We start from the raw sequence: 50,732 nt of genomic DNA on the forward strand, positions 1-50,732 counted from the left end.
AGACGGAGATTTCGACTGAACCGGGCGCAAGTTCATTCCGGATCGCCGATCAAATCAGCGCGATTCAGGGCGCTCGCAAACCCGTCATCGATTCAGAGCCCGAACGGAAGGAGTAACCTTGCCTCTCTTGAGAAACCGTAGCAGCCGAGGTAACGAGGCTCTGATTTAGGCAGCGACTGGAAAAAGTGAGCCTCGTTCCCTCGGCTGCTACGGCTTCTCAGATACGCGCTCAAAAATTCGCATCCGTCACCGCGCCCAGGTGGGCGGAGTTCACCAGCTTCGCGTATTTCGCGAGGACACCCCGCGTGTAGCGCGGCTTAGGCGGACGCCATTTGGCCAGGCGCGCCTTGATCTCCTTGGCCGGAAGGTCGAGTGAAATCTCCCGTTTCTCGGCGTCGATCGTGATCGGGTCGCCGTTCTTCACCACCGCGATCACTCCGCCGCCGAACGCCTCCGGGGTAATATGTCCAACCACAAAGCCGTGGCTGCCGCCGGAAAACCTGCCGTCGGTAATCAGCGCGACGTCCTTGCCCAATCCTTTGCCCATGATGGCTGAAGTCGGCGAAAGCATTTCGCGCATGCCAGGGCCACCCTTGGGGCCCTCCGAACGAATCACGACGACGTCGCCCTTTTTGACCGTGCCATCGAGAATGGCCTTCAGCGCTTTCTCCTCGGACTCGAACACTCGCGCTTTCCCGGTGAATCGCAGTCCTTCTTTGCCGCTGATTTTGGCCACGGCCCCCGTGCGCGCGAGATTGCCGTAGAGAATGACCAGATGGCCGTCTTTCTTCACCGGATTCTCGAAGCTGCGCACCACGTCCTGGTTCGGCGGATAAGGCCGGGCATTCCGCAGATTCTCCGCGACCGTCTTGCCGGTCACCGTGAGGCAATCTCCGTGCAGCAACCCTCGATCGAGAAGCATCCGCATCAGCGGGGTCAGCCCTCCGATTCGGACCAATTCCGCCATGACGTATTTTCCGCTGGGCTTGAGGTCAGCCAGCACGGGCACCCGTTTGCCAATGCGGGTGAAATCGTCGAGCGCGAGCTTCACTCCGGCCGCGTGCGCCATGGCGAGCAGGTGCAGCACGGCGTTGGTCGAGCCGCCCAAGGCGATGACGACTGTGATCGCATTCTCAAACGCCTTTCTCGTCATGATGTCGCGCGGCCGAAGGCCCGCTTTGATCAGATCCATCACCGCGGCGCCCGCCCGATGACAATCTTCGCTCTTTTCCTTGGAGACCGCCGCTTGCGCGGAACTGTTGGGCAAGCTCATGCCGAGCGCCTCGATGGCGGACGCCATCGTGTTCGCGGTGTACATCCCGCCGCACGAACCCGGCCCCGGAATCGCGCACCCTTCGAGGTCGGAAAGCTCGCCGTCGGTCATCTTCCGGTTGGCATGGGCTCCCACGGCTTCAAACACCGAAACGATATCGACGGGTTTGCTTTGAAAGCAGCCCGGCAGAATCGTCCCGCCATACACGAACACAGCTGGCCGGTTCAACCGCGCGATCGCCATCAAACAGCCCGGCATGTTTTTGTCGCACCCGCCGATCGCGACCAGACCGTCCATGCCTTCGCAACCGACGACTGTTTCGATGGAATCGGCGATGACCTCGCGCGAGACCAGCGAATATTTCATTCCTTCCGTGCCCATCGAGATGCCGTCCGAAATCGTGATCGTATTGAAAACGATCGCCTTGCCGCCGGACTCGTTTACCCCTTGCGCGACCTGAACTGCGAGTTGATCGATGTGCATGTTGCACGGCGTGACCATGCCCCAGGTGGAAGCGACGCCGATTTGCGACTTCCGAAAATCGTCCTTCTGGAAACCCACCGCATGCAGCATGGCCCGGCTGGGCGCGCGTTCCGGGCCGTCCACGACGATGGACGAATAGGCGCGGGCGAGACGCTTGGGTTGGCTGAATGAGCGGCGAGAACTTTTGGAAGCGGCTGTTTTCATAATGATTTCGAGGCGCGGAGTCTCACTAAAAACCCGCGCGCTGGCAAGTAAGAGCCTGTCTGAAAAATGGGTGGAACGGGCTACCAGCCCGTGTTTGGCGGCAACCTGCCGCCAAAAGGCCCGGCGGGCTGGTAGCCCGCCGCAACAGGCCGGTGGCCTGTTCCACCCAGAAGACAATTTTCAGACAGGCTCTAAGAGCAAATGAACGAGTGGCGGACGAGGTTCGCCATCCTCAAATTGTGCTTCTCATTCTTGCGGATTTGATGCTCCCTTGCCGCTGTGGCTTCGAGGCTCGAATTCGTCACAGCTTTCGAAGCAACGCCTGGCTGAAGCGCGGAAACAAGGCAAAGAAGCAGTTCGCCAGACCGGAAGGGCCGTCAGGACGCGTGGTGTTGAGGACGTGGGGGTGATCATTGACCTCCTTCTCTCTTACCGCGCCGTAGAGTGTTGGCCGGAGATGATCGATCTTGCCAAAGGCCTGGCCGGTCCGCTGGCCTCAACCGCCATGGTTCAGGAACAACTGGCTCTGGCCCTAAATCGGGAGGGTAAGACGGAGGAGGCGGTCAAAGTCTTGGACAACCTTGTTAGACGGCACGGGATCACAAGTGAAACGAGCGGGATTCTGGGGCGCGTGTACAAGGACGCGGCGGAAAGATACCGCCCGATCGATGAGAAGAAAGCGAGCGTGTACTTGGAGAAGGCCATTGAGTCGTATCTAAGGGGTTTTGAGTTTGACGCGAAGGATGCTTACCCAGGTATCAACGCGGTCACGCTTATGGAATTGAGAGATCAACCGAATCGTCCAAAGGATCTTATTCCAAGAATCTCGGAAGCTCTGGAGCGCCAGATTGCCTCCGGCAAGGCCGACTATTGGGATTATGCGACTCAACTCGAGATTGCGGTTCTGCTCGGAGAGGAGAAGACCGCAAAAAGCGCTCTCCAAATGGCGGTCGCCACCGATCGAGAAACCTGGGAACCCAAAAGCACGGCAAATAACCTGAACTTGATCCGAAATGCACGACTCAGGCGAGAATTGAGATCGGCTCAAGAGGCGGCGAATGCCGCCGGTGCCGCCGCCGGCAGACAGCAAGTCCAGACAGGAGCCGGCCAAAGGGCTGCCGCGAGGAGTGCGCAAAGGGCGGAGCAGACGGCGCGTCGTGACGCTGAGCAAGCGGCGAAACAAAAGGCAGATTGGGTCGAGAAAATCGAAAAGGATCTCCTGGCTCACGCGGAATTCCTGTCCTCCTGATGGGGATAATTTGCGGAGTGTCGTTGAGCGCCCGAATTGCCTTGTTCCAATTCTGATTCGCGTTCATTCCACACAACCACGGATAACGCGGATAAAATAAGGAACAGAATCATCCGCGCCATCCGCGAAATCCGCGGTTAATCCCCTCTCGAAGAAAAGTATCGCTGTAGTGTTAACCCATTTAACGATTTAACGTTGTAACGATTTGGCTGCGGCGTCAGCCGCGCTGGGTCTATTCGCGCTTTCCATGTTCGCCTGCTACATGGGCAAAAGCGTAGAAGTGGTTCTCCGTCCGCACGTAGAGAGTGTCCTCCACGATGGCGGGCGTGGCCAGGATCGGCTCGCCGAAGTTGTTTCGGGCCAGCACCTCCAGCGATTCGCCGGCGCGGTAAATCACCACCACGCCCGGCTGCGACGCCACACAGATTTTTCCATTCGCGGCCACGGGCGAGGCATAGTAATCCCCAAGGGCGCCGAGGCTTTCCTCCTGATAGGCGGCCTGACCGGTCTTCGCGTCAAAGCAAGAAACCAGCCCGCCGTTTTTCACCAGGTAAACCCGGCCTTCGTAGAACAGCGGCGTGGGGACGTAAGAGCGTGTCCGAAAATTCCGCGGGGTCCTGTTTTCGCGCCAAAGGCCGGATGGCGAGGCGCAACGAAGGAGAATATCCTCCCTGGATCTTCGACTGAGGAGCAACGAAGCCAGGCGGCCTTTGGCGCGAAAACCCTCCGGGCGGCGGGTCTTTTGTCCGTGGCCTGCGTTGGCTCGGTCCTTACAGCCCGCGTTGGGGATGCTCGGACCTCGCCGCCTTGGCCACAGCCAAAATCCCTCGCCGCAGGACCCCGCGCAATTTTCGGACACGCTCTAAGGCAGCCCGCGCTTTTGTTTCCAGACCACGTGTGAGGCCGTGACTTCGCCGCAGCCATCCGGTCGCACGGCCAGAAGCGCATTCTCGGACCGGTCAAAAATGTTCGCGATGGATTCCCATTCCGCCTGCGTGATCCATCCATCTTTGTTGGCATCGACATAAAGGAAATGCTGTTTGGCCGGACCGGACGGCGCTTCGTCGCGGGTGAGTTGGCCGTCGTGGTTTTGATCGCCTCGCTCCAGCAACGCGGAAAATGGCGGCAGCTTGCTCACGCCCGAACCGTGCGTCCAGCCGCCCGCGAAGATCAAACCGTCTCCTGCCACGGGCGTCGCCACGATTTCATTCGGCAGGCCTCGAACGCGCCATTGTTCGGCGCCATCGCAGAGCCGATGCGCCGCGAGCCGGAGAGTGCTGGCCAGGATGATGAATTCCGGTCTCTCTCGCGGCCACAGCAACGGCGTGGCGAACCCGCGTCGGTACTCGGGACGATCCAGCTTCCAGATCGTCTCGCCCGTTTGAGCATCCACTGCCAGCAGATAGGAGCCGACATCCTGATCGCAGGCGAGACGCCGCCAGACTGCACGGTTTGGAAATCGCGTCGCTCGCGATTGCGGAGATGAACAACATCCCATTGAAGAGCGACCCGCGCGCCGCCATCTGGCTGCTCGACGCGCTCGACGTCATGCAGAAGCTTGGCGTGAAGGTGTTGCTCGTGGCCCAGTTCTACAAAGGCGACCTCAAGGGCGACGCGGCGGGCATCGACCGCACCGTGGACATTCTGAAGGAAGCCGCCCCGCGCGCCGAGAAAGCCGGAGTGATTTTGGGTCTGGAGAATTACCTGAGCGCGGAGGAAAACCTGAACATCATTCAGCGGGTCGGATCGAGAGCCGTTCAAGTTTACTACGACGTCGGCAATTCTACGGACAAAGGCTACGACATCTACAAAGAGATCCGGCTGCTCAAAGGACAGATTTGCGAGTTCCATTTCAAGGACGCCGGGTTCCTGCTCGGCCAGGGCCGAATTGATTTCGCGAAGGTTCGGGAGGCGATCGACGAGATTGGATTCTCCGGTTGGGCGCAAATCGAAGCCGCCGCGCCGAAGGACCTGGTCTCGGATTACCAGGCCGACCTCAAGTATCTGCGCAACTGCTTTTCTTGAGGTCCAACGGAGGGCAGGCTTCCAGCCTGTCGCTGAAGATCTTCCCATGAACCGTTCCTCCGGACCGTGGCCTTTAGGCCGCTTTAGCGCTGGCCTCCAGAGAGTGCGCGGAAGCAGCCTGAAGGCTGCGGTCCGCACGGTTTCCGGTTCATCGGTAGGGCGAGCCTGTCCCAGCGAGCCGAGTCGGACGTGTTCCACGCGCGTCGAGCGGCTCGCTGGGACGGACTCGTCCTACCGCGTTCACGACGAGAGCAAATCAAGCGTAAGCCGGTCTGAACCGGCGAGACCCGGACAAATCGTCGCTGCTGGTTCAGACGCGATCGAGCGCGTCGGCCACAGGCTGCCAGGGCGCGGCGGCGTCTCCCGCGCAGCGGCGCAAGGGCGCGAGCGCTTCGCGCCAGCAATGAGACAGAGGCGGTAGCAACGCGTCTTTGAATTCGGCGGGTTCAGGCATTCGCTGTTCGACAGCCAGGGCTCGGCTTAAGGCCCACGCGGATTCCAGGAGTGCGGTCCGCGCTTCGTCGTCGAGTCCCCCGGCACCGAGCAGCCGGGCCATTTTCATTTTGCGCGCCGCCTGCGTGCGATGAGCCTGAGCTTTCGCCTGCTCTTCCGGTGTGAGCAGGGTTGAGGCGGAGGCCGAGTCCGTCGCCGGGAATAACGGCCGGCTTCCGCGTGCAGTGGGGGTGATGAGGCCCGCAGCCGCCAGCCTTTCGAGCGCTTCGTGCGTTGCGCGGTCGATGACTTCAAGTTGAACCGGAGCCAAAGGATCGCTCTGGCCGGCGCCGAAGAACTGTTCATGCAATGCGCCGAGCTTCTCCCGCCACTGGGCAGCCTCGCGATCGACGACAACGTAGAGCACCGAATGCGCGCCCTGCGCCGGGTACCGTTCTTCGCATCGGACCAGCGCGCCGTTGAGTTGGTCCAGTGCCCTCTGGGCGAAGCCCAAGGGGCGGTCGGCCGGCAACGGAGAGCTAAGATTCCGATCCTTGGAGAGCGATGCATCCGGTTTGCCCCGGGCGGTTCCATTGGACGACATGAGCTGTTCCAGTTTCGAGAGGAAAGCCTGGCGGCCGGTGCGCAGTTTGATCTCCTTCAAGTCGCCCTTCAGATCGAGCACGCCATCGGAGAGCGCCTGCTTGTTGGCCAGCGTTTCCAGCATGCGATGTTCGATCGTCTTTTCCGAGACGAGATTGATGACCGTCACGGAGCGCGTCTGATGCTTGCGCCAGGCGCGAGCGATGCGTTGCTCCAACTTGGCCGGGTTCCAGGGCAAGTCGCAATTAATGACGACGCTGGCCACCTGGAGGTTGAGGCCGGCCGCGCCAGAGTCCGTGCTGAGGAACGCGCGGCAATGTGGGTCGCTCTTGAAGGCGTTGATCTCCCCGCGGCGGCGGCGCTGCGGCACCGTTCCGGTATGCCAGGCGAAACCCAGGTCCATCCGTTCGCAAAGCCCGCGCACGAGTTCGAGCATCCGTTCCCACTCCGAAAAGATGATGACCTTGGCATCGTTCTCGCGGCACTCTTCGAGCAGCTTCTCGATCTCGGCAAGCTTCGGGCAGACCTTGTCGTCCTGATCCAGGATGTAATTGGTGTCGCAGGTCATGCGCATCATGGCGAGGTGGCGCATGAGTTTGTCCTGCTCTTGCTGGCTCAACGGGCGGCGCCTGGCGATGTTGGCCAAACGCGCGACGACGCCCTCGTGGTTTTCGTACGCGGCCTGCTGCTGCGGGCTCATGGGGACGAAATGATTGCGGTCGGTGCGGTCGGGCAATTCGGTTTCCACGTCGGCCTTGCGGCGGCGCAGCATGTGCGGGCGGATGCGCTCGTGAAGTTTGTCCAGGTTGCGGTATCCGGCGGGCCGCCCGCGGTCGTCGAGTTCATAGAACTCGCGGTTGAACCGGAAGAGCGGTCCGAGCACGGAGGGTTCGAGGAAATCCATGAGCGAATGCATTTCGTCGATGCGGTTCTCGATGGGCGTCCCGGTGAGCACGAACGCGTAGCGGCTGCGGAGCCGCTTGATCGCCTGGGTGGTCTTCGTGCTCCAATTCTTGATGCGCTGCGCTTCGTCGAGCACGACGATGTCCGGACGCAGCCGGGCATTCACCTCCAGCGAGTCCGCCAGCATCTGCTCGTAATTCACCAGCGTGAAGAACGGCGCGCCTGCATAGTTCCGCAACCGCTCGTGCCGAGGGCCGAAGACGATCTGGTAAGGCAAATCCGTGAACCGCTGGATTTGCTCCTCCCACTCGGTTTTCAATGACGCGGGCGTGACCACGAGCGCGCGTTGCGCCCGGCTCAACCGATGCAGCAGCGCGCAAGCGGCGATGGCCTGGATCGTTTTGCCCAGGCCCATTTCATCCGCCAGCAGCGCGCGTTCCGTGAACGCGAGGTGCAGCATGCCTTCCCGCTGGTAGGGGAACAGCGGGACTTTCGTTTCTTGCGCAGGCCATTCGCTGTTGTGGACCTTGAATTCGTACTCGCGTCTGAGTTGAAGCCGTTCCTCGGCTCGGCGGCGGGATTCAAGCCAGGGCGCGACTTCTTGGGAGATGCGCAATGCGGGACAATCGGCCTGGCCCAGGTGTTCCAAAGCGGCGATCGCATCCTCGGGAGAACCGTTCTTGAGCTGGCCTTCCGCATTGAACCAATCGCGCACGGGACGGGGCGGCGGCCCGTGGGGGATCACGCAACGCAGCGCTCCCGTTCCGCCATCGGGGACGACATCGATCCGGGGGGAGCCATTCTGCTGGGCGGCCTTGAAAAGGCGTTTGAACCGGCCTTCCAGGTGCAGCAGCACCGCTTCGGCGTGCTTGCACGTGCCGAGCCCGTTGATTCGGAAATCCACGCAATCGCAAGCGAACTGGCGCTCGCGCAAATCGCGAATCTCGACCGAGTAGGCCAGGCCGCTGGGCGATTGGACGCGGAAGTTCGAGAAGATGGGATGACGCGGATCGAGGTTGGCGATGGCGAACGTTTCGGTCTGCGCCCGGGACCGGCGCCGGTTGATTTCGTCCTGATCCGTCGTGCGCCAGTTGTGTGGCGAAGGCACGGCGGCTTCCGTTTGCTTCTTCTGAGTTGCAGCCATGCCGGGATCATTCGCGGCCCCTCCGGCAAGTCAACGTGAAGTTATTCACCGAAAGGCTAAGGCGTATCTATTCAGTCCGACGGCTCCGTTCCCCTCACCCCGGCCTTCTCCCCAGGGGAGAGGGAGAACATTTCCTGGCCGGTGGTTCAGTTCACCATTCGGGGACCATTCCTGCGTTGGAAAAAACAACTCCCTCTCCCTGAGGGAGAGGGCTGGGGTGAGGGGGAACGCGGCGTCGAATTGCACAGACCCTAAGGCGAAATCACTCGAAACATCGCGTGCTGCGCTTCGCCGCGCGAGAGGAGAAACGCGATCAAATCCTGAATCTCGTCTTCCTTGAGCGTGTTGAGCAGGCCCTCGGGCATCATGGAGACTTGGGAGGGTTCGATCGACTCGATGTCCGCCCGGCGCACACCGGTCATGCGGCCCGGATCGAACATGTCCTCAACGACACTGACGTTGGCGCCGCTGAGATTCGCGATGCGCCCGCTGACCATTTCGCCGTTCTTCTTGCGGATATTGATCGCCTGATATTGGTCGCTGATGACTTTGCTCGGCTCGACGATGGACTCGAGCAAGTCGCGCACGCTGAAACGTCCGGCCACGCCCGTGAGTTCGGGTCCGACCGACCCGCCTTCATTGACGAACCGATGGCAGGCCGAGCACGCGACCGCGCTGTAAAGCTGCCGGCCGCGCTCGAAATTGCGTCCGGCCTTCGATCCGCGTTCGACGAGCAGCACGAGTTCGTCGAGCTTCCATTCTTTGACGAACTGACGAGCGGCGAGCGTATCGCGCGGTGATTTGCGGACCACTCGCGCTTCCAGGATGGGTTTGAGCGCGGCTTGATCCGCCTCGCTCAGCGTTTGGACGGCGTCGTTTTTGGCGCGGCGCAGCGAGCTGGCGAAGGTGTTTCCGCCGCGATAATTCTCCGCCGTGATGAACCAGCGGAAATACTCCTCGCGCAACGGCAGCGTCCAGCCGGTTTTCAACGAACGCAGGGCGACGGCCAGGTCGATCTGCTCCTCTTGCGTCGGAGCGGCGCGCAACGCGGCAACCACTTTCGACGCGGCGCTTGGGGCTTCGAGATAGATGAGCAACCGCGCCAGCAGCGCGTCCAGTTCGGGTTTCCTGGCCGGGAAGAGCGCGTCGAACTTCGAGATCAACTGCTGGCGCGCGGTGTCGTCCGGTTTGCCCATGCGGATGAAGACGAGCGAATAGCCGCGGAGCAGATCGATGCGATCCTCAAAACCCAGGCTCGGCCAGGAGATTGTATCGAGCGCGGCCAGCATGCGTGAGCGCAAGGCCAGGTCCGGCGCAGGATCCGATTCCTTCCGGTGAATCCCGTCTTTGCCGCTGAGCCGGGCGAGCGCGACGAGGGCGACGATGGCCTTGCGCGGATCGCGTTCCGTCAGCGCCTTTTCACGCCATTGCGAAGTGTCTTGCCATTCGAGCGCGATGCGCGCGGCGTAGCGGAGGGCGCGGTCCGAGTCGGAGAGATACGGCCAGACGGTTTCGACGGCGGCCGGATCTTTTTTGCCGTGGAAGGCTTCCAGTTTGCGGCGCAAGTCGCGTTGAGCTTGGAAACGCGTGTCCGGCTGGCTCGGCGCCGTCGATTCCTGGCCGACGTAGGTCACACGATAGAGCGCGGATTGCGCGCCGCGGCCGCCGACCGCCAGCAGCATCGATCCATCGTGCGGGTTGATGATGAAATCCGTGATCGGGAATGGCTGGCCGCTGATGAAGTCCTCGACTTCACCCGTGTAACTCGCGCCGCTTGGCGTGAGGTGCACGGCGCGCACTTTGCCGAAGCTCCAGTCCGCGAGGTAAAGCGCATCCTGATATTTGGCAGGGAACTTCGCGCCGTAACCGAACGTAATGCCCGTTGGCGAACCGGGGCCGATGTTCGCCGACGCGCCAAAGCTATCGAGGTAATAGTCCGGCCATTTGCCGTTGCCATTGCGGAAGCCGAACTCCGCTCCGCTGATGACGTGGTTGACGCGCGTCGGTCGATACCACGGAACGCCGATGTCCCATTCCATGTCCGCGTCGTAGGTGAACAGTTCGCCCACCTTGTTGAACGCGATGTCGAAGGGGTTGCGCAGTCCCATCACGATCAGCTCCCACGTTTTGCCGTCGGGTTCCATGCGCGAGATGTAGCCCTGGGGCGCATAGGAGTTATCCATGAAACCGGTTGGAAGGCGCGGGAGCAAATCGTCTTCGCTCCAATTGAACGGCACGCGCGAGGAAGCCATTTCGGTCAGGGAACTCTGGTTGCCGATCACGACGTAAATCGACTGGCCGTCGGGCGAGGGCACGAGTGAGTGAAGGCCATGCTCGCCGTTGGCCTGGACCTGCCGGAGCAACTCCACTTTGTCGAGTTGATCGTCGCCATCCGTGTCACGGACGCGATAGACGCCGTGGGGCCGGTTGCCTTCATTCACCGCCACGTACAGGCTGTCGAACGCCCAGAGCAATCCGTGCGCAAAGCCGATCTCCAGATCGATCTTCTGCGTTTTCACTGCCTCGCCGCCGGCTTGCGGCAAGGTCACGCGGTGGAGCGAGCCGTTTTGATCGCACACGATCAAGCGGCCTTTGGGATCGAGGCACATCGCGACCCATGAGCCTTCGGTTTCTCGCGGCACCGTGTAGAGCAATTCGATCTTGAAATCTTTCGCGACGTTGATGTTCGCGCCGCCGACCACGTCCGCCGTGCCCAGTGATTTGATCCGGATGTTTTTGCACTGAACGGTCATGGGTTCGCCGGCGTGGATTTGCAGCGCGAGAATGCCGGACGTGAGCCGTTTGCCTTCGGTCTCGTCAATCACGCCTACAGTCTGGACGCCGTTTCCGACTGGTCGAACTGGATCCCAGGACCGGCCGGCGCGTTAATCCGAATGACAAACCGGCGGACATCGCGATCAACTGTGAGGCGGCGATCCTGATCCATCGCGATGGTTGGTACTATCTCCTGACTGCGGAAGGGGGCACGAGTTGGGGGCACGATTGGCTCCCCTTTTCGCCAATCACTCGTCGCGCGCCGCCAACAGGCGCATTGCCTCAGCGCCGCAACGGTTGTGGAATTCGAGCCGGAACATTTTCAACAAATCGCCGGCCTCGTTTGCTACTACAACAGCGCGAAATTTCACTACCTCTGTATTTCTCACGACGAAAGCACCGGCAAACATCTCCGCGTGATGTCCTGCATCCCCGATTCATTGCAGGCCGATGCCTTTACCCCGCTCATCGCTATTCCCAGTGGCAAGCCAGTCCACTTGCGCGTCGAAATTGATTACGAACGGCTCCACTTCGCTTATCGAGTCGAAGGCGCGGACAACGACTGGCGCTGGCTGCCCCAACAGTTCGACGCCAGTATTCAGGGTGAAGGCGTGCTCCGATGGGGAGCGCACGCGCCCCCGCGTGCCGTGGTCGGCGCCTCCGCCGACCACGTTGTTTCGCTCGAGGAAACCATCAACATGGCACAATCGACGCGTTCATTTCGACCGGCGAGGCGCCGGCCGAAACACGCGAGGGCGCGTGTGCTCCCCAAGGCTGATGGCAACAGGTCCGATGCGTTGGACCGCGGATGGCGCGGATGGGCGCGGATAAGTCGAACGCTCAGATGGCTGTGTGTTCATCCGCGTAATCCGCGCGATCCGCGGTTCAAGATGGCGAGTTCCGTGTACGGTTACCTTCCTCCTCGCAGAACTTCCCGATGCGGCTCGTGATCGTTGTTCCACCGGCGCAACGCTTCGTCACTCTCGTCAAAAAACAGCGGCTGAAACTTCATTCCTTCGACGTGTCCGTCACAAAAGGCCCCATTGGCGATGCCGCCATGACGCCGGCTTTGGACGCGGATGCTGTCGGCGATTTCGGATTCCTGATTTGGAATTCCGCGTGGCCCCGAATAGTTTCGCGCAAGCAACCCGAGAACGCTGTCCGTCATCCAACGGTTGGTAAAGCTAACCATGCCGTCGCCAACGGCTATCATGTCGGCGGGTGCTTTGATCGCGACCCCACGAATAGGGATGATGCGGCTGGAAAGCAGCGTGGTGGCGACGCCTGGTCCGGGCGGAATCTCCTGCACGTCTCTTATTTGTGTGCCGCCTAGCCCTTGCCCGCTTGACAACAAATCGAGCCTCCCCCCAATCCGGCCAGATTAGCTCCTTACAGCGCGAAAATCCCTGAGGCGGGTGAAGGGCATTTGAAAACTCCCGCCAAAGCGGCCCAGCCATCACGAGCCGCTTCGATTCCTTGCTGGACATAACCGTCGAGGGGTCCCAGGTCCGTAGGACAAACGCCGTGATCGTGAACGTACATGACCAGGGCAATCCCGATCTGGCGCAAGTTGCTCGCACAGTGCGTGCGCCTGGCAACGGGCTTGTCGCCTGACAACACCGGCAACTGTAACGTTGTAACGCTTTTGACGATGACGCCTCTGGCTGTCGCGCCAGCGGTTTCTATTGCGCGCAGACCCGGAGCCAGACTACCCTGGCCTCATCACCGAGCAACCGATCCGAACCGCATTCTTGTCATGAAAGGCACTGGATTCACTCTCGCCGGTTTGTTTCTCTGCGTCAGGCTTTTCGCGCAGCACGATCCTCCCGCCGCCGCAACTCCCGACGCGCTGACGGCCGTGCTGGCGGAAGAACTCGAACACTCGATGAAACATCTGGCCGCCGATGACGGACTCAAGCCGTACTACCTTTGCTACGCGGTCACGGACGTCGCTGCCGTCACCATCCGGGGCAGTCTTGGAGCGCTCCGCCGCAAGGACGCCAGCCGCGCGCGCGTGCTGGACGTGGACCTGCGCGTCGGGGATTACGAACTCGACAACACGCACCAGATTCGCGGCGGGACGGATGCCGGACGTTTCGGGCGATTTCTCGGCGGGTCCGCTTCGCTACCGATTGAGAACAGTCCGATGGCGGTCAAACACGCGCTCTGGCAATCGACAGATCGCATCTTCAAGGCCGCGGTCGAGCGTTTTCAACGCGTCAAGACCGATCTCAAAACCACCGTCGCCGAGGAAAGCAAAGCGCACGATTTCTCACGCGAAACGCCGAGCCGTTACTCTGAGCCGGACGCCGAACTCAGTCTGGATCGCAAGGCCTGGGTTGAGCGCGTGCGAAGTGTCTCGCGGCTCGCCCTGGATTATCCGTTGATTTACGACTCGATGGTCGCGGTGGTGGGCGCCGCCGAGAACCGCCACGTGGTCACGAGCGAAGGCACGCGTTTGAAAACGGCGGCGGAGCGCTTTCGCGTCGTGCTTTCAGCGAGCACCAAAGCGGAGGATGGCATGGATCTGAGCCAGAGTTACATCTTCAATTGCGCAAGCGAAGCCGGGCTGCCTTCCGAGGAGATAGTCCGCGAAGCCTTCCAAAAGGTGATCGAGATGGTCCTGGCGCTGCGGGCCGCGCCGCTGGTCGAACCCTACACCGGACCGGCGATCCTCTTGAATCGCGCCAGCGGCGTGTTCTTCCACGAGATTTTTGGGCATCGCATTGAGGGGCATCGCCAGAAGGACGTCGAGGAAGGGCAGACGTTCACCAAGATGGTGGGGAAGCCGATTCTGCCGGAGTTTCTGAGCGTCACGGACGATCCGACTCAGCCCCGCTTCGGGGCCGAAGACTTGCGCGGCTTCTACCGCTTTGATGACGAAGGCGTGCCTGCTTCCCGCGTGGATCTGGTCGAGAACGGAGTTTTGAAAACTTTCCTTTTGTCGCGCTCCCCCGTGTTGGACTTCACGAAGTCCAACGGTCATGGCCGGCGCGAACCTGGACGCCAGGCCGTGTCCCGCCAGGGCAATCTCATGGTCCACTCGACCCGGACGGTGCCCTTCGAGAAGCTCCAGCAAATGCTCGTGGACGAGTGCAAGAAACAGAACAAGTCTTACGGCTACCTCTTCGAAGACATTACAGGGGGATTTACGATGACCACGCGCGGAGGACCGCAAGCCTTCAAAGTGCTGCCCGTGGTCGTGTATCGCCTCTACGCGGATGGCCGGCCCAAGGAACTCGTGCGCGGGGTCGATATCGTCGGCACGCCGCTCTCGTGTTTCTCGAAGATCCTCGCGACGGGCGACGATCCTGCCGTGTTCAACGGCACGTGCGGCGCGGAATCGGGCTGGGTGCCGGTTTCGGCGGTGTCGCCGAGCATCCTGGTCGAGCAGATTGAAATCGAAAAGCGCGAGCGTTCGCAGGAGCGCCTGCCGATCCTGCCCGCGCCCAATTCGGAGAAGGAGCGAGCGTTATGAGTTCTTTTCAGCCCTTTTGGGGAATCCCCCGGCCACCGAGCTTCGAGGGCGCCGTTCCTCCTCACCCCGGCCCTCTCCCTCAGAGAGAGGGAGACATGGATTGCAGCCTCCACCATTCCGACCTCCATGAATCGACCCATCACTCCCTTCGATTTCACCCTCTCCCCAAGGGAGAGGGCCGGGGTGAGGGGGAAGAGCATGCGAGCGTATCCACGGCGTTTTTGTTTCACCGCGCGCTCGGATTGGCTTTTCTTCATTTGATCCTTCTATTCAGCGGCCTGGCTTTCGCGGACGAAGTTCCGGAGAGCGACGTCGTTTTCCGAGCCCTCAGCGATGAGCTGAAGCGGACGATGACGTTGCGCCTGGCGGATCTCGATAAACCGTACTTCGTCCAGTATTCCGTCGATGACACGGCCACCTATCGCATCACCGCTTCGTATGGCTCGATTGTAAACTCGGATCAAAACCGTTCCCGCATTTTTCAGAGTCAGGTCCGAGTCGGCGCCTACGACCTCGACAATTCAAATTTTGTCGGACGCGGCGGCGGCCAGCGCGGTCTCAGCGGCAGCGCGGAGCTTCCCGTGGATGACGATTATGCGGGCTTGCGGCACGCGATCTGGCTCGCCACGGACGCCCAGTACAAGGACGCCGTGGAAACGCTGACGCAAAAGCGCGCTTACATGAAAGACCGCAACGTCCAGGAGCGCGCGGCGGATTTCGCCCAAGCCGGCGCCGTCACCGTAATCCAGCCCCGGCTCAACCTCTCCATCGATTCCAAGGCGTGGGAGGATTATGCGCGCCGCATTTCCGCACGTTTTGCGAGTTATCGCCACATTCAGAGCGCAGACTTGAGCCTCGTCGCGGGCGTGGAAAACCGTTACCTCGTGAATTCGGAGGGCTCCCGTCTTCGCTACACCGACACGGGCGCTCTCCTGCGAATCAGCGCGGGATCCCAGGCGCCGGATGGCCAGCGGGTTGCGGATTCGCTGGCCTATTACGCGTCCTCGCTGGAGGGGCTTCCCGCATTGGAAAAAGTCCTGGCCGACGTCGAGGAACTGGCGCAGAGGCTGGCCTCGATGCTGAAGGCCCCGGTGTTGGAAGATTACACGGGGCCGGTGTTGTTCGACGGTGTTGCGACTGCGCAGTTGTTCCGCCAACTCCTTGCCGCCGGCCTCGCAGGCCAGCCTGAGCCCGTGGGCTCACAACGGCGCGCTTTGCAGAGCGGCGACGACCTTGAAACGCGATTGGGCAAGCGCATTCTGCCCACGACATTTCACATCTACGATGATCCGCGCAACCGGAAATTCCAGGACACATTCCTCGCCGGCCATTATCAGTTCGACGACGAAGGGGTTCCGGCGGAGCGCGTGGAACTCGTGGTCGAGGGCAAACTCGACGGCATGATCATGTCGCGGACGCCGACGAAACAATTCGCGAAATCCAACGGGCACGGCCGCCGTGTCGGCGGGGAAACGCCGCGTTCGGCAATCGGCTGCCTTTACATCGAAGCTGCCAAGGGCTTGAGTCCGGACGAGCTGAAGAAAGAACTGATCGACGCCGCCGAGGCGGAAGGACTCAAATTCGGGTTGCGAATCACCGCGCTTTCGGGCCGCGTTGGTGGGACGGCTGGCTTTGGCGGGCCAGGCGGGCGATTCGGCCGCGGCGGCGGGCGCGGTGGCGCGGGACGTTTGGTTGGCGATCCGATCTCGATTTACAAGGTGTATGTCGCGGATGGCCGGGAAGAGCCGGTGAGGGGCTGCGAGTTCAGCGCGATCGATTTACGGAGCTTGCGCCGGATCATCGCGGCCGGGAGCGCGCAGAGCGTGCACAACAGCGCCGGGGGCACCGCGCCGGCGTCTTCCGTGATCGCTCCGGCGGTGTTGATCGAAGAACTGGAGCTGTCGCGCATCCGGCAAGAAGCGGAGAAGAAACCCATCCTGGAAGCGCCGCATGCGAGGTCGAGGTGATCAGTATTCAGTGATCAGTTTGGTCCGTGGCGGTGTTACAATTGCAGCGTTGGCTTCGGGACGTCACTCGGCGGTGAAGACCTTTGGCTTAAAGCCGCCGGGAGGCTTTACCAGTTTGAAATTCTCGTCGCTGGCCGTGGCGAGGTAGAGCCCTTCGTGGAGCACACGGTCAGCCAGCGCGCCGCGCACATCGACGGCGGAGATGATGCCGTAAAGCTTCATGCCCTTGAGATGCGGCATGAACCGGAAGAATTCCCGGAGTTTCTTGAGAGTCTTCTTCAGTTCATCGGCGTTCAATTCGCTTTTGACTTCGACGAGATAAACCTCCTTGTGCCGTCCATTGCGGACGCCCACCATGTCAAATTCCTGCGTTCGGGCGCCGCGAAAGGCTTTGGTCGGGGACGAAACGACTTCCGCGCCGAAATGTTGCTTGAGAATGCGGCGCATGGAATCGAACGCCAGGCCTTCAGTGAAGGAGCCGAACTTGTTCCCCAGCCCACCGAGTTGTTTGGTGACCTGGCGCAAAGTCTCCTCCGTCCGCTGCTGGGCCGATTCTGTCTTGGCGTGCTCGTCGGCTTGTTTCCTCGCCAGGTCCGCCAGGAGCGCCCTCAGTTCCTGTTCGCTCATGAGAGGAAGCTATTTATGGGTGCTGAAACGGTCAAGCGTGCGGCTTCTCTGTGACACCAAAGCTGAACTCACACGTTTTGGTTTGGAAATAAGGGTGAATGGGCTGAGGTTGCGCCGTTTTTCGACGGGCGACAACTGCCTGAACCGATAGAATTCTCCCAGTGAAAGGGACAGAGATTAAGAGTTTCGCAGAGCGGCAACCGTTCCGGCCGTTTATCGTGCGCCTGTCCAATGGCGCACAATACACTTTCAATGAGGCCTGGGAATTGGGTGCGCCAAAGGATTTACCACATGATCTTCTGCTTTGAAGAATCGGAGGCTGTGCGGATTGAAACGGAAAGTGTCGTCGAGATTATCGAGCGGTAACCGCCTATTGCGTCTCGCCTTTTGTCACGCGCAGGAAGACTTCTTCGAGACCCAGTTCATCTTCCCATAATCCCGTCAGTCTCAATCCGCCTTGCACCAGCGTTTCCGCGATGAAGCCAGGGTCGGTGTCGTGATCTTTGAATGTCACTTTCACCTGGCCATCGACCGGGACGGCTTCGGCCACTTCGGACCGGGCCTTGAGAAGCTCCAGGGCCTTCGCTGAATTGTCCCGCACGGTGACCCAATAAATCTGGCCTGTGGCCATTTGATCGCGCACGCCTTGGACCGGGCCGGTGTAGATCAATTTCCCCTTCTCGATAATGGCGACGCGGTTGCAGAGGGTTTGCAGTTCGCTCAGGATGTGCGAGGAAATCATGATCGTTTTGCCGAGCCGCTGAAGTTCCTGGAGAATCGCCATCACCTCGATGCGCGCCCGGGGGTCCAGGCCGCTGGCCGGTTCGTCGAGCAAAAGCAGGCGCGGATCGTGGATCAATACGCGCGCCAGGCCCAGGCGCTGTTGCATGCCCCGGCTGAGCGCTCCGATCAGCGCGCCACGTTTTTCGCTGAGCCCGACCAATTCGAGCACGTCGTTGACGGTTTTCTCGCGCTTGGAGGAAGGAATCTTGTAACACGCCCCGAAGAAATCGAGATACTCCGTCACCTCCATGTCCTTATAGACCCCGAAGAAGTCGGGCATGTACCCGATCACGTGGCGGACGGCATCGGCGTCTTTCACGACGTCGTGGCCGAGCACTTCGGCGCGGCCAGCGGAAGGAGCCAGGAAGGTCGCGAGGATGCGAAGCGTGGTGGTCTTGCCCGCGCCGTTGGAGCCGATGAACCCGAAAAGATCGCCTTTGTTGACGATGAGATCGATCGAGTTCAACGCAATCGTCCCGCCATAGACCCGGGTGAGGCCGTAGGTCTGCACGGCAGGCGTTCCATTCGTCGTTTCGTTTGGCATACTGAGGTCAAGGTGAAGGGTAAAATGTTGTCCACGTAATCGAACCTGATCCGAGTCCCACTCCTAATCCTGATCCTGGCCAAAGATATTTGAAATTAAACCACGGATTCACACGGATTGGAAAGAATTCAAATCCGTGTTTATCCGTGTCATCCGTGGTTAAAAAACTGAGCTTCATTCGATTTGCCCGTTCAACCCCGAGGCGCGGTGTCGGGCGTGATGGCCAGTCGCAGCAGCGTACTCCGCTGGCTTCTCGGCGGTTTGAAACCGTTGATGGGGTTGGTGAACGTGTGGTTCGGGTCGAAGGCCAGCAGAACGGCGTCGCCCCGCTGGATCAATGGAGTCAGGTCCAGGCCTGGCGGCGCCACAAAGTTGCGCTGCTGCGGATGGGGTTGAAGGTAGGAATAGAACGAGGCCACCGACGCATTGAGGGCCGGATTTTCAAGCTGGCCTCGCTGGTTGTCGCCAAACGAACTGCGCCGCGCATTGATCGCCTCCTGAAATCTCCCGCCATGTTGAAGGACGAAGTTTTGGAGCGCCATTCCTTTGCTCGGTTCCAGCTTGAACTCCTTCTTCTCGCCCGGCGGCAGCGTGCTCAACTCAAACACCAGCGAGCGCACGACGATTCGCGCGTCGGTCAGCGGATGGTCCAGCATGTTTTGGACGCTGACGTCCCAGGTCGCGCCTTGAGTGGAAATCGAGGCCAGGAGCGGAGGCGTTCCCGGTTGGAGCCAATCGTTCACGTAAAGGAGACTGGTCCACACCGGAACGAAGACCTCGGCGCGGAAAGTGTTGCCATGCTGTTCAATCGTCGCGCGGCTGCTCTCGCGTCCGCTGCCGTAAAGGTCGAGCACCTCGCCGCGCAACGTCGCGTGCGTCTGATCGGCCACATCCGGTGCCGCCGGGGTGAAGGCGACTGGATATCGCGCGTTCGACGAGGAATAGACCGAGGCATAAGTGCGTCCGCGAAGGTCGGCGCGATTGGCGCCGCGCGGGAGAATATCCACCACGTGCAGTTCGTTCCATTCCGTTTCCCCTGCCCTCAGTTTGTAGCCAATGAAATAAATCAGGAGCGAAAACAACACGACGTAGGTGGGAAAGGTGACCCAGGTGAGCATCTGGCGTCCGATCTTTTTCAGCCAGTATTGGTCGAACGGGCCGATGACGATGAGATAAACGACCAGCAGCAGGAGCAGCCATTGCACGGGCAATTTGCGCACTTGCCGGCTGTCGATCAGCGCGCCAAAAACGCCGTCCAAGCTGAACCCGCCATAGGCTGAGATATCAGGCGCGGTGTACCAATCCGACGGCACGCCGATGAGTTTGGACCAGAACCAGGGGCGATTTTTCCACGACCGGAACGGTTCGCGTTCCGGACTGAACGTCAGCACCGTGACCTGGCCCCGGCCGCGTTTGGCATCGATGATCAAAGGCCGGCCTTGAGCTTCAAGGACCATGCGTCCATCCCGCAGGGAACCTATCGCCACCGCGGCTTGAGCTTGAGCGAATGCGGGATCCGCGGCGAGAGTGGCGTAGGAGTTTTGCCCGCCGAAATTTCCCCGCCGCCGGGAAGAAATGACGGAGGCCCGCAACACCGCCTCTCCGCTGTCGCCGCTCTGGAGCCACTGTTGAAGCGAGGCATCCACGGTGACGTTGACCAGGTCTTTGAGGTCGCAGGGAAGAAGCTGTTGCAGCCAGGGCGTGGAGTTCACGTCGGCCAACTGTTCGACCCCCACGATGAGATGCCCGCCGCCCCGGACCCACGCGAGCAACGCCGACACCTGGTTCACTTTCAATTCCAGAGCTTTCTCCGAGTTCAGGTAGAAAACGTCCAGCCCCTCCAGCGCAATGGGGCTATCCGGGAATTGTTCGACCAGCATCCGCGCGACTTGCGGTTTGAGTTCGGGCCGGTTTTGCCGCGACTCCGGAAGGGCGGGCATCCCCGCAAAGGATCGCGACAACGAACCCATGAGGATGCCTTCCCAGGCCAGGATCCGGGGCTGCAAGTTCGGCCGCTCCGCCTGGACCCGGCCGCGGTCGTCCACCAGGCGCGCGCTCCATTGAGAAAACCGGCCTCCGGACGCGAACATGGGAATGACGAACCGCTTGCGGGTGTTGGTAGGCAACTCCATCGCAACCCGGCGCACCTGGTCGGCGCGAAGGTTGGCCGCGGACAGTTCGAGATAGGCGTTGAAAGTCGGGCCGTCGTTGAACACTTCGCACGCGATCGGAAACCAGCTTGCCTCGCGCACGACGCTGTCGTAGCCGACGAAGATGTCGAACTGCAACTCCGCGCGGAGCGAGGCGGCCAGGGAATGGAGCAAGACGCATAAGCCCAGGGCAAAGCGAAGCGGCCGCCGCCCGATTCGAGAGAAGATTCGCCGTTCGCCGAATTGCGCGGATTCTGAATTGTTTGGTCTCATGGTCTGCCAGCTCCGGCCCTTACTATGCCTTTCCTTCTGGAAATATCCAGCTTGCGTTTGGACCTGCGCCGCGCTCTGCATGCTCAATCTTGGCGAAAGCACGGCATTGTTTCGATCAGACAGCGTGGACTCCTTTTGGCTCACGCGGAACTCGACCGGTTCTCGCAGGCGCGCGACCGATGGACAAATTCATGTTGCATATGCAACACAAACTTGTCCGTGTCGTGCATGGATGATTGAAAGCGGGAAATCCCTCTGGGCGAGCCTGTCCTAGCGAGCCGATTTCGGACGTGTTCCAAGCGCGTGAAGCGGCTCGCCGGGACGGACTCGCCCTACCGGTTTCCTGGACCGTTTGCTTGGAACCGTGACTATGGCAGCTTATCACGGATCGCCCGCGCGACCTGCGCGACCTCGACGTTCTTGCGCCCCGCACTGAAAACTCATACAACCCTTCGCGTGTCAACGAATCCGCTGATCGACATTCGCAATACCCGCCTGCAAAAGGCGGCTTCCCTCCGTTCTTTGGGCTTGAACCCTTACGTCTCCCGCAGCCGCCGCTCTCATTACGCCAAAGCCATTCTCGACGGTTTCGATGCCTTGCAAGCCCAGGAAGTCACGGTGGCCGGGCGCTTGCTGTCATGGCGGAAACAAGGCGCGCTGGCCTTTGGCCACGTCCAGGATCAGACCGGGCGGATTCAGTTGTTCCTCCGCCGCCAGGTTGTGCAACCCACCGACGCGGCCGCGGGCCGCCTGGGCTACGCGGAAACGAACCTCCTGGACCTGGGCGATGTCGTCGAAGCCACCGGCAAAGTCGTGAAGACCGAACGCGGGGAAATCTCCGTGCTGGTCGAAAGTTTGCGTTTGCTCACCAAAGCCATCCGGCCCTTGCCGGACCAATGGTCGGGCTTGAAGGACCGCGAGCAGATTCTTCGCAAGCGTTACCTGGACGCCATCCTGGATGCGTCGTCGTTCGACCGGTTTTCAGCCACGTGCAGGATGGTCGCTGCCCTCCGGGCCTTCCTGAACGAGCGCGGGTTTCTCGAATTTCAGACGCCCGCCATTCAACCGCAATACGGCGGCGGCACGGCGAAGCCGTTCAAAACGCACGTCAACGCGCTGGGCTGCGAAATGTACCTGGCCATCTCCCACGAGCTTTATCTCAAGCGCCTGATCGTCGCGGGCTATGACAAAGTCTATACCATCGGACGCTATTTCCGGAACGAAGGCATCGACCGCAGCCATCACCCGGAGTTCGCGATGGTCGAGACCATGACGGCGTACGAGAACTACGAATACAACATGAACCTGATCGAGGACATGTTCCGCCACGTCGCGATCAGCGCTTTTGGCCGGACCACCTTCAACGTCCGCGGCCACGTCATCGATTTCAGCCAGCCGTGGCGGCGCGTGAGCATGGCGGACGCCGTGAAGGAAAAGACCGGCGTTGACTTCCCGGTTTTGCAGGCGGTTGAAGAAGCCAACGCGCGGCTGGCCTCGCTCGGAATCAACGAGCCGCAACCCGGCATTGGGGAGGCGCTCGTCAAGGCGTTTGAGGTCAAAGTCGAACCGGAACTGATTCAGCCGACGCTCGTGTTCGGGCATCCGGTTGAAATCTCGCCGCTGGCCAAACCGATGGCGGCGGATCCGCGTTTTGCCGAGCGTTTCGAGATTTTCATCGCGGGCATGGAATGCGGCGACAACTGGTCCGAGCAGAACGACCCGGTGCATTTGCTCGAAACCTGGCGGAAAGCGTATCGGGCGGAGGAACGCGACGCCGGCAAGTTCCACACGCTGGATTTCGATTTTGTGGAGGCGCTGGAATACGGCATGCCGCCCACGACGGGGATTGGTCCGGGCATCGAGCGCATGGCGATGATTTTCACGGAGCAGGAAAACATCGACGACGTGATTTTCTTTCCGCTGATGCGGCCCGCGGTCTCGCCGATCAACGCCACGATTTACGGCATCCACGAGCCGACGCTGGCGCCGGTGGAGGACCTGGCGTTGTCCCTGGAGGATTTTGAGGCGCTCTGCGACGCAGGCGTTTTGAAACCGCACGCGCACAACCTGACGGTGAAGCCGCACGTGCGACTGTGGCCTCCGGCGCCGGCGGGGGGAAGGGCGCGCGTCTCGGCGCACGCGGAGATCGAAGGGTTCCTCCCTCACAGCGTCCTCCGTCTGGCGGGCCTAAAGGTGGGCGGCGACCAGGCGATCGCCGGGGAAGACGAAAAGCGCAAAATCGCGGAGTCGTTCGAGTTGATTTTGGGGCAACTGATGCGAAAGCGTTTCCCCGATTGCCATGTCACCGTCTCGCCGCCGACGGTGCTGCGGCACGTTTGATCTGGCAGTTTATCTTTGGCTCACATAGGCGCCGTGAAGCTCGACATTCAAGCAGACCATCGTTTCCGGTTTTACGCTGCCTTAAGGGTCTGTGCAAAAATAAATTCCGGTTTTGCCGGAGGTGATTTCGCTTTCTGGCGAGGCACGACGAAGGAGCATAGCCAGGGCTCCGCGACTGAGGAGAAACGAAGCCAGAAAGCGAAATCGCCCCAGCCCTCCGGGGCGGGGCGGCGCCTGGCCGGCTGCGGCGTTGCTCGTCGGTCACAGCCCCAAAACGGGGATGCTCCCTCCTCGCGCCTTGCATCCGGCCAGGCGGCGCTCCCGCCAAAACCGGAAGTTATTTTTGCACAGACCCTAAGTGGCGGCTGTCGTCGGCGGTTGAGCGGCTCGTTCCCCCTCACCCCGGCCCTCTCCCTCGGGGAGAGGGAGAACCCTGCGCTGTGCTTCCGTGAACCCGACGGATCCGGACTTGCCCCAGCGCGGCCGACGATGTTCCCTCTCCCTGAGGGAGAGGGTCAGGGTGAAGGGGAAGACACTGGAAGACGATCCATCGTATCAGCCACCGAAAACAGAGAGGAGCACCGTTTCTTTGCGCGGAGCCAGACGCACCCTGGCTTTTGCTTCGGCTTCAAGTTGCGCCCGCTTGGTCGATGCCTGGCGCTAGTTCTAGCGTGGCTTTTCGCATGGTGCGGCGCGGCGCAGACGACGCAAACGCCAGGCCAGGGCACAACTCCCACTCCTCCGGGCCGGGCGGGCGGCCGCGGCGCTTTCGGATTCAGCCTGTCGCCGACACTGGCGACGCAAATGCTGTCGCAGGGCGACAAAAATCAGGACCAGAAACTGGCGAAGGACGAGTTCAACGCTCTGCCGGATGCGTGGTTCGACGCGCTCGACACGGATGGCATCGGCCGGGTGACTCAGGACGAATTCAACGAACGCTTTGGAAGCCTGTTGCCGCCGCCGCCGGGTTTTGGCCAGCGCGGCAGCGGGCTGCCGACCGCCGGACGCGGCGGTTTTGCCTCCAGCCGTTACGTCGGCTTTTTCTCGGTGCTCGACGCAGACCAGGATGGCTTTCTCACGCGCGACGAATTGAAAGCCATGTTCGAAAGATGGTTCAACGAATGGGCCAGGGCGAGCGGCGGGTCTCTGGATCGCGAGCAACTGGTCGCGGGTTTTAATTCCGTCTTGCCGCGCACGAACATGGGAGGCGCGACCGGAGGCGAAGCGCAAGTTCCGATTCCGGGGCTTCCCAAACCACCGCCGTCGCCGGTTCTTTCTCCCGCAGAAGCCCTCCGCACGCTTCATTTGCCCGAAGGATTCAGAGCGGAATTAGCCGCGAGCGAACCGATGATCGAGGACCCCATCACGATGGCCTTCGATGAGGACGGACGGCTGTTCGTGGTCGAGATGCGGGGTTTCATGCTCGACATCGATCGCACCGGCGAACGCGAACCGAGCGGGCGAATCGTGCGGCTCGAAGATGCCGACGGAGATGGACGCTTCGACAAGGCCAGCGTGTTCGTCGATCAACTCGTGCTGCCGCGAGCGATCGCAGCAGTCCACGGCGGCCTTCTCTACGTTTCGGATTACAAACTTTGGTTCGCCCAGGATACGGATGGAGACGGCAAGGCCGATCGCACTGAGTTGGTGGACGATGCTTACGGCAACGGGAATGTCGAGCACGGGCCGAACGGCCTGATGCGCGCGATGGACAACTGGATTTACAACGCTGAGTCGCAGTATCGCTACCGATTCGTCCGCGGCGTGCTGATCAAGCAGCGCACGGAATTCCGCGGCCAATGGGGCCTGACGCACGACAATTACGGCCGGCTGTTCTACAACGTGAACAACAGCCAGCTTCTGGGTGATTTCGCGCCGCCCAATTACATGGGACGCAACCCACACCACCGCACCGCCGCCGGATTGAATCTGGCCGTGGCGACGGACCAGCGGGTTTTCACGATCCGCATGAACACCGCGGTCAACCGCGGTTATCTGACGAATGTCCTCGACGCGACCGGCAAACTCTACGTGTTCGCTTCCTCGTGCAGTCCGCTCATCTATCGAGGCGACAATTTTCCGGATGAATTCCAGGGGAACGCCTTCGTTTGCGATCCCAGCGCAAACTTGATCAAACGCAATCTCGTCTTCGACCAAAACCTGACGCTCACCTCGCGGTTTGCCTACACGAATTCCGAATTTCTCGCTTCGACGGACGAGCGGTTTCGACCGTGCAATATCTTCAACGGACCGGACGGGACTCTCTGGGTCGTCGATATGTATCGCGGCGTGATCCAATATGGGATGTTCATGACCGCTTATTTGCGGCGTGACACGCTGGAGCGCGGTTTGGACAAAGGCATCCACTACGGCCGCATTTACCGGATCGTCTCCACGGGCAAGCCGCCGGGGAAGTTTCCTCAACTGTCGAAGCTTGGCTCGCAGGCGTTGACCGAACGCCTGTCAGATCCAAACGGCTGGATTCGCGACACGGCGCAACGACTGTTGGTCGAGCGCGGGGATCGTTCGGTTGTTGCGGAACTGGCGCGGCTCGCTGTTTCTGGAGCAAACCCGCTCGGTCGCATCCACGCCTTATGGACCTTGGAAGGTCTTCTCCTCGTGTTGCCGAATGACCAATCCGCAATCCGCAATCCGCAATCCGCAATTCCTCAGCCGCACGCGCTCCGCCTCGCCCATGTCGAACCCACCCTCCTGTTGGAAGCTCCGGATCTGACACCCGAAGTTCTGGGTGCCTGTGTGAAGGCCGCCGGCGATGAGCATCCCAAAGTCCAGGCCGCCGCGATTCGCGTCGCCGAAGCGCTCACGGCGTCGAATCGCGCCCACCAAAAGGCGGTTCTGCAAAAACTCACGTCCCTCGGCCGGGGCGCGGCGTCGGAAGTGGTTTTCCAGGCCGCGCTCGCGGCGGGGAATCTCGCGAAGCCCGAAAGCCTGCCGTTGCTGGCATCGATTGCCGAATCCGACGCCGAACACTCGCTGATTCGCCACGCCGTCCTGAGCGGGCTTCGGGATTGGGAACTTCAATTTCTGCAAATCCTGCTGGCGGATCCTCGCTGGCAAAACTTACAACCGGGACGCGGCGCGTTTCTTCAAGCATTGGCCGGCGCCATTGTGAATGAGCGGGACGCCCGCAAGACGGAGACGCTTCTCGCCCTCGCCGCGGGGCAAAAGCCGGGACAATTCTGGCGGCGCAAGAGCTTGCTGGATGGAATGGCCGCAAACGCGCAAAACCGGTTTTTCCAGCCTATCGCCCTGGGCGCGGTTCCGGCGGCGCTGGAAACGTTGGGCCAATCGGACGACACTGCCGTTCGCGAACAGAGCGAGCGGATCAGGAAATTGTTTTCCTGGCCTGGGCATCAGACGGCTTCGGCGGCTGCCTCTGAAGGCGCGGTTCGCGCTGAGCTTTCCGGAAACGGGAGCGTGATTGAGGCGGGCAAACTTCTTTATCAACAAATCTGCGCCGGCTGTCATGGATTGGAGGGCGAAGGGCTCACGCCGCTTGCGCCGCCGCTCGTCAATTCCGACTGGGTGCTCGGCTCGGAAGCGCGCCTCATTCGGATTGCTCTTCACGGCGTCGCGGGGCCTATCCACGTGAATGCCACTCGCTACGAACCGCCGATGACGTTGCCGGACATGCCTTCGCTGAGGGACGCATTGGACAACACCCAGATTGCCGCCGTGCTCAGTTTCATCCGCCAGAGTTTCGGGAACGGCGCCGCGCCTGTCACCAGCGTCCGTGTTGCAAGAATCCGTCGTGAAACGGAAAAGCGCGAGACGCCGTGGTCGGAGGAGGAGCTTTTGCAGATCGAACCTTAAAAGAGCAATTGGCGGCAAGTTGCCGCCGAAGGCCAGGCCCCAGAGACGGCCTTCCGGATCGCGGTTCACGCCGTGGAGTTTTATCCAACCACGGATGAACAGGGATGAACACGGATAGGAGCGCAACTTTGAATCCGTGTTTATCCGTGTCCATCCGTGGTTAAAAAATCTGGGAGAGGATTTCACGAGAACTTCAGAAGTCGCGGCTACGAGGGGGAATCGCCGTCTGCTGGGCATCAAAACTCAAAATTGGTCCAAGGATCAGGATTACGAGTATGATTAGGAGCAGGCGTCAATTCGCGCTAATTCGTGGAATTCGTGTCAGCCAGGTCACTCCATCGTCGCCGTTCTGGGTTCAAACGCGCCGGATTGCCATTCGCCTTCGCGCTTTGTCGCGACCAACCTCAAGCCGGCTCGCTCATACGCATCGCGGACGTTATGAAACTCGCGGGCGAGAATCCCGGCCAGCACCAATCGTCCTCCTGGCTTCAGCCGATTCAAAATTCGCCCGGCTTCCTTGAGCAGCACGGTGGCGATCAGGTTCGCGCAGATGAGGTCGTAATGGTGTGAATCGCGTGCGGGCAATCGGCTCAGGTCCTGGCGCGCAATTGCGACTCGCTCCGTCACCCGATTTCTCTTGCTGTTCGCTTTGGCAACTCGAACTGCGACGGGATCGAGGTCGAATGCCCGGACAGGTTGGTATCCCAGTTTGGCCGCCGCGATGGCGAGAATTCCAGAACCGGTGCCGATGTCCAAAAAAGACTGCGGGACCCCGGCCTGGCGAAAGCCCGCCAGTTGCTCCAGGCAAAATGCGGTCGTGGGATGCTGGCCGGTTCCGAAACTCAAGCCGGGGTCGAGGATGACCACCGCCTGGTTCTTTCGAGGCCGGCGTTTGCTCCAACTGGGCCGGATGAGCAACGCGCTGCCGATCTCGATGGTCTTGAAATGTTTTTTCCACGACTCCGCCCAATCCTGGCGCGGCACTCGGGAGACGGTGGTGGTCGCGGGGCGAATGTCCAATCCGAAACTCGCGATCTGTCTGACGCCTTGCCGCAAGGCCTCCCGCCACGCGCGTGCACCGCCGGGAGCCTTCGAGAAATGGACGGTGACGACCGGTTTCCCAGATTCCTCCGAGGTGTAAACCGACGGCACGTTCCCGAACAATCTCTCCAGCAGCGCCGCGACGGCTTCCTCGGCCTGCGACGATGTGACCACAGAAACTTGCCAGAGCACGGCGGCTTTCATTCAAGGGCTTGCGGATGACGGAATCGACGACTGAAGCTGGAAATGGGAATTAGCCCTTTAATTAATTAACAGGAGGTGGGTAACAGAGATTCGTGAACGCTGGCCGGCGCGCCTGGTCCAGTAGTTGCGGGTGGATGAGATCGGCGTCGATTCTTTCGTTCCGAAGCGATCTCGCTCCGTTGCCTCTGTTGACTCCTGTTGAAAGCGGCAGTCACGGGATATCCCGCCAGGGCGCGAAATTCAGAATCTGCACTTCCGTCTTGTGCGGGAAGCAATCCACCACGGTCAGGCTGGCGTAATCGATGTCGAAGCCCGACATCTTGACGAGCGGGATATCCAGAAGAATCGCCAGCATCATGCGAATGACTCCGCCGTGGCAAACCACTCCGATCGACCGGCCTGGCGCGGCCCGGAGAATTTCCCGCAACGCCTGCTCGATTCGCTCGCGAAACCCTCCGGCGGACTCCGCGCCGGCCATGAGACCGCGATCCAATTGATCGAGCCATTGGAAAGCGCTGATGCCGAACCGGACTTTGACATCTTCCCAGGTCAACCCAGTCCAGGATCCGAAATCCACTTCGCGAAGTTCCTCCAGGAAACGCGGGCGCGCATGCTGGGCCGCAAAGAGCTTTTCGACGGTTTGTTGGACGCGCTTCATCGGGCTGGCGTAGATCGCGTCGAAGGGAGTGCGCCGAAGATAGGCCGCCAGTTTCCCGGCTTGTTCGTGTCCCAACGGGGAGAGATCCATGTCGATTCGGCCGCCAAAGACGCGCTGGTAACGCTCTTCCACCTCGGCGTGGCGAATCAGAAAAAGTCGCGTCGGAGCGTCCATGTCAACGGCCGACCCACTCCGTGCCGTTCCTGGCTTTGAGCGCCGTCCCCTGGCGTTCGAACAGTTGGCGCAATCCGGTTTTCGCGAGATCGATCATCTGCGCGAGTTGGCTCTCCGTGAAGGTGGCTTCTTCGCCGGAGCCTTGGAGTTCAATAAACTCGCCGGTTGAAGTCAGGACCACGTTCAGGTCCACCTCGGCGCCGGCGTCTTCCGCGTAGCACAGATCCAGCAGCGCCTGGCCTTTCACGATGCCAACGCTGACCGCGGCGACAGGATTCAGCAGCGGATCCTCCGTGAGCTTGCCTTCTGCCAGCAGCTTTCCGATGGCGAATCGCAACGCGACGAACGATCCGGTAATGGCTGCGGTGCGCGTGCCGCCATCGGCCTGGAGCACGTCGCAATCGATCCAGATCGTGCGCGGGCCGATTTTTTGCAGATCGACCGCCGCGCGGATCGAGCGTCCGATCAAACGCTGAATCTCCTGCGAACGGCCGTCGATCTTGCCTTTGGAAATGTCTCGTGGCTTGCGCTGCAAAGTCGAGTAAGGGAGCATCGAGTATTCGGCGGTGATCCAGCCGCCGGGAACGTTCTGTTCCTTCATCCAGCGCGGGACGGTGTCCTCCACGGTCACGCCGCAAATGACGCGGGTTTGACCCCATTCAATCAAGGTCGAACCCGTCGCGTGCGGGGCGATGTGGTTGTGAAACCGCACGGGGCGCAATTCGTTCGCACGCCGCCCATCGGGGCGCGCGGGGGATTCGGTCAAGTTGTCGCTCATGAACGCGGCGCATCGTAGAGGCGCCCCTGGCGCCGGGCAACGTTGAAAGAGGGTCCCGCACTGCATTGTGTGGCTGATACACTCGATTTCATTCCTTGGCGAGGGGCGTCATCCAGGCGTCTTCCCCCTCACCCTGGCCCTCTCCCTCAGGGAGAGGGAACATCGTCCGCTGCGTTGGAGCAAGTCTGGTGGGTCGGATTCGCAGAGACACAGCGATGGGGTTCTCCCTCTCCCCAAGGGAGAGGGCCGGGGTGAGGGGGAAGGTGACGATCAAGCCACCGGCGCGTCGCCGCTGAGAATCGCGAAGAACCTGACAGAGCGTTGAAGAAGGCGGCTATTTCCCGGGCGGGTTGATGATTTCGCTGATTTTGAAGATGGGCAGAAACATGCAAATGACGATGCCGCCGACCACCACGCCGAGGAAAACAATCAGCAGCGGCTCGATCAGGGAAGTCAGCCCGGAAAGGGTCGTTTCAATCTCTTCGTCCAAAAAATCCGCCACGCGTTCGAGCATCGAGTCGATTTTCCCGGTTCGCTCGCCGGCAGTGATCATGCGGATGATCATGGTCGGAAACACCGAGTGTTTGCCCAGTGCGGCGGAGATACCATCGCCTTTCTCGATGTCACCGGAGGCGACGCGGATGGCTTTTTCCATGACGACATTGCCGCACGTATTGGCCACGATGTTCAGCACTTCCAGGAATCGGCACACCGCTCCGAATGAGAGAGGCCAGCGTCCGCGTGAAGCGAGCGAGGCAGATTTTGTGGGCAATCACCCCGAAGATCGGGAGTTTGATCCGCGTCCGGTCCCAGAACTCGCGGCCTTGCTTGGTCTTCAGATAAGCGAACCAGCCATATACGATCGCGCCAACCGCGGGCAGAATGTAGAGGATCGAGTGCTGCATGAACTCGCTGATCTTGATCAGGTACGCCGTGGGGGTGGGCAAGTTGGCCCCAAAGCCGGCGAAGATCTCGCCGAACACCGGCACGACGCGGACGAGCAGAAAAATCGTGATCCCGATGGCGATCAGTGTGACTGCCGTCGGATACATCATGGCGGACTTGACCTTCTTGCGCAGGCGCGCGGTGTTTTCCAGATAAGTGGCCAGGCGCGCGAGAATCTCCGCCAACAGACCGCCTTTCTCCCCGGCGTCCACCATGCAGACATAAAGGCGGTTGAACACCTTGGGATGCTTCGTCAGCGCCGTCGAGAAACCGTCGCCTCCTTCGACCCGCGAACAAACATCCTTGATGACATCGCGCATGACTTTGTTGGTGGTCTGCTCCGCAAGAGCCTGCAAGGACTGGACCATGGCGAGACCGGCGTCGATCATGGTCGCGAGTTGGCGGGTAAAGACCACGAGGTCCGCGAGCGGCACGCTCCCGCCGGCGGTCTTCCCTTTGCGGATCATCTTCTCCTGGATGGAAACGACCAGCAGATTGCGATTGAGCAGGGCGGCGATGGCGGCTTGCTCGGACGCAGCCTCGAGTGTGCTGCGGATCTCCCTGCCTGAGCCAGCTTCCCTCGCCAAGTAAATGTACGAAGGCATAACAACGCTTGTTAGAGCGTGTCCGAAAATTCCGCGGGGTCCTGTTTTCGCGCCAAAGGCCGGATGGCGAGGCGCGACGAAGGAGAATATCCTCCCTGGATCTTCGACTGAGGAGCAACGAAGCCAGGCGGCCTTTGGCGCGAAAACCCTCCGGGCGGCGGGTCTTTTGTCCGTGGCCTGCGTTGGCTCGGTCCTTACAGCCCGCGTTGGGGATGCTCGGACCTCGCCGCCTTGGCCACAGCCAAAATCCCTCGCCGCAGGACCCCGCGCAATTTTCGGACAGGCTCTTAGGTACCATCTTGGATCGGAAATGCAAGTGAATCGGCAGAATCGGCAGAGTTAGCAGAGTTAGGTGGAGCGAGGACTCCCGCCGAGCCAATGCCATCCTGGGAAACTTCCACGGCCTTCGAGCCGCGGACCGCAGCCTTCAGGCTGCTTCAGCGCACTCTCCGCGGTCGAGCGTTGAAGCGGCCTAACCCGGATATTTCACACTCCTTCATGGGGAGCGCACGCGCCTCGCGTGCTGCGTGCGGCGCCTCGCCGCAATCGGGCGCCTTGGATTTGAAACACTTTGAGGGGTTTGCCGACGCCGGACCCGTCGGCGAGGCGCCGACGGGGACACGCGGGGGCGCGTGTGCTCCCCACGGAGTGTGAAGTATCCGGCCTAAAGGCCACGGTCCGAAGAGGCGGTTCATGGGAAGGCTCGCCAGGAACCTCGCCCCACCGTCGTTAACCGACGGGTTGATCGGTAGAAACTTGGCGGACTTCGCAGGAGCTTTGCGCATGTCTGGACAACAACCATGAACCACGTATTGGCTTACGAGAAGGTAACTTCAACCAGGATTTCCGCGTCTTAAGCCCTGCCAGCATGTCTCCATCCATCCACACCCGGGAAAACCGCGAATTCGCCACGGAAATTAAGTTCCTGATCGATCCTGCCGCCGCCGGCAAGATTCTGGATTGGGCGCGGGCCAATCTGGCTCCGGATCCGCAGGCGGGGGGCGACTCGCTCGACACGTATCAAATCACGAGCCTTTACTTCGACACCGAGCAATACGACGTGTTCCACCGGCGCGGTTCGTTTGGCCGGAGCAAGTATCGCATTCGACGCTACGATCTCGGCGAAGTGGCATTCCTGGAGCGAAAACTGAAGACCCGAGGTCTCCTCACCAAGCGCAGAACGATCGTCAAACTTGGCGAATTGGAGCGGCTGTCCGAGCCGGGTTCGGGGCGGGATTGGGCGGGGCATTGGTTTCACCAGAGACTTCTGGCGCGGCAGCTCCGGCTCGTGTGCCAGATCACGTATCGGCGCACGGCGCGCGTCGCGATGACGAATCACGGCCCGATCCGGCTCACGATGGACGAGCGGATCTGTGCGCGGCCTGCGACCGGCCTTGCCTTCAACGACGCCGGGGAAAGCACGGCGCTGTCGGAGAGCCGGATCATTCTCGAACTGAAATATCGAGTGGAAATGCCGGCGCTTTTCCGACCGATGGTGGAGAGTTTTGAACTCACGCCTCAGCCGGTTTCCAAGTATCGCCTGGCCGCGGCCGCCCTTGGTCTGGTCGCGGATTTTGCGCCGCCGCCGGAGACCTCGGCGCCATCCGTCCCAACTTTATGCGCGCTGGGCTGACGTCAGTTCCTTCAGGACTGGAGAGCGCACGCGCCTTCGCGTGTTTCGTCCGGCGCCCCGCCGGTCGAAACGTCGGCCCGGTTCAGTCACTGACGGTGATTGGTCCGACCGTTGAAAGGTGGCCAGCGGGGGCGCCGACCACAGCACGCGGGGCGCGTGCGCTCCCCGGAAGCGAGGGAAAATTTGCCAGAAAGCTAAGTATGAAATCCATCATTCAAATTACGTCGCTGCTCCTTCTGCTTGCGCTTTTACCGGCGGCCGCGCAGGGGCGCGTGGTCATCAACGAGATTTTCTACAACGCGCCGAACGACCTTGAGGATCTCGAATACGTCGAACTCCACAACACGGGCAGCGAAGCGGTCGATCTGGGCGGCTGGGCGTTTACCAAGGGCATCAAGTTCAAGTTCGAGGCCGGCGCGAAGATCGACGCCAAGGGCTTTTTGGTGCTCTGCCGGAATCGCGACCGTTTCAAGGAATTCTACAGCGTTCCGGTGCATGGCGCGTTCGATCAACCGCTCAGCAACAAAGGCGAGCAACTCGAACTTTCCGACGCCGCGGGCAAAGCGGTGGACGCGGTCAAATACAAAGACGACGCGCCGTGGCCCCTGGGCGCGGACGGATTCTCCGGTTCGCTGGAGCGCATTTGCCCGGACACCAACGGCGACACGCCCTCCAACTGGGCCGCCTCGCCTCTGTCAGAAGACCGCATCAAGCCTGCCGGAACGCCCGGCAAAGCGAACGCCAGTTATTCCCCGCAGTTGCCGCCGACAATCGCGAAAGTGAAGTTCACGCCGGAAATTGCCGCGCCGGACCAGCCAATCACTGTCGAGGCCGATGTCAGCGATTCCGTCGGCGCAAGCGAAGTGAGCTTGCTCTACCGCCTCGCTGGCGCCGGCTTCGAAAAACCGGAGACCTCGGTGCCGATGAAGAAAGTCTCGGACGTTCGCTATGCGGCGGTCATTCCCGGCCAGGCGAAGGATCAATTGATCCGCTTCCGCATCGAAGCAAAAAGTCCGAACGGCGCGCGCAGGTTCCATCCCGCGGAAACTGAGCCGCGACCGGCGCTTTCCACTTATGTTCATCAAACGGCTGCGTCCGGGAAGATTCCTTTGGCGTGGATCATCAACACGACGGAGGCCGAGCTTAAGTCGGCTGAACAAAGGTCCCGGTTCGCGGGCCGCGGCGGATTTTTCCCAGGCGGCTTCGGGGGTCGGGGCGGCGGGTTTGGCGGGCCCGGTGGATTTGGGCGCGGAGGTTTTGGGCCGGGGATGTTCGTTGCGCCGCAGATGATGTTGCAGGCGGATAAGAACGCAGATCAGAAACTTTCGAAAGCAGAGTTCACGGCGCTGGCGGAGACCTGGTTCGACAAACTGGATCCGGACAAAGCGGGCAAGCTGAACCAGGACCAGTTCAACGAGAGGTTCGGCGAATTGCTGCCGCCGCCGCAGGGATTCGGTCCGCCCGGCGAAGGCCCTCGCGGTGGGCGGGGCGGCTTTGGTCCGACCATGTTTGTTGCGCCCGGTCTGTTTTCTGTGGCTGACGCAAACAAAGACACGGTCCTCACGCGCGAGGAATTCCAGGCCGCATTTGGAAAATGGTTTGGAGATTGGGATCAGGACAAGAGCGGTTCGCTCGACGAAGGAAAACTCAACACGGGCTTGAATGCGACGCTCCCGCCACCGCAGTTCGGAGGCCGGGGCGGATTTGGCGGACGCGGCGGAGACCGAGAGCGGGGAGCGGGAGAATTTCGCGGGCCGGGCGGATTCGGGGGCCGAGGCGGATTCGGCTTCAGAGCAGGGCCGACTGAGCCGACTTCGAGCCGGTCTGCTTTCGTTTATTTCGATCCGGAAACACGCCAACTCCAGTTGTTCGACTTCGTCCAGGTCGTGCCGAGGAAGGGCGGGCAAAAAGTCCACTTCTACAAGGATCAACCTCTCAAGAAGATGACCACCATCAACCTGATTTTTGAGAGCGAAAACGCCGCGCTGGCGGAGCCGCTCGCTTATGAAGTCTATCGGAGAGTCGGCGTGGCCGCGCCGCAGAGTCATCATGTTCGCCTTGCGTTGAACGGCCAGCCCGCGGGCTACTCCCTGTTGGTCGAACAGGTGAATCGGGCGTTCCTCCGCAGAAACAAGCTTTCCGATGACGGCAACCTTTACAAACTGCTCTGGTACGAGCGCGACCTGGTCCGGCAGCACGAAAAAAAGACCAACACGCGGGAAGGCCACGACGACCTCCTCTCGCTGATCAACGCCCTGCAAAAGACGCAGGGTGACGAGCAATGGGAAATCATCAAAAAGAACTTCGACGTCGAACAGATGGTCAATTACTTCGTGGCCAGCATGGCGCTGTCGAATTGGGACGGATTCTGGAACAATTACTTCACTTACCACGACGTGCACGGCTCGGGCAAATGGACCATGTATCCCTGGGATGAGGACAACACCTGGGGCACTTCGATGGGGTTCGGCGGGATGGGCCAGGTGTTCTACAACATGCCCATCACGTTCGGCATGAATGGCGACACGCCGCCGGGAGGTCGGCGCGGCTTCGGCGGGGGCGGCGGCGCCGGTTGGTGGCGCCAGCCGGGCTATTTCTCAGGACCGCTCCTGGCCAATCCGCAGTTCCGCAAGCTCTTTCTTGCGCGGATGAAGGAGGCGCTGGAATCCATTTACACGGAAGAAGTCTTTGTTCCGATCATCAACGCCATGGGTGAGCGCTTGAGGCCGGAAGTCTCCCTGCGCGCGGAAGCGTTCGGGATGGATGCCTCCCGTGCGCTCCAGAATCTCGATCAATTGCTCCAGGCTTTCCGCGATCACGTGAAGAAGCGGCGTGAGTTCTTGCTGGCCCAGGAGGAAGTCAAGAACGCCGGCCAACCTGGCGCTCGTTAAGAACCGGTGTCTAACACGGAGATCACAGCATGGCGAAGCATGGCGGAGTCGATACCAAATTCTGCAACATGCGGCATGTTCGCGAAGATTTTGGAACCGCCGATGTCGCGGATGGGCGCGGAGATGAGTGAGGTCGGGATAGGTGATCTGGTTTTCATCCGCGTGATCCGCGCAATCCGCGGTTTGGTTGGTTACGGCCGGACATTTTCGCTTCAGGCGTTGATCGGTTCACGAAAGGCACAAATCGACTTATGAAGACCCAAAAACCGGCGAGCATCGTCTTGCTTCAGAGTTTCAGAACCATTTGCTTCGCTTTATTTACCTCTGTTTCCTTCTCTCTGCCGGCGCAGGAAAGCCCGTCGCCGCGAGCGACCAATCCAGATCAGGCAGCCAGCCAGGAGTCCGGGGCCGCCCCGAACGTCCAGGGTTCCCAGCCGGAAGGACGCGGCGGGCGTGGCGGTTTGGGCCGGGGCGGGCAGGGCGGGCCTGGATTTGGCGGCTTCGGCGGCGGGCCGCAACAAACCAAGTTGGTGCCCCAATTCGACAAGGACGGCGACAAACGTCTCAACGCCGAAGAACGCAAAGCGGCTCGCGAGTTTCTTCAAACTCGGCGCGCTCAAGGGCGCGGCCCTGGCGGTCGAGGCGGTTTTGGTCCCGGCATGATGCTGGCGCCGCAAGTCGTTTCCCAGGGGGACAAGAATGGGGATCAGAAACTGAGCAAGGACGAATTCCGCGCGTTGGCCGAGGCGTGGTTCGATAAGATGGATACAGAGGCAGCCGGGAAATTGAACCAGGAAAAATTTGTCGAGAAATTCAGCGAAGTCCTTCCACCGCCTCAGGGATTCGGCGGACGAAGAGCTGGGCCGACCGAGGGAGATCCTCCACTTCGACGAGGCCGGCCGGGCGATGCGCCAGATCAACCTCGAACCGAAGCCGCGGCCCCCTCCCAACCTCCAGCCGCCAGCACTCCCGGCGCCGCTCAAACCTCGCGTCCCGACGCTTCGGCCAACGCGCCGGAGGGTCGCCGCGGCGATGGCGCTCCGCGCGGCCAGCCTGGACGCGGAGGTGGCGGACGCGGCGGATTCGGCCCGGGTGGGTTCGGACCGGCCGCATTTGTTGCGCCCGGCCTGTTCACCGCCGCGGATGCGAACAAGGACGACGCGCTAACTCGCGCCGAGTTCAAGGGCGCGTTTGAGAAATGGTTCGCTGAATGGGACGCCGACAAAAGCGGCTTGCTCGATGAGGAGAGAATCCGCGAAGGCCTGAACGTTTCGTTGCCTCGGCCGAACTTCGGCGGGCCGGGCGGTTTCGGAGGCCGCGGTCGCGGCGGCAATCAAGGTCCGCCACCGCCGGGGCCAAGATTGACGCCGGCGGACGTGAAATTCGTCCCGGACCAGACTCCGCTTTACGACTCCTTCACGTTGCGAACGTTGTTCCTCGAATTTGAAAACGCGGATTGGGAGAAGGAACTCGCCGACTTCTATCACACGGATGTCGAAGTGCCGGCGAAGTTGCGGGTGGATGGCCGGACGTATCGCGAGGTTGGCGTCCATTTCCGGGGCACGACCTCCTACATGTCGGTCGGCGAAGGCCAGAAGCGGTCCTTGAATCTCTCGCTCGATTTCGTGCATGGCAAACAAGACCTGCACGGCTACACCACGCTCAACCTGCTCAATTCGCATTCCGATCCGACGTTTCTGCGGACAGTTCTTTACAATCACATCGCCCGCGAATTCATCCCCGCGCCTCGGGCCAACTACGTGCGGGTCGTGATCAACGGCGAAAGTTGGGGCACTTATGTGAACTCGCAGCAGTTTAACAAAGAGTTCCTCAAAGATTGGTTCGGTTCGTCCAAAGGCGCGCGCTGGAAAATGCTCGGCAACCAGCGCGGACAGGGCCGGTTCAATTATCTGGGGGAAGACGTGGCCGAGTACAAACGCCTCTATGAAATCAAGAGCAAGGACGATCCCAAAGCGTGGGCCGATCTGATCAAACTTTGCCGCGTGCTCGACCAAACCCCGCCTGACAAACTGGAGGAAGCGATCGCGCCGCTCCTCGACATCGATGGCATCCTGAAGTTCCTCGCCCTGGACAATGTCCTGATCAACAGCGACGGCTATTGGGTCCGCACGGGCGATTGGAACGTTTGCCAGGATGCCAAAGGCCGTTTCCACATTGTTCCGAATGACGCCAATGAAACTTTCGCGCCCCCCAACGGCCCCGGATTCGGCGGCGGCGGACCGGGCTTTGGCGGTGGCCGTGGCGGTCAGGGGGAATTGAGAGTCGAAGGCGTCAAGCTGGATCCGCTCGCGGGCATTGACGATCCGGACAAGCCGCTGCTGCACAAACTCCTCGCGGTGCCCTCGCTGCGCGAACGCTACCTCGGTTTTGTTCGGGCCATCGCCGAGACCTGGCTCGATTGGAACAAACTCAGCCCGCTGGTCCAGCAATATCAAGCCGTGATTGCCGAGGACGTGACGACGGACACGCACAAGCTTTATCCGACGGAGGCGTTCGCAAAAGGCGTCACGGAAGACATGGATGAGCCCGGCTTTCGCGGTCCACGCCGGAGCTTGAGCTTGAAAAGCTTTGCCGACCAACGCCGCGAGTACTTGCTGAGTTACGAGCCTAAGAACTGAAATGCGCCTCACCTCTCGATACCTTCCTTCGCTGCTCCTGTTATTTGTGGGCAGCGGCTGCGCGGCGTTGATTTACGAAATCGTCTGGCTCCAGTTGCTGCAACTGGTGATCGGTTTGACCACGATTTCGCTGGGCGTCTTGCTGGGAACGTTCATGGGAGGGATGTGCCTGGGCAGTTGGCTTTTGCCGAGATTTGTTTCCCCGCGGCATCATCCATTGCGGGTTTACGCGGTCCTGGAACTCGCCATCGGGGTTATCGGGATCGCGGTGCTCTTCGCGATGCCGTCCATCAGTCAGGTTTACGCCGCGAACGCCAAACACGGCTTGTGGATCAGATGCGCTGTCGCTGCGGTTTGTTTGCTGCCGCCGACTCTGCTGATGGGCGCGACTTTGCCGGCGATTTCGCGATGGGTCGAGGCGACGCCGCAAGGGGTGTCCTGGCTGGGATTCTTTTACGGCGGAAACATTGCGGGCGCAGTCTGCGGTTGTTTGCTCGCCGGTTTCTATTTGTTGCGCGTGCATGACATGGCGACCGCGACGTATGTTGCCGCTGCCATCAACGGGGCCGTGGCGATGGTCGCTTTGGTTATCGCTTCGCTGAACTCGTCCAGATGCGAACTCCGAACTCCGAAATCTGAAATCGCGGGAGATAGTGCCGCGCATGCGGCCCTTGGCCAGCCACGAACCCACCCCATACCCCTTCCAGGAGGGGAGCTGGCAACAGCGGAATTTAGCAAAGCTCCCCTCCCGGGAGGGGCTGGGGGTGGGTCCGTTGGTTCTTCGTGGGTGTATTTGACGATCGCGCTGTCAGGAATGGCGGCTTTGGGCGCCGAAGTTGTGTGGACGCGTCTTTTGTCGCTGCTGCTGGGTGGAACGGTTTATACGTTTTCGATCATTCTGGCGGTGTTCCTGGCAGGATTGGGAATCGGGAGCAGCCTGGGATCGGTGCTGGCGCGATCGACGGTCAGCCCCAGGTTCGCGCTCGGTTGCTGCCAGATGCTCCTGGCTGGAGCGGTGGCCTGGACGGCTTACATGATCTCCCATTCGCTCCCGAATTGGCCGATCTATCCGTCGCTCTCGAAGAATCCTTGGTTCGGATTTCAACTGGATATGGTTCGTTGCCTCTGGGCCATTCTGCCGGCTGCCATCTTGTGGGGAGCAAGCTTTCCGCTGGCGCTGGCGGCAGTGGCGTCACGCGGACAGGATCCGGGACGGTTGGTCGGCGGCGTCTATGCGGCGAACACGGTCGGCGCGATCCTCGGCGCGCTGGGCTTCAGCATGCTGATCATTCCCTGGCTCGGCATGCAATGGGCGGAACGAAGTGGTCTTCGACGATGGCCGCCATTTCGTCCGCACGACGCGGGAGAAATTTGACGTCATCACGTCCGATCCGATCGACCCCTGGGTCAAAGGCTGCGCTGCGCTCAACACCGTGGACTACTATGAAATGTGCAAAGCCCGCTTGAATCCAGGGGGCGTGATGGCCTTGTGGATCCCGCTTTACGAAAGCAATTCGGAAACGACCAAAAGCGTCATCGCCACGTTCTTCAAGGCGTTTCCCAACGGAATCATCTGGAGCAACGACCATGCGGGCGAGGGCTACGACGCCGTTCTGTTCGGGCAGCTCGAACCGACGCGAATCGATCTGGACAAGCTGCACGAACGGCTGGAGCGCGCGGATCACGCGCGCGTCAAACAATCGCTCCGCGACGCGGGATTCCATTCCGAGCTGGGCCTGCTCGCCACCTACGCCGGCCAGGCGCGCGACCTGGAAGCCTGGACACGAGACGCGCAGATCAACACCGACCGCAATCTGCGGCTGCAGTATCTGGCCGGTATGTGGCTGAACGCCAACAAAAGTGTGGAGATCCTGGACGAAATCACCCGGTATCGCCGGTTCCCCGATGAGCTTTTCCCCGGTTCCGCCGATCGCAAACAAACTCTCCGGCAATGGATCCAGGGGGCGGAGTAACGCAGGGCAGGCTTCCAGCCTGCCTGTCTTTGTCGTTGGCGTTAGCAAAGGAAACGTGAGGCAGGCAAGATGCCTACCCTACTTTTCGGAATACGCGGTTTAACCGCAAAGAAGCTAATTCCGGCAAACTCCAGTCAACTGATGAAAATCCATACTGCTCTCTCAGCCGCCGCATTGGCGGCCCTGGCGCTTACTTCAGCCGCCGCCGGCCTCAGTGGAACCCTCGGCACGAACACAACATGGACGGCGGCCCAAGGTCCTTACTCGCTCACGGGCAGCCTCACTGTCAGCAACGGCGCCACGCTCACCATTGAGGCGGGCACTTCCGTTTTCCTGGGAGCGAACGTGAACCTCGTTATCGACCGCGGCGGGCGTTTGCTGGCCGAAGGCACGGCCGCGGCGCCGATTCGGTTTACGCGTCCGCCCAATTCCACGGCAAACTGGGGCCACATCGCGATCCGGGGCGGCCCGAATTCTCCCGAAACCCGCATGACCTATGCGCACATCGAAGGGAACCGCTCCACGGCCATTCAATCCACGGACGGCACCGTGTTCCTGAGCCACTTGACCTTCGGCAGCACGGACCGGCCCTACCTCATGCTGGACCGCTCGTCGTTCGTGGTGCAGGACTGCGTTTTTCCCTCCGTGACCGCGCGATTTGAAATGATCCACGCCGACGGCGGCATCAAGGCCGGCGGGCGCGCGCTTTTCCTCCGCAACTTCTTCGGCGCGCCGCGCGCCGGGTACACCGACGTGATCGATTTCACGGGCGGAAACCGGCCTGGCCCCATCGTCGAATTCATCAACAACCTCTTCGTGGGCGCGACGGACGACATTCTGGATTTCGACGGCACCGATGCCTGGATTGAAGGGAACATTTTCCTCCACGCGCATCGGAATGGATCGCCCAATTCCTCGAGCGCCGTCAGCGGTGGCACACGCAATGGCTTGAGTTCCTTTTTCACGGTCATCGGCAATATTTTCTACGACGTCGATCAAGCCGCGACCGCGAAGGAAGGCAATTTCTACACGTTGATCAACAACACCATCGTCCGCCAGACAAAGGCCGGCGGGGTCGATACCGATGCCGGCGTCGTCAACTTCGCAGATCCCGGCGCGCGCGAAGGCGCCGGGATGTATCTCGAAGGAAATATCATTTACGACGCGGAAAAGCTGACGCGCAACTTGAAGGCGGCGCAACTGACTTTCACGAACAATCTGATGCCATTTGCCTGGTCCGGTCCGGGCGGAGGAAACTCCGACGCCGATCCGCGTTTCAACCATCTCCCACAACTCTCGGAGACGACGAACTTCACTTCTTGGGCTGCGGTCCAGATCGTGCGGGATTGGTTCAGCCTGAAGGCGGATTCCTCGGCGCGAGGCACGGGACCGAATGGACGCGACCAGGGTGGTGTCATTCCCCTCGGCGTCTCCATTTCCGGCGAACCCATCGGCGCAACGGATCAATCTGCAGCCAAGCTAATCGTCGGTGTGAACCGCAAAGGCCACGGCATTCCGGAACGCAACTTCCCGCAAGGCTCCGGCTACACGCACTTCAAGTGGCGCCTCGACGGCGGGACATGGAGTGACGAGACGCCGGTTGATACACCGATCGCGCTCGCAAACTTGTCGAACGGTCCGCATTACGTGGAGGCAGTTGGGAAGCGAGATTCGGGAACTTACCAAAACGATCCGGTGCTCGGCCCGGACGCCGTGCTGACGCGCTCGCGGACGTGGACGGTCCAGGCCAGGAAGTGAGCGGAGCGCGTTTCTTCACTGTTTTCATTGGCGACGCGCCGGTGGTTTGGTCGTCACCTTCCCCCTCACCCCGGCCCTCTCCCCTGGGGAGAGGGCCAGGGTGAGGGGAAAGGGAGTGGACACCGGCCGGTTGTTCACAGGTCGCCCGGTGCCAGCTACTGAAAACAGCGAAGACGGGTGAGTTGCGTCGGAGTACCGGAGTGGTGGGAGTATAGGGGATCACACCACTCCAGCACTCCATTACTCCACCCCATGTTCCTCGCCTAAATCTTCAAAACCATCCTTGCGATGCGGCCAGTTCGGGGCGTGCCAACGTCGCGGTTCAATAGATTTCGTATTGAATCACGTCTATCGAAAATGCCACGCCCACCGGCTCAAGACTCGTTTTCAAAATCCTTAGGCGAGGATTTGGGCCACCACTCCTTTCTGCGCCTCCTCCCGTCCCGCCGGCAACTTCACGGTGAAGGCCGAACCGATGCCGGGTTCGCTCGACACTTCAATCGTGCCGCCATGCGCCTCCACAATCGCTCTGGAAATGGCCAGGCCCAGGCCGGTTCTGCCGGTCGCGCGCGAACGCGATTTGTCCGCGCGATAGAAGCGCTCAAAGATGTGGGGAAGGTCTTCGGGCGAGATGCCCATTCCCGAATCAGCCACACTCAGCAGAGCGTGACCGTTCTCGATCCGCGTCGCGACACGGATTTCTCCGGCCGGGTTGTTGTAGTGGATGGCATTGGTGAGGAGGTTCGTGGCAACCTGAGCCAGGCGGTCGGCGTTGCCGGATAGCTCGGCCGGCTTGAGGTCCAGGCTGACTTTAATCCCGCGCTGTGATGCGAGCGGGCGAATGAGATCGACGCATGCGCGCGTTGTTTCCGCCAGATCGAGAGGGGCGCGCTGGAGATTATCCAGGCCAGCGTCCAGACGAGCCAGTTCGAGCAAGGATTCCGTGAGCCGCCGCATTTGCTGCGCCGTGTCCAGGCAGGTCTCGACCGTTTCGCGATATTCGGCGGCGCTGCGCTCGCGCGCGAGTGTCGTCTGCGCTTCGGAGATCAGGACCGTAAGCGGCGTGCGCAATTCGTGCGAGGCATCCGCGGTAAACTGCTTTTGCTGCGCGAAGGCCACTTCGAGCCGGGCGAAGGTCGAATTCAACACTCCGGCCAGCCGGCCCAATTCGTTCTCCGGATCTTTGACGCGGATTCGTTCGGAGAGATTCCCCTCGGAAATGCGTCGCGCCGCGGCGCTGATTTCTTCGACGGGCCTAATCGCACGGGTCGTGAGTCTCCAACCGCCCCCGATGGCGAGCGCCAGCACGGCGGCGCCCGCCGCGAGCAGCCACCACGCGAAACGGTGCGTCGCACGCAGGTCTGCCACGATGGAACGGCCTGCCAGCACACATTCTCCCATCTCGGTGAAATGGTAGGCTTCACGAAACGACTCGCGCGTGCGGGTGTGTGTTTGCGTGTCCCGATCGAAGCGTTCGGGGATGGGCACATCGGGCGGTGCATTCGTGGATTGTTGCATGAGCGCGCCGTCACGGTGCCAGGCGGCGAAGTAAAACGAGTTGGTCCGGCTCTCATCGAACAGGCCGGCCACTTCGGTCGAAAGCCGCACGTCGCGTTTGGGACGCGGCGGCGGACCATCCAGAAACGGCGCATCCGGCTTGCCGCGGAACGGAGGCGGGCGTCGTCCGCCTTCTTCAAAGCTCCCTTTGCTTAACCCGCGTCCGAAAGGCGGGCGACCCGGCCCGAAACCGGGCGGCATGCCTCCGCGCACTGCTCGATCCAGCGCCGCGACGCGGAGTTCCAGTTCCTCATCAATCTGGCTGAACTGGTTCATCCGTTGAAGTTGGTACACCGTAATGCCGAATCCGCTCAAAACGCAGACCAGCAGAAACGCCAGCCACAACTGGAGCCGCCAGCGGATGGAGTGGGTAAACACGTTCAGGCCTAGCCTCCACGATGGCGTTCCGAGAATTGATGAGATCTCGAATCCTCGGATCGTTCGCGTGGTTGCGTGTGAATGAACGCGCACTTCCCCCTCACCCCGGCCCTCTCCCTCAGGGAGAGGGAGAATTCATCCCCGCAGCGGGAAGGGGATCGGTGCGGCGGGTCTGCGTGAGTTGGCCAATGCGACCACCCTCTCCCCAAGGGAGAGGGCCGGGGTGAGGGGAAGCGCGCGAACGACTTGGCTGTTGTTCTTAAAGGTCGCATTGCGACGGATTTGACTGGCCCACGCTTCAGACTGAATGCCGCAAAAACTTTCTCCCCGCTTCGGCCTTCGGCCTTCGGATTTCCTTCGGAGTTCGGTTTTCGGCCTTCCGCCTTCATTCGATGACGTATCCCTGTCCTCGCCGCGTCATGATCAGCTCGCGTCCGAGCTTCTTGCGGAGGCTGAAGACGTGCACATCGACGAGGTTCGACATGGTGTCGTCGCTCTCGTCGAAGAGATGTTCGTAAAGCTCGGTGCGGCTGATGACTTCACCCTTGTGCAACGCGAGGTATTCCAGAATCGCATACTCGCGGGCGGTCAGCGTGACGGGTTCGCCGGCCCGGGTGACGGCTCGGGCGCGGGTGTCAATGTGCACGTCGCCCAATTCCAGGAGCGGACGGGCGCGTCCGGCGGAGCGACGGATGAGCGCGCGCAGCCGCGCCAGCAATTCCGACAAATCGAACGGCTTGACCAGATAGTCATCCGCGCCCGTGTCCAGGCCGCGCACGCGGTCTTTGTGGGCGTCGCGCGCGGTCAGCATAAGCACGGGAGTGGCTTTGAGTTTCCGGAGGCGTTCCAGGATGATCCAGCCGTCCAGGCGCGGGAGCATGACGTCGAGCACGATGGCGTCATAGTCGTAGTTTTCGGCCTTGTAGAGGCCTTCATCGCCCGCCTCGGCGGTATCGACGGCGTAGCCTTCCTCGCGCAAGGCCTTGGCCAGGCTGCGCAGCAAGCGCAGTTCATCTTCGACGACCAGAATTCTCATGAGTCGTGTTGTGCGGACGACCGCCCAGTCGCGCCATCCTCATTCTGCCAGAATCGGATTAAGACGCGATTAAGAATCGCGTCGTTGATGGGTATTCCTGGTTTGGCATTTCCCTTGTGCCTTGGCCTTCCGACTCCTATAACCTCCCAAAACCCGCGCGGCCTGTTTGCAGCGACGAACCGAGAATCCATGAAAATCTTATCGAAAGCATTGCTCCTGGCCGCGATTCCCGCGGCGCTCACTTTTTCAGGTTGCGCCGCGCGCACGGACTCGAACGGCCAGAACGCGCGGAAAGGCCGCTACATCACCTTGCCGGCGGAAACCGGCAGCCGCGTGCCGCGCCGGGTCTGGGTCAACGACGATGGCACGGTTTCCGATCCCGCTTCATCCGTGCAGAAGATCAATCCCGAAGTCATGGGCGAGCTGCAACGGCGGGGAAATATTAACCGGGGTGGAGGGAATTGAGCCTGTTGATCGTTACATCGCGCTGCGCTCCCATCCGATCTGAATCGTTCCGGCAAACCGAATCGGATCATGGGATGATTTGAAATCTGAGCGTTATGAAGTCTGCCGCCGCGTTGATCTGGAATCTGGTTCCGCTGGCCGTTGCTTCGGCGGCCGTGCTGTGGGTTCTCTATCGCTGGCTGAAAAAGAGCGATGAACCGCTGGCGCTCGTCGGGCGCTGGGTGGTGAGTCTGGTGCTGGCGGCCATCGCGTTGGGGGTCGCCGTTCGCACGCACGATGAATTCTCCAAGATTTTCGCCGTGCTGGTCGGCGCCGTCTGCGGGCTGGGGTTCGCGATCCTCTGGGGGCCCAGCTTTTGCGGCTGGGTGGCGAAGCAATTCACGGGGCTTTACGACGGAGGCGATCTGGAGGTTGAACCGGCGCCGATGTACTCCATCGCGGAAGCCCGGCGCAAACAAGGGCGGTACGCGGAGGCGCTGGCGGAAGTCCGATTGCAGATTGAAAAATTTCCCGACGACTTTCCCGGCTGGATGTTGCTCGCCGAAATCCAGGCGGAGAATCTCCATGATCTGACCGGCGCCGCGCAAACCATTGAGGACGTTGTTGGACAGGAAGGCCGGCTCCCGAAAAACATCGCCTACGCCTTGAGCCGGCTGGCGGACTGGCAGCTCAAGCTCAGGCAGGACCGCGCCGCCGCCCGCGCCGCTCTGGAGCGCATCGTGCAACTCTTTCCGGACACCGAGCAAGCCCAACTGGCCCTGCAACGGATCGCTCATCTCACGCCCGAGCAAATGATGATCGAACGGCACGAGCCGCGGCGGGTTCAACTGACCCATCATGAAGAAAACCTCGGCCTGCGCGGCGAAACCTCCGCGCCAGGCGGTCCCGCCAGTGACGAGCCGTCGCTCCGGGCCGCGGCGCTTGTGAAACACCTGGAGCAGCATCCGCAGGATTACGAGGCCAGAGAAGAACTGGCGTCGATTTACGCCGACCGTTTTCAGCGTTTGGATTTGGCCGCCGACCAATTGGAGCAGTTGATCGCCGTGCCGTATCAACCGGCCAAACAAGTCGCGCACTGGCTGAACTCCCTGGCGGATCTCCAAATCAAGCTCACGGGCGACGCCACGGTCGCCAAGGCGACGCTGCAGCGGATCGTAGAACGCTTTCCCAAAACCGCGGCGGCAGAATCCGCTTTGAAACGGATCGCCCACTTGAATCTGGAGGTGAGATCCAAACAAAAGGGCCAAGCCGTGAAGCTTGGCACTTATGAACAGAATCTGGGATTGAAGGGGAAGCCGTCTAGCGCGGCAGACCCAGGGCAATCTGCTTCTCAATCTCGCTAGCGAGTTCGACGTCGGCCGTGCCCGTCTTCCTCCGAGCCTGGACGCGAACCCGGGTCGTTTTGGGTTCGACTTCGTCCACAGCGACACGCACGGTCTTGTTATCGATTTTGGCTTCGAGGGTGTGGCTGATGGTGTTTTCTCCGTAAAGTGTTCCGTTGAACGAAAGGACTTTCTTGGCCGCGGCAAAGATCTCATCGACCGAGCGCTCGTAGCGGCCTTCGATCGTGTCCTTGGCCAGAGCCGCCGGCATGCCCATCCTAACCCGGCCATCCACAGTGCTGTAACAACCCAGAGTGAAGCCGGCCAGGCAGCTCAGACAAAACAGCATCAACAGGTTCCTTTTCATAGGGCGCTATGCAACCACATCCGATTCACCCGTTCAAGCACTAAGAGCGTGTCCGAAAATTGCGCGGGGTCCTGCGGCGAGGGATTTTGGCTGTGGCCAAGGCGGCGAGGTCCGAGCATCCCCAACGCGGGCTGTAAGGACCGAGCCAACGCAGGCCACGGACAAAAGACCCGCCGCCCGGAGGGTTTTCGCGCCAAAGGCCGCCTGGCTTCGTTGCTCCTCAGTCGAAGATCCAAGGAGGATATTCTCCTTCGTCGCGCCTCGCCATCCGGCCTTTGGCGCGAAAACAGGACCCCGCGGAATTTTCGGACACGCTCTAAGAGCCCGTCCGAAAATTAGGGACTGTATGATTTTCTGAGATGGGATCGATAAGGTGCGAGGAAAAGGTGTTCGAGCATGCGAAAAGACTTGATTTTATTGAATCGAATCGGCCTGCCTCTTTTTAGCGCAGATCTGTTGGACGATGAAAATCGCCTCTTACGAACCAGCCTCACCGACGCCCAATGGGCGTCCAATGGGCCCTGCTGCAACCGCATTTCCCGACTCGTTCCAAACTTGGCCGTCCGCCGACGGATCGACGGCTGGTGATCGATGGGAGCGGGTTCAAGGTGTTGCCCAAACGCTGGGTGGTCGAACGGACCTTCGGATGGTTGATGCGTCACCGACGTCTGGTGCGCGATTACGAGCACTGCGAAACCAGTGCGGAAGCCTGGGTTATATCGCGAATGATGCCCGCCTTCAGCAAAGGTGTGCGGGAGAAAGCTCACTTCATGAAGCTGACTGACCAAACTGGATCTCCAGGAATTCCATGAACCACCGTTCCGGAAGGGCGTTAAAACACATCTCCGATTGATTCCACCGGAATCGCAAAGTGGACGCGTGTAAGGCGTGGCACGGCAGAATCAAGTGGTCCCAATCGAACGGAGTCAGGATGCCCTTTACGAACGCAAGGTAAAGATATTCGTTTCCTCCGTATAATTTGTCGCCAACGATTGGATGGCCTGAGTGCGCCAGATGAACGCGGATTTGGTGTTTGCGTCCGGTCTTGGGGAAGACGCGAAGGAGGGAGAAACTGCGTCCGTCCCGTGAGAATCGGTCCACAACTGTGAACGCGGTCAAAGCAGAAACGCCATCTGCTCGCACGCAGTTCTTTATGGCGACCTGGCTTGCCATATCCTTCCCCAATGGCGCGTCAATGAATCCGCTCTCCTCCGCCACCGTGCCATGCACGATCGCGAGATATTCTTTGTAAACGCCGTTGTTTTCCCAAACTTTGCCCAGGATCCCGGCGGCCTGCGGATTCTTCGCGACCATCACGATGCCGCTGGTTTCGCGATCGAGCCGGTTCACCATATGAGGACGCGATCCGGGTCCCAGATACGCACGCGCGAGACTGATCAAGCTGGAGTAACCGTCCGCCTTGGTCGGATGGCAAACCAGCCCAGCCGGCTTGTTCACGACAAGCAGGTCCGGATCCTCGTGGAGGATTTCAAATCGCCATTCCATGGGAGAGTCGGCGTGCGGCAAAATGATTTCGCGGCGCCGATTAATCAAGGTCCAATCGAAGACTTGGAGGCTTTTCTGCCTTTCCAGCACTTGCGCTTCTTGCTCTTTCGGCACTCTTGTCATTTCGATCCACGAGGGATAGGATTCTCAAGGTGAAAGAAAAATGGAACTTGCCGCTGGCCATCGTGCTCATGGTCGTCCTCGCCTTGACGCGCTGGCCTGGCCTGATGCCTCCAAACTTCAGTGCGGTGTACGGACTTGTATTTTGCGCGGGCATTTATTTTCCGGGGGCGATGGCCTGGTGGCTGCCGCTGGCCACCCTGGTGATCAGCGATATCGCGATTAATGCCTATTATCACTTCGCGCTGGGGATCGATTCTTTCCAATCTTACCAGTTCGTGAATTACGGGGTGTATGCCGCGATTATTTGGTTTGGACGACTCTTCAGCCCGCGCTTCTCGTGGTTCAAAATAGTGGGCGGCGGCGTTTTGAGCGCGATCCTTTTCTATTTGGTGACCAATACGGCCGCGTGGTTTTTCAATCCGTTCGGCAATCCAGAATACACGAAGGACCTGACAGGCTGGCTGCTTGCATTGACCCTTGGCACTGCTGGCTGGCCCGAGACCTGGGAGCTTTTTCGAAATACACTGATGAGCGGCGGGCTTTTCACCGGGCTTTTCGCCGGCGCGATGAAGCTCAGCGAAGCAGCCGAGGACGACGAACAGGAGAACGAAGAGGACGAGGCGGCGCCAGATTCCGAGGAGGCCGCGCCCGAAGAATCTCGAGCGTAATCCCCTGCGCCAACTCGCCAATGTGCAGGTCCTGCCTCGTCGCTCGACACTCCTTGCCTTGCCGGCGAAACCATGTTCAGGATCGGGATCATTTCAGACACGCACAACCACCTTGACGCCCGCTTGCCCCAATTGTTTCAAGGCGTCGATCATATCCTGCACGGCGGCGACGTCGGACTCCCTTGGTTGATCGCGGAGCTGGAGAGAATCGCGCCGGTGACGGCTGTGCTGGGCAACACAGATTCCGGAATCCGCCTCAAGGAAACTGAAGCCGTTCAACTCGCCGGGAAGAAGTTCCTCGTTCACCACATCGTAGAGGCTCGCAACCTGTCCGAAGCCCTCCAGCGCCGCATGGATGAAGAGCAACCGGATGTCGTCGTCTTCGGGCACACGCATCGGCCCTGCTGCGCAACGCAAGGTCAAACGCTCTATCTCAATCCGGGCTATGCCGGCAAACCGCGGTTCAATCTGCCCCGAAGCGTCGCCATCTTGAGCTGCGACGACGGCCACCTCGCCGCGAGATTCATCGATTTGTAAGCCAGCGAAAGCGTTCGCAATTCTGGCAAACTCCCGCGTCCGGCCTCAACCCTGCTTTGTGAGGGGCTGTTCGCGGAAGGCGAGACACAGCAAATGACACGAATTGAATAGCAAAGCCGCTTATCGATTATCAGGGCGCGATAGAGCGCAAAATCGGGCTTTCCCCGATTTCATGATATGGTCCATCGAACCAAAATGCTTCTCAGCACTTGGAGCACTCAAAGGAGGACGGCGCCAAGGGCAGATGCGGCTGGAACAATGAAGGCAAAAAAAGATATATAAACCTAAGTGGTCCGTTTCGTAAATACGCTCACGTTCGTTGCGCCCAATTTGGCCTGGGGCAAGGCGCGACGAGCGAGCATCCCCCGCCAGTGGGGCTGTGACCGA

35 protein-coding genes and 4 pseudogenes (1 of these 39 only partly in view) are annotated in these 50,732 nt (G+C 60.7%); 21 read left to right on the top strand and 18 right to left on the bottom strand.

The features are described 5' to 3' along the window. On the top strand, positions 1-116 hold the 3' portion of the coding sequence (locus FJ398_00210) for a DUF4432 family protein (GenBank protein ID MBM3836383.1). The gene continues 649 nt to the left of window position 1, outside the view; 116 of the gene's 765 nt are visible here — the last part of the coding sequence; its start codon lies off the left edge, out of view; its stop codon occupies positions 114-116. 113 nt (positions 117-229) lie between these two features. Here the strand turns inward: FJ398_00210 and ilvD are convergent, their stop codons facing one another. Further along, complete coding sequence (ilvD, locus tag FJ398_00215) at positions 230-1,960, bottom strand: dihydroxy-acid dehydratase (protein MBM3836384.1); 1,731 nt, start codon at positions 1,958-1,960, stop codon at positions 230-232. A 271-nt stretch (positions 1,961-2,231) separates the two neighbouring features. Between ilvD and FJ398_00220 the strand changes: the two genes are divergently transcribed. Further along, the gene (locus FJ398_00220; GenBank protein MBM3836385.1) at positions 2,232-3,209 is read left to right on the top strand and encodes a DUF4071 domain-containing protein; all 978 of its coding nucleotides are present in this window, start codon (positions 2,232-2,234) and stop codon (positions 3,207-3,209) included. Between the two features lie 232 nt (positions 3,210-3,441). Here FJ398_00220 and FJ398_00225 read toward each other — a convergent pair whose 3' ends face one another. Together FJ398_00225 and FJ398_00230 are read right to left on the bottom strand one after the other, a co-directional pair. Continuing rightward, a complete protein-coding gene (locus tag FJ398_00225) occupies positions 3,442-4,068 on the bottom strand; it encodes a PQQ-like beta-propeller repeat protein (protein ID MBM3836386.1) in 627 nt (208 codons plus the stop codon). Positions 4,069-4,071: 3 nt separating this feature from the next. After that, entirely contained in the window at positions 4,072-4,707 is a 636-nt protein-coding gene (locus FJ398_00230; protein ID MBM3836387.1) for a hypothetical protein, read from the bottom strand. On the opposite strand from FJ398_00230, the gene FJ398_00235 reads away from it, so the two are divergent. Beyond that, entirely contained in the window at positions 4,503-5,234 is a 732-nt protein-coding gene (locus FJ398_00235) for a sugar phosphate isomerase/epimerase (protein MBM3836388.1), read from the top strand. The two genes, FJ398_00230 and FJ398_00235, sit on opposite strands and share 205 nt — an antisense overlap. Before the next feature lie 310 nt (positions 5,235-5,544). Here the strand turns inward: FJ398_00235 and FJ398_00240 are convergent, their stop codons facing one another. Both FJ398_00240 and FJ398_00245 read right to left on the bottom strand, forming a co-directional pair. Continuing rightward, positions 5,545-8,316, bottom strand: a complete 2,772-nt coding sequence (locus FJ398_00240) for a DEAD/DEAH box helicase (protein MBM3836389.1) — start codon at positions 8,314-8,316, stop codon at positions 5,545-5,547. A 251-nt stretch (positions 8,317-8,567) separates the two neighbouring features. Beyond that, a complete protein-coding gene (locus FJ398_00245) occupies positions 8,568-11,141 on the bottom strand; it encodes a c-type cytochrome (GenBank protein MBM3836390.1) in 2,574 nt (857 codons plus the stop codon). Positions 11,142-11,164: 23 nt separating this feature from the next. On the opposite strand from FJ398_00245, the pseudogene FJ398_00250 reads away from it, so the two are divergent. Beyond that, positions 11,165-11,287 (top strand): annotated as a pseudogene (locus FJ398_00250) (arabinan endo-1,5-alpha-L-arabinosidase). A 16-nt stretch (positions 11,288-11,303) separates the two neighbouring features. Then, positions 11,304-11,690 (top strand): annotated as a pseudogene (locus tag FJ398_00255) (glycoside hydrolase 43 family protein). A gap of 311 nt (positions 11,691-12,001) precedes the next feature. Here FJ398_00255 and FJ398_00260 read toward each other — a convergent pair. Beyond that, the gene (locus FJ398_00260) at positions 12,002-12,400 is read right to left on the bottom strand and encodes a hypothetical protein (GenBank protein MBM3836391.1); all 399 of its coding nucleotides are present in this window, start codon (positions 12,398-12,400) and stop codon (positions 12,002-12,004) included. A gap of 80 nt (positions 12,401-12,480) precedes the next feature. Then, a complete protein-coding gene (locus FJ398_00265; GenBank protein MBM3836392.1) occupies positions 12,481-12,798 on the bottom strand; it encodes a DUF1559 domain-containing protein in 318 nt (105 codons plus the stop codon). On the opposite strand from FJ398_00265, the gene FJ398_00270 reads away from it, so the two are divergent. Then, entirely contained in the window at positions 12,632-14,569 is a 1,938-nt protein-coding gene (locus FJ398_00270) for a TldD/PmbA family protein (GenBank protein ID MBM3836393.1), read from the top strand. The two genes, FJ398_00265 and FJ398_00270, sit on opposite strands and share 167 nt — an antisense overlap. Then, entirely contained in the window at positions 14,566-16,536 is a 1,971-nt protein-coding gene (locus tag FJ398_00275) for a hypothetical protein (GenBank protein ID MBM3836394.1), read from the top strand. The genes FJ398_00270 and FJ398_00275 overlap by 4 nt, the downstream gene beginning before the upstream one ends. A 63-nt stretch (positions 16,537-16,599) precedes the next feature. Here the strand turns inward: FJ398_00275 and FJ398_00280 are convergent, their stop codons facing one another. The 3 genes from FJ398_00280 to FJ398_00290 form a co-directional block, all read right to left on the bottom strand. Beyond that, complete coding sequence (locus FJ398_00280) at positions 16,600-17,163, bottom strand: DUF3782 domain-containing protein (GenBank protein ID MBM3836395.1); 564 nt, start codon at positions 17,161-17,163, stop codon at positions 16,600-16,602. 370 nt (positions 17,164-17,533) lie between these two features. Further along, positions 17,534-18,490, bottom strand: coding sequence for an ABC transporter ATP-binding protein (locus FJ398_00285; protein ID MBM3836396.1), 957 nt, complete (start codon positions 18,488-18,490; stop codon positions 17,534-17,536). Positions 18,491-18,681: 191 nt separating this feature from the next. Next, a complete protein-coding gene (locus FJ398_00290) occupies positions 18,682-20,913 on the bottom strand; it encodes a hypothetical protein (GenBank protein MBM3836397.1) in 2,232 nt (743 codons plus the stop codon). A 249-nt stretch (positions 20,914-21,162) separates the two neighbouring features. On the opposite strand from FJ398_00290, the gene lysS reads away from it, so the two are divergent. Together lysS and FJ398_00300 are read left to right on the top strand one after the other, a co-directional pair. Next, positions 21,163-23,253 (top strand): lysine--tRNA ligase, encoded by a 2,091-nt coding sequence (gene lysS, locus FJ398_00295; protein ID MBM3836398.1) that lies wholly within the window; start codon positions 21,163-21,165, stop codon positions 23,251-23,253. Between the two features lie 489 nt (positions 23,254-23,742). Next, positions 23,743-27,087, top strand: a complete 3,345-nt coding sequence (locus tag FJ398_00300; GenBank protein MBM3836399.1) for a c-type cytochrome — start codon at positions 23,743-23,745, stop codon at positions 27,085-27,087. A 330-nt stretch (positions 27,088-27,417) separates the two neighbouring features. Here the strand turns inward: FJ398_00300 and prmA are convergent, their stop codons facing one another. The 4 genes and pseudogenes from prmA to FJ398_00320 form a co-directional block, all read right to left on the bottom strand. Continuing rightward, positions 27,418-28,332: a 50S ribosomal protein L11 methyltransferase gene (gene prmA, locus FJ398_00305; GenBank protein MBM3836400.1), complete on the bottom strand. Its 915-nt coding sequence runs from the start codon at positions 28,330-28,332 to the stop codon at positions 27,418-27,420. Between the two features lie 211 nt (positions 28,333-28,543). After that, positions 28,544-29,164: a histidine phosphatase family protein gene (locus FJ398_00310; protein ID MBM3836401.1), complete on the bottom strand. Its 621-nt coding sequence runs from the start codon at positions 29,162-29,164 to the stop codon at positions 28,544-28,546. Between the two features lies 1 nt (position 29,165). After that, positions 29,166-29,942: a ribonuclease PH gene (locus FJ398_00315; protein MBM3836402.1), complete on the bottom strand. Its 777-nt coding sequence runs from the start codon at positions 29,940-29,942 to the stop codon at positions 29,166-29,168. Positions 29,943-30,276: 334 nt separating this feature from the next. After that, positions 30,277-31,492: pseudogene (locus FJ398_00320) on the bottom strand (type II secretion system F family protein). Positions 31,493-32,360: 868 nt separating this feature from the next. On the opposite strand from FJ398_00320, the gene FJ398_00325 reads away from it, so the two are divergent. The 7 genes from FJ398_00325 (at position 32,361) to FJ398_00355 (ending at position 42,386) form a co-directional block, all read left to right on the top strand. Then, the gene (locus FJ398_00325) at positions 32,361-33,125 is read left to right on the top strand and encodes a polyphosphate polymerase domain-containing protein (GenBank protein MBM3836403.1); all 765 of its coding nucleotides are present in this window, start codon (positions 32,361-32,363) and stop codon (positions 33,123-33,125) included. After that, the gene (locus FJ398_00330; protein ID MBM3836404.1) at positions 33,110-36,016 is read left to right on the top strand and encodes a hypothetical protein; all 2,907 of its coding nucleotides are present in this window, start codon (positions 33,110-33,112) and stop codon (positions 36,014-36,016) included. Before FJ398_00325 ends, FJ398_00330 begins: the two co-directional genes overlap by 16 nt. A gap of 75 nt (positions 36,017-36,091) precedes the next feature. Next, positions 36,092-36,271 carry a hypothetical protein gene (locus FJ398_00335; GenBank protein MBM3836405.1) on the top strand — a complete coding sequence of 60 codons (180 nt, stop codon included), beginning with the start codon at positions 36,092-36,094 and terminating at the stop codon, positions 36,269-36,271. After that, positions 36,268-38,655 carry a spore coat protein CotH gene (locus FJ398_00340; protein ID MBM3836406.1) on the top strand — a complete coding sequence of 796 codons (2,388 nt, stop codon included), beginning with the start codon at positions 36,268-36,270 and terminating at the stop codon, positions 38,653-38,655. The genes FJ398_00335 and FJ398_00340 overlap by 4 nt, the downstream gene beginning before the upstream one ends. A gap of 1 nt (position 38,656) precedes the next feature. Beyond that, complete coding sequence (locus FJ398_00345) at positions 38,657-40,030, top strand: hypothetical protein (protein MBM3836407.1); 1,374 nt, start codon at positions 38,657-38,659, stop codon at positions 40,028-40,030. Then, entirely contained in the window at positions 39,978-40,628 is a 651-nt protein-coding gene (locus tag FJ398_00350; GenBank protein MBM3836408.1) for a hypothetical protein, read from the top strand. Before FJ398_00345 ends, FJ398_00350 begins: the two co-directional genes overlap by 53 nt. Before the next feature lie 141 nt (positions 40,629-40,769). Then, positions 40,770-42,386: a hypothetical protein gene (locus FJ398_00355; GenBank protein MBM3836409.1), complete on the top strand. Its 1,617-nt coding sequence runs from the start codon at positions 40,770-40,772 to the stop codon at positions 42,384-42,386. 396 nt (positions 42,387-42,782) lie between these two features. Here FJ398_00355 and FJ398_00360 read toward each other — a convergent pair whose 3' ends face one another. Beyond that, positions 42,783-44,321: a HAMP domain-containing protein gene (locus FJ398_00360; protein ID MBM3836410.1), complete on the bottom strand. Its 1,539-nt coding sequence runs from the start codon at positions 44,319-44,321 to the stop codon at positions 42,783-42,785. A gap of 385 nt (positions 44,322-44,706) precedes the next feature. Next, positions 44,707-45,357 carry a response regulator transcription factor gene (locus tag FJ398_00365; GenBank protein ID MBM3836411.1) on the bottom strand — a complete coding sequence of 217 codons (651 nt, stop codon included), beginning with the start codon at positions 45,355-45,357 and terminating at the stop codon, positions 44,707-44,709. A 189-nt stretch (positions 45,358-45,546) separates the two neighbouring features. Here FJ398_00365 and FJ398_00370 point away from each other — a divergent pair, with 189 nt between their 5' ends. Next, the gene (locus tag FJ398_00370) at positions 45,547-45,822 is read left to right on the top strand and encodes a hypothetical protein (protein MBM3836412.1); all 276 of its coding nucleotides are present in this window, start codon (positions 45,547-45,549) and stop codon (positions 45,820-45,822) included. 95 nt (positions 45,823-45,917) lie between these two features. Then, positions 45,918-47,165 (top strand): tetratricopeptide repeat protein, encoded by a 1,248-nt coding sequence (locus tag FJ398_00375; protein ID MBM3836413.1) that lies wholly within the window; start codon positions 45,918-45,920, stop codon positions 47,163-47,165. Here the strand turns inward: FJ398_00375 and FJ398_00380 are convergent. After that, positions 47,122-47,511, bottom strand: a complete 390-nt coding sequence (locus FJ398_00380; GenBank protein MBM3836414.1) for a hypothetical protein — start codon at positions 47,509-47,511, stop codon at positions 47,122-47,124. The genes FJ398_00375 and FJ398_00380 overlap by 44 nt on opposite strands. A 596-nt stretch (positions 47,512-48,107) precedes the next feature. On the opposite strand from FJ398_00380, the pseudogene FJ398_00385 reads away from it, so the two are divergent. Then, positions 48,108-48,197 (top strand): annotated as a pseudogene (locus FJ398_00385) (transposase). Between the two features lie 82 nt (positions 48,198-48,279). On the opposite strand, the gene FJ398_00390 reads toward FJ398_00385, so the two are convergent. Further along, positions 48,280-49,140, bottom strand: a complete 861-nt coding sequence (locus FJ398_00390) for an RluA family pseudouridine synthase (protein ID MBM3836415.1) — start codon at positions 49,138-49,140, stop codon at positions 48,280-48,282. Positions 49,141-49,169: 29 nt separating this feature from the next. Between FJ398_00390 and FJ398_00395 the strand changes: the two genes are divergently transcribed. Together FJ398_00395 and FJ398_00400 are read left to right on the top strand one after the other, a co-directional pair. Beyond that, positions 49,170-49,808, top strand: coding sequence for a hypothetical protein (locus FJ398_00395; protein ID MBM3836416.1), 639 nt, complete (start codon positions 49,170-49,172; stop codon positions 49,806-49,808). 72 nt (positions 49,809-49,880) lie between these two features. Further along, complete coding sequence (locus FJ398_00400) at positions 49,881-50,345, top strand: metallophosphoesterase family protein (protein ID MBM3836417.1); 465 nt, start codon at positions 49,881-49,883, stop codon at positions 50,343-50,345. Positions 50,346-50,732 lie beyond the last annotated feature (387 nt).

The organism is Verrucomicrobiota bacterium, from assembly GCA_016871535.1.
In the GTDB taxonomy this organism is placed as follows: domain Bacteria; phylum Verrucomicrobiota; class Verrucomicrobiia; order Limisphaerales; family SIBE01; genus VHCZ01.

Bases quoted from the DNA above. Each gene is read 5' to 3' on its own strand.
- FJ398_00330 (MBM3836404.1), top strand. From the start codon at position 33,110: ATGCGCGCTGGGCTGACGTCAGTTCCTTCAGGACTGGAGAGCGCACGC.
- FJ398_00370 (MBM3836412.1), top strand. From the start codon at position 45,547: ATGAAAATCTTATCGAAAGCATTGCTCCTGGCCGCGATTCCCGCGGCG.
- FJ398_00290 (MBM3836397.1), bottom strand. From the start codon at position 20,913: ATGAGACCAAACAATTCAGAATCCGCGCAATTCGGCGAACGGCGAATC.
- FJ398_00285 (MBM3836396.1), bottom strand. From the start codon at position 18,490: ATGCCAAACGAAACGACGAATGGAACGCCTGCCGTGCAGACCTACGGC.
- FJ398_00310 (MBM3836401.1), bottom strand. From the start codon at position 29,164: ATGGACGCTCCGACGCGACTTTTTCTGATTCGCCACGCCGAGGTGGAA.
- FJ398_00340 (MBM3836406.1), top strand. From the start codon at position 36,268: ATGAAGACCCAAAAACCGGCGAGCATCGTCTTGCTTCAGAGTTTCAGA.
- prmA (MBM3836400.1), bottom strand. From the start codon at position 28,332: ATGAAAGCCGCCGTGCTCTGGCAAGTTTCTGTGGTCACATCGTCGCAG.
- FJ398_00280 (MBM3836395.1), bottom strand. From the start codon at position 17,163: ATGAGCGAACAGGAACTGAGGGCGCTCCTGGCGGACCTGGCGAGGAAA.
- FJ398_00390 (MBM3836415.1), bottom strand. From the start codon at position 49,140: ATGACAAGAGTGCCGAAAGAGCAAGAAGCGCAAGTGCTGGAAAGGCAG.
- FJ398_00300 (MBM3836399.1), top strand. From the start codon at position 23,743: ATGTTCCCTCTCCCTGAGGGAGAGGGTCAGGGTGAAGGGGAAGACACT.
- FJ398_00240 (MBM3836389.1), bottom strand. From the start codon at position 8,316: ATGGCTGCAACTCAGAAGAAGCAAACGGAAGCCGCCGTGCCTTCGCCA.
- FJ398_00380 (MBM3836414.1), bottom strand. From the start codon at position 47,511: ATGAAAAGGAACCTGTTGATGCTGTTTTGTCTGAGCTGCCTGGCCGGC.
- FJ398_00270 (MBM3836393.1), top strand. From the start codon at position 12,632: ATGACCAGGGCAATCCCGATCTGGCGCAAGTTGCTCGCACAGTGCGTG.
- FJ398_00315 (MBM3836402.1), bottom strand. From the start codon at position 29,942: ATGAGCGACAACTTGACCGAATCCCCCGCGCGCCCCGATGGGCGGCGT.
- FJ398_00375 (MBM3836413.1), top strand. From the start codon at position 45,918: ATGAAGTCTGCCGCCGCGTTGATCTGGAATCTGGTTCCGCTGGCCGTT.
- FJ398_00355 (MBM3836409.1), top strand. From the start codon at position 40,770: ATGAAAATCCATACTGCTCTCTCAGCCGCCGCATTGGCGGCCCTGGCG.
- FJ398_00325 (MBM3836403.1), top strand. From the start codon at position 32,361: ATGTCTCCATCCATCCACACCCGGGAAAACCGCGAATTCGCCACGGAA.
- FJ398_00345 (MBM3836407.1), top strand. From the start codon at position 38,657: ATGCGCCTCACCTCTCGATACCTTCCTTCGCTGCTCCTGTTATTTGTG.
- FJ398_00335 (MBM3836405.1), top strand. From the start codon at position 36,092: ATGTTCGCGAAGATTTTGGAACCGCCGATGTCGCGGATGGGCGCGGAG.
- FJ398_00400 (MBM3836417.1), top strand. From the start codon at position 49,881: ATGTTCAGGATCGGGATCATTTCAGACACGCACAACCACCTTGACGCC.
- ilvD (MBM3836384.1), bottom strand. From the start codon at position 1,960: ATGAAAACAGCCGCTTCCAAAAGTTCTCGCCGCTCATTCAGCCAACCC.
- FJ398_00275 (MBM3836394.1), top strand. From the start codon at position 14,566: ATGAGTTCTTTTCAGCCCTTTTGGGGAATCCCCCGGCCACCGAGCTTC.
- FJ398_00230 (MBM3836387.1), bottom strand. From the start codon at position 4,707: ATGGGATGTTGTTCATCTCCGCAATCGCGAGCGACGCGATTTCCAAAC.
- FJ398_00365 (MBM3836411.1), bottom strand. From the start codon at position 45,357: ATGAGAATTCTGGTCGTCGAAGATGAACTGCGCTTGCTGCGCAGCCTG.